We start from the raw sequence: 57671 nt of genomic DNA on the forward strand, positions 1-57671 counted from the left end.
ATGGCAGGGAGGGGTCATCCGGGGTGCTCCCCTCAGTCCGCTTCGCGGACAGCTCCCCTCGGAGAGGGGAGCCAGAATGTCACACCCCACGTTCTCCGTTCGAGGCTGGCTCACTATGGAGTCGGAGGGCCAGGTCACAGCAACGTGAACCAGGATTGGACCTGATGCCAGACGTTGGGGTTGTTGCTGATGAGCGCGTCGTCCCTCGCCAGTACGAAGCAGCTCAGCACGGCCACGGCCAGCGTGAAGAGCACCAGCAGCACGACGGTCCAACGCATCAGCCAGCGCCATGGCGTCACATGCGCGATGCCGTCGCCCGAAGCCGCGTCGTTCGCACCGGCCAATGATTTGCTCGGCTCGCGCCCGTTGACCAGCCACAGAAGCCCCGGAATCGAGGCGAGCGCGGTCAGATAGCCGAAATCGGCGGAATACCGCCAACCCAAGCCGCCTATGTAGCTGTCGAACACGATGATCGCGCCGGCCAATATCAGGCAGGACATGAGCCACGGGCGCATGCCGTGCATCTCAAGGCGGCGCAGGAACGGCAGCACGAGCGCCAACGTCATGAGCGGCGTGGCGGTGAACAGCGCGCCCACCATCACCTCGTAGTAGCCCCAGACCGGCATGGGCGCGGGGGAGAGGGCCAGCCACGGGAAGCTCTGCACGAACCGCAGCGGCAGACACAGGTAGTACCAGATGGTCACCGGCATATCGCGCAGCGGGGTGACGTACCGGGTCATATCCGAAACGGAGAACTGGTAGGCGTTGCCGAAGTTGAGCGGGCTGCCGAATCGGACCTTGTTCCACATCATCAGCGGAGCCACCACGGCCACGGCCGGCACGATTACCGCCACGGGCGCGCGCAACGTCCGCCGCCAGGCCACGCGACGGCCCGCGAGATCGGCGGCCAGCGCGCGGATCTGCGGCCAGAACAGCGGGAAGGCCAGCAACGCCGTGAGCGTGAAGGTGGGACGGCATCCGAAATTCGCCGCGATGCACAGCGCGCCAAGCGCGAGCCGGGGCAGGGACAACGGCCGCGCGTCGCCCGCCTGCCAACGGTCGATGGACAGCACCGGCCGGTGCGAGGTGTCCGCGCCCACCCAGAACCACAGTCCCAGCGAGGTCAGCGCCAGCGATGCCGCGAACGGCACCTGATAGAAGTTCGTGCGGTAGATGAGATACCCCGCCTGCGAGCCGAGCAGGGCGCTGGCCACGGTCAGGGAGGCGGCGGCCAGCGAGGTGCGCGGCATCACGCGATGGATGACGCGCAGCACCAGCATCGAGAAGAAGATGATGAACAGCAGCACCAGGAACTGCTCGGCGGCGGCCGTGGGCAACGTATGCCCGGTGATGAGGCGGTAGGGCGCGAACAGCAGCACGGCCGGCAGCACGCCGAAATACGAATACCAGTGGCCTTGGTAGTAGACGTAATCCCAGTAGATCGGGCTCACGCCGTCGGCCAGCAGTTTCATACGGGTCGGCACGTCATACGGGTCGGCGGTGGCGGCCAGCTGGTCCGGCACCGGCAGGTCCAACCACGTGCGCCCGGCGATGAGCGATTCCGCCACATGGCCGTACTGGTCGAAGTCGTAGGTGTATTCGCCGGCGATGTGGAAGGCGAGCGGCATCGAATTCATGAGCTGCCACGCGATCGAGGCACCGATGGCCACGACGGGCACGGCCATGATGCCGGCGAAGGCGAGCCGCTGGCGAGGACTGTCCGGATCGAACGGGATGCGCCAGAGCCGCGAGCCCGGCCGCCACAGGGCGAGCAGGAGCAGCACCAGCGCCATCGCCGCGATGCGGACGCCGCTGACGTCGAACGGCACGCGAACGTTGGCGCGGGCGTCGGAAATCGGCACGACGGCGCCTCGCGTCTCCTGGATCCACACGCGCACGGTGCCCTTGCCGGGGGCCTTGATGTAATGGCTGCGCTCGATTCCGGGGGTGAGCGACTGCGCACGGCCGGTGGTGACGACGGTGGTGGTCGCGGGGGAGACCTGCGAACCGGTGCCGGCGGCAGTGGAGCCGTTGGAATCCGATGCCGTGCCGTCCGCGACGGTTCCCTCGGTCGTGACGGTGCTGGTCACGTCCACGCGCACGATGATGGAGGCCAGCGGCTTGGCGACCTGTTTGTCCCCGTTCGCCTTGGATTCCGCCTCGGCCTGCTCGTGGGCCTTCTCGATCGTCTCACCGGACGACGTATCGATGCGCAGGTACGGCGAGGTGCCGTCCGCGGTCAGTTCCAGATACGCGGCGGTCGGGTCGGTGACGGTCAGCATGCCGTCGTCCGTGCGCTTGAGGCCCGCACCCAACGTGTTGTGCACCGCGTTGGTGTCCGTGCTGGCACCCAACGTCCGCCAGAACGGCAGGTTGAAGACGATGCACTCCATCGCTGCGATGGCGAGCGCCGCTGCGATCAGCGCGGCCAGGATACGACGGGACTTGCGTCGGAGATGTTCGGAAAGCACCCCATTATTCTATCGGCATGATAACGGCATGATGTCGTGCAAACAAGAGACAATGTGAACCATGCCAAAACCACCATCGAACCCCCGCCGTCATGACCATCGCCGTATTTCGCTGCTGGGCGGACTCAAGGATTCGATGAACGCGCTCGCCGCGGACCTCGGTCTGGCCAGGCCTTCCGTCACCAACGCCAACCCGTTCGGCGACGCCCTGCAGGAGGCCAGCGAGCGCAAGGGCGGCGTGATCGACGAGCTCACCCGCCATGCCGTGCCGTTGAGCCCGGTGACCAAGCGACGCACCTTCCCCGACCTCGAGAACGTGCCGGAGGGACTGGTGCTGGGCTGGGCGCAACTGCCGCAGACGCAGGGGCGCGGCTTCTCGCTCGGCATCTTCCCCGACCATGATCACTTCGCCCAGGTGGCGTTCGCCGATACGCACGGGCGCGTGTTCGTGGGCACGGATCCGAACATGGACGTGCAGGAGATGCAGCCGCGCTTCATGTTCGGCAAGGAAAAGGACGTGGTCTTCCCGGACGGCGAACGTCTGGGATGGCGTGACGGCGAGCGTGACGGATTCGACCGCGCCGGGGGCGCCTCGGGCGTGGGCGGCACGGCGCGGACCGTCTTCGGCCGTGCGATGGACTTCGCCAGGGACCGCATCGAAGGCCGCCCCCTCGGCCGCCCGGACGGCGAGGATGGGGGCGTCAAGGCCGTGTTCGGCGGCATCGTGGGCCGTGACGACTCCGGCCGCATGACCTGGCTCGCCTCCTGGCTCAAGGCCGGCAACCGGTACACGCTGGAGCAGATGCGCGCCAACCTGCCCGACGACATGCGCCACGACCTGGAATACCGGGACGCCATCACCATCGCGTTCTTCGCCGCATACATGATTCCTCAGATCAACGGGCTGCTCATCGGCTTCGGCTCGGGCAACATCTTCCGCCGACTCAACCGGGAGGCGCCGATCGGCGCGATCCGCCGCTGCGTGCGCGACACCCTGGCCGCCCGCGCCCACGGCATGCGAGCCTCCGGACTGGAGGACCATTTCGCGGACCTCATGCGCGAGGCCGGCGCCCTGGACCAGACGCCCGGACTGGAGCCCATCCACGGCGCCGAACCGTTGCACCTGTACACCTCCACGTATTCGAACGGCTACTTCTTCACCTGGGACAAGTCGCTGGCGTTCGGCCAGGCGCTGAAGTCCCTGAAGATCGAAGGCAACCTCAACCGGTTCGCCGCCGTGAGCGCATGGCTGGAACGCAACGCCTCGCTGGGCCGCACCCCCACGGAGGACACGGTGACCCGTGCCGAGGCCGCGCAGATCGACATGAAACTCATCGAGAACCCGGCCCTGATGGCGCTCGACCCGTACGACGGCGCGGACGAACGCCGTGCCGTGCTGAGCATGGTGGGCGTCGCCGAACGCACGGCCGAGCAGATCCGCGGCGACTTCCCGGATCCGCGGGAGACTGCGGGGGCGGGTGCCGGTGTCAATGCTGCCGGTGCCGGTATGCCGGGCTCCCCGGCCGGCGAGACGTTCCGCGCCGGTGCCACTCGCCCCGGTGCGGGAGCCGCATCGGACGAGTGGGTCTACCGTCAGGCCATGTCCTCGCTGCTGCGCCGACTGCGCCTGCCCTACCGTTTCGACGTCGAGTTCCGCTCCCGCCTCGACAGCGGCGAAGTGGCCATCGGCTTCACCACCGCCGGCACGTCCATGATGCCGGACAGCCGTTACGACACGGCCCGTCGCACCTGGCGCACGCTGAGCGGCGCCGAACGCGCTTCGATGAGCGCCGCCTACAACCTGCGCGTGGGCCTCATGATGGCAGCGCTGAGCTTCGGCGCCAGTAGTTCGGTGCGTCAGGTCTCCCTGCACATCGACTCCATCGGCCTGGAGGAGGCCATCGCCGAACAGGACTCCGCCATCGAGGCGATGATGAGCGAGGCGCTGAGCGCGTTCGAACACCTGCGCAGCGGCGACATGGGCCGCGCCGGATCCAAGGCCGACCCCAAGGACGGCGACTTCCACGGCGACCCGACCCGCCCGATCAGTCGCGAGGAGACCTTCGGCCAGCCGTCCGGCGGCGAGGACCGTACGTCGGCCCCGGATACGGGTGCTGTGCAGGCCGGCGGCCCCGACTCCGGTTCCGCGGGCGGTCCTGAGAACGGCAGCGACTCCATCGACTCCCAGTTCGAGGACCTGATGCGCGGCGTCGACATCGACGAGATGGCCTTCAGCATCGGCGGCGAATCCGGCGACGGGCAGACGGACGGCTCCAATGCCGGCGATGAGCGCGATGCCGATGCCGGCCAACGTGACGATGCCATCCCCGCGGACGATGCGGGCGACGACCCGATGAGCGTGCTGCGCCGCAACCCCACCGTGCGCAACATGGTCACCGTGACCTTCAGCCGCGACGCCTTCCTCAAGCGTCTCGACACGGACGGCCTCGACAACCCCGAGGACACCTACCGCATGTTCGGCGCCGTGATGGACGTGGACGGCGAAGGCGGTCTCAAGCCCGTCGCGGCCGACTTCGACCTGTCCGACAGCCGCTTCTCGCCCACCGGATCGCAGGAGGAACCCGAACTCGCCGACCGCGGCTTCAGCCCCGCCACCGCACGTGTGCTGGGCGCCAGGGACAGCGCGGGACTGGCCATCCAGCGTGTGGACCTGCTCCAGCACGGGGTCAACGAGTTCCACGCGCTCGCGCAGGACGCCTCGCTCGATTCCGTGGGCAAGGCGCAACAGGCCATGCGCATCATCGACTCCATCTGCGATCCCGAGCTGACCGCGCTGGCCTCCGAAGTGACCAGCGCGCTGATCGACGGCAAGGACACGCCCGATTTCACGTTCACGCTCGCCAACGATCTGGACAAGGAGCGTCTGCGCGCCCGTGACCTGCTGTTCTCCGGCCAGGCCGAGCAGGCCATCGAGGCGGCTGAGGCGGCCGTGTCCCATCTGGACCAGATCTATGCCGCCGGCCCCGGCGTGCCGCGCTACTTCAACTCGTACGCGGAGCGCGTGGTGTACAACCGCCTGTTCGCCACGCCGGATGAACGCACCGTGCTCATCCCGGACAATCTCTTCTACGCGCACATGGAACTGGCGGACGTGCTGAGCCAGATCAAGGGCGCGAAGGCCGCGATCCCGCATTTGAACCGCATGGTGGCCTACGCTCCCGCCTACCCGCTCTCGCACCTGAAGCTCGCCATCCAACTGGCCCGCAGCGAGGACTGGGATTCGGCGCGTGCGGCCTGCCTCAACGCGCTGCGCGTGGCCCTGGACCGGGACGACGCCGCCTTCGCCTACTACCGCTTCGCCTACGCGGAATGGATGCTCGACCGGTTCGACACGGCCGCCGCGGCCTACATCATGAGCGACCACATCGCCCCCGGAGCCATCGGCTCGCTTGAAGGCGAGCTGCAGGAGCTCGTGGCGCGCGCGGATTCGCAGTGCATCGCCGTGCCGGAAAACGTGGAGGCCGCGGCGCACGTGCTCGCCATCCACGACTTGCCGGTCTGGCCGCACATCGAAGTGGCCGGCATCATGCGGGACGCGGCCCGCGTGTGCGTGGACGAAGGCATGTTCGTGCCCGCCCGCACGCTTTCGGTGGCCGTGGCGCGCATGAACGACGGCGAAGGCGACAGCATCGACGTCATCCAGGCACAGTTCCTGCGCTCCCTGTCCGCATAAAGGTTGACCGCCGGCGGCGTGGAGATGCATTGCCCGACACACTCAAGGTGCCGACTGTAGTCGGCCTTCGCGGCATAGCCGCTCACTGCGCCTACGGGAAATTCACTGGATTTCCCGTTTTACGGCTTAGCGGCCAAGCCTACGGTCTGGCAACGCATCCTCCACGCCGCCGCCTCCGTCTCGATAGATTGTGATGTTCCGCTGCAAAAGATCGGGAGCAGCCGGTCGGCTAGGATAGGCGACTATGAGCACTGAACAGCTGGCATGGGATTTTGACGACGGCGACGAGGTGGAGCTCCGCCCGGACGAGGGCGCGACCCGCTTCGCGCCCGGCTCGGCGCAATGGATCGCCGCCCTGACGCCCACCGACGACGACGCCATCCGTCTCGACCGACTCGACGTGAACGGCCTCGACTCCGAGAACGCCGCACGCCTGTGGGCCAAGGTGGCCGCCTGGGTGGAGGCCGACCAAATCGCCTACTACATCGACGACTCGCCCGTCAGCTCGGACGCCGCCTACGACGCCCGCATGCGCTGCCTCGAAAAGCTCGAAGCCGCCTTCCCCTCGCTGGACAACCCGCAGAGCCCCACCCACCGCGTGGGCGGCACCTTCTCCAACGACTTCACTTCCGTGCGTCACCCCAGCCGCATGATGAGCCTCGACGACGTCTTTTCCATCGAAGAGCTCAAGGACTGGTACGACTCGGTCATCCGCGACCTCGACTGGCCGGAGGGCAAGCCCCTGCCGATGAGCTGCGAGGTCAAGATCGACGGCCTGGCCCTGAACCTCATCTACCGCAACGGCGTGCTCGAACAGGGCCTGACCCGAGGCGACGGCGTCACCGGCGAGGACATCACCCTGAACGTGCGCACCATCGCCTCCATTCCCGCGAACCTCGGCGGCCCCAAGGAGGACATCCCGGACTTCGTGGAGATCCGCGGCGAGGTGTTCATGCGCTGGGACGACTTCCGCGCGCTCAACGCCGAACAGGAGGACGCCGGCCGCGCGCCCTTCGCCAATCCGCGCAACGCCGCCGCCGGCTCACTGCGCCAGAAGGACCCGCGCATCACCGCCACCCGCCGCCTGAGCTTCTACGCCCACGGTCTGGGCCAGCTCACGTGGGGTCCCGACCACCCGCACGGCACGCACGATGTGGTGGCCGACCAGTCCGAGGCCTACGAGCTCTACACCAAGTGGGGCGTGCCCGTCTCCCCGCACAACCGCGCCGTGACCTCTTTCCAGGAGATCCTGGACATGATCGACTACTACGGCGAGCACCGCGGCGACATCGAGCACGCCCTCGACGGCATCGTGGTCAAGGTGGACGACCTCACCCTGCAGCGCACGCTGGGCGCCACCTCGCGCGCCCCGCGCTGGGCCATCGCGTACAAGTACCCGCCCGAGGAGGTCAACACCGAGCTCAAGGACATCATCGTGCAGGTGGGCCGCACCGGCCGCGTGACCCCGGTGGCCATCCTGAAGCCCGTGTACGTGGCCGGCTCCACCGTGGCCCGCACCACGCTCCACAACGCCTTCGAGGTCAAGCGCAAGGGCATCCTCATCGGCGACACCGTGGTGGTGCGCAAGGCCGGCGACGTGATCCCCGAGCTCGTGGGCCCGGTGCTGGAACGCCGCAAGGGCCGCGAGGATCAGCTGCGCGAGTTCGTGATGCCCGAGTACTGCCCCTCCTGCGGCTCCAAACTCGCCCCCGCCAAGGAGGGCGACAAGGACATCCGCTGCCTGAACGTGGAAAGCTGCCCGGCCCAGCTCACCGAGCGTGTGATCTCGCTTGCATCCCGCAAGGCCTTCGACATCGAGCATCTGGGAGACCAGTCCGCCATCGCGCTGACCAATCCGGAGGAGAACCGGCCCGATTCCACGGCCACCTACGCGCCCGACATCACGGAGATTCTGGTCAAGCCGGGCGAGGAGCCGGAACCGTACGAGCCGGTGCCGGGATTGGAACTGCCCGCACGACAGACGCCGGTGCTCTCCAGCGAGGCCGGACTGTTCGCGCTGAACATCGCCGACCTCAAGAACGTGTACGTCTGGCGCGAGGCTTCGATCATCGAGGTGCGCGAGATCGAAGGGCCGGACGGGCGCAAGCGGAAGACCCGCAAGAAGATCGGTGAATCCGGACTGTGGCACCGGGTGCCCGCGTTCTGGACGCTGCCGGTCGCGGCGAGGAAGCTCACGGCCAAGCAACTGGCCGAACGCGCGGCGGCTGGGACGGTCGCGGCGACGAATGCCGGGGCGGAGTCGGCTGTTGGTGCGTCGGTCGCCGGCACATCGCCCGCCGCGGACTATCCCGACTACGACATCCCCGCGGACGCCGAAATCGTGCGCATCGACCATAAGTCCACGCGCAACGGCGTCACGGACGTGCCGATCATCGTGCGTCCGGGTGAGAATACGCGCAAGATGTTCGATGAGATGGACAAAGCGCGTCACGCCGACCTGTGGCGGGTGCTCGTGGCCCTGTCCATCAGGCGGCTCGGCCCGCCCACCGCACGACTCATCGCCTCCTCGCTCGGCTCGCTGGACGCCATCGCCTCCGCCACGGTCGAGGACCTGACGCAGATCGACGGCGTGGGCCCGGAGATCGCCGAATCGGTGGTGAACTGGTTCACCGCAGCCCGCGAACCCGGCGACTGGCGCGGCGAGACGCTGCGCGCCTGGCAGGCCGCCGGCGTGGGCGTGAGCGAGGCCGAAACAAGCACCCTGCCGCAGACCCTGGCCGGCAAGACGGTCGTGGTCACCGGTTCGCTCGAAGGCTATTCGCGCGACTCCGCCAAGGAGGCCATCATCGAACGCGGCGGCAAGGCCGCAGGCTCGGTCAGCAAGAAGACCGACTACGTGGTGGTGGGCGCCAACGCCGGAAGCAAGGCCGCCAAGGCCGAGGAGCTCGGCATCCCCATGCTCGACGAGGCCCAGTTCGCGCGACTGCTGGAAACCGGCGAGGTGGAAGCCGTGCCCGCCGACGGCAATCAGGACGCCACGGAATAATCAGGCCGCCGGTGTGATTCCCGCCACGGGCCGATTCGTCGGTGACTCTGGCATGCCGGCTCGGCACACGCTAGTCTGGTACGCGGCAATAAAGGAGGATGCATGACTGATACCCGTGAGATCGAAGCCGCCATCTACGACCGTCTGAGCCGCGTCATCGACCCCGAACTCGGCCGGTCCGTGACTGATCTGGGCATGATCGCCGCCATCGACGCGGTGCCGGCATCCGGTACGGACGGCAACGGCTACGACGTCACCGTGCATGTGGAGCTCACGGTCGAGGGCTGCCCGCTCTCGGAGACCATCACCAACCAGATCAACGGTGCCGTGGCCTCCTATCCGGATGCCACGCTCACCCCGCATATCGAGGTCAGCTCGATGAGCCGTGACAAGCTCGACGACCTCGTGGCCGACCTCAAGGCCGAACGCAAGCAGAACCCGTTCAACAAGCCCGGCGTCAAGACCCGCATCTTCGCCATTGCCTCCGGCAAGGGTGGCGTGGGCAAGTCCTCGGTCACCGCGAACCTTGCGGCCACGTTCGCCGCGCTCGGCTACGACACCGCCGCCATCGACGCGGACATCTACGGCTTCTCCCTGCCGCGCCTGTTCGGCGTACACACCCAGCCCACGAACCTCAACGGCATGCTCATGCCGGTGACCGCATGGGGCGTCAAACTCATCTCCATCGGCATGTTCGCCGGCGCGGATCGGGCGATCCTGTGGCGCGGTCCGCGCCTGCAGCGCTCTCTGGAACAGTTCCTCTCCGACGTGTGGTGGGGCCAGCCGGACGTGCTGCTGCTCGACCTAGCACCCGGCACCGGCGACATGGCCATCTCCGTGGCCCAGGCACTGCCGAACGCCGAACTCGTGGTGATCACCACCCCGCAGCCCTCCGCCTCGGACATCGCCGTGCGTTCCGGCCTCGTGGCATTGCAGGTGCCGATGAAGGTGCGCGGCGTGGTGGAGAACATGAGCTATTACGAGCACAAGGGCGAACGTTTGCATATCTTCGGCGAGGGCGGCGGCCAGCGCGTCTCCGAACAGCTCACCGAGGCATTGGGCTACGATGTGCCGCTCATGGCCCAGCTGCCGCTCGTACCCGAAGTGCGCGAGACCGGCGAGGCCGGGCGTCCCGCCGTGCTCGATGCGGACGGCGCGCTGCGCACCGACGGCATCGGCGCCACATTCCGCGCTCTGGCGGAACAGCTCATGGCGTAGTCAGGCATACGCGACTATTGAGTTTGGGCGGTGTCGGCATGACTCGGCACCGCCACGTGACCGGCGTATGCCTGCGGTGATGCCGACGTGACAACCGCCGCATGACCGATGAACAGGACCAGGCACGAGGCCGGCGGACCGCCTATAATGCCGTCCCGAGGAAGGGACTCAATCGTGTCTGATCAGAAGAATGCCGGTGCGGCAGTCAAGGCCGCGCTGCTTGCCAATGTCGGTGTCGCCTGCGCCAAATTCGCCGCGGCCGCGTTCACCGGCTCGTCATCCATGTTCTCCGAATCCGTGCACTCGGTGGCGGATTGCGCGAACGAACTCGTGCTTATGGTCGGCGACAAGGCGTCCGACCATAAATCGCGCGGCGACCATCCGTTCGGCCTGCACCGCGTGAAGTACCTCGCCAGCTTCATCGTGGCCACGCTGCTGTTCTTCGTCGGCGGCGTATTCGCCGTCTCCCAGGCCGCGGGCAAACTCGCCGGACTGCTGGACGGCTCGGCCTCCCGCCAGGCGAACTCACTGGAGCTCGTCGCGGCGCTGGTGGTGGTCGGCGTCTCCGCATGCCTTGAGGGGTATGGCCTGCACACGTCCATCCATGAGGCGCGCGGCCGCATGAAGCGCGTGCAGGTCGAGGACGATTCGCTGATCGGCTTCTGGCGGCGCACCAAATCCGCCGAACTCGCCTCCGTGATGATGGAGGACACGCTGGCGCTTATCGGTCTGGCGTTCGCAGGGCTCGGCATCGGGTTGTCCATCGTCACCGGCGACGAGCTGTACGACGCCATCGGCGGCATGTTCGTCGGCCTTGTGCTGGTGTGCGGTTCGGCCGCGTTAGCGTTCAAGTCTGGTTCGCTGCTCGTGGGCGAAAGCCTTGACCGCAGCACGCGCGAACTCGTGGTTCATGCGGTGGAAGGCACTGCCGGCGTGGATCGTCTCATCAACATGCAGGCCATCCATATGGACGAGGACTCCGTATTGCTGTGCCTCAAGGTGGAGACTTCCAAGCTCGACCGCGATTATGACGTGCAGACCGTGGACAAGATCGAGACCAACATCCGTCGTGCCCTGCCTTGGTACGAGTGGGAGATCTACGTGGAGCCGGACATCTGGCGCGCCCAGGGAGCGGCCTAGCCGGTCCGTCCCAGATTTGTTGTCCGGACGATTTGTCGCCCGGACGAGGGTTTCCCGATGAGTCGCATCCCGATTGCAGCGGGTCCACTCGATACAATGAATATTTATGGGAAAGACGACGATCAGGGTCCAGTTCGATGACCCGCTGGATGCGGCGCATTTCCTTCAGCAGTGCCGCCGGAAGGGGCTCGACGCGGAGCTGGAGGATTCGCGCCCGCAGGTCAAACGCAACGGTCCGGCATTGGCGGCATGGCTTAAATCACATCCCGGCTGGTACGAAGTGGGGGAGTCCGTCAACCGCACTGCGGCGAACAAGGCTGTATTGAAGATTCGCAACGGCGAGCGACGCGGCTTCGAAAGCGGCAAATTCGAGGCGCGTATGGAGAACCATGACGGCCGCTGGCTTGTGTACGCGCGCCATGTGGGCCGGCCCAAACCCCAACCCGGCGAAGGCATGGAGCCGCTGTTCTGAAGGCGGGTTTGAAATGGCATGCAGTTCTGGCCTGGAGGCGCCATCGTTGGCGGGGCTGCTACCCTCAACGCAGTGGATGGCTTCGACAAACCAAGCTTGACATTAAGTCCTGATGGACTACCCCTCAATCGGCTTTGCTTTCAGCTCCACTGACAAGAGGAGCCGAAAGCGAACCAACAGGTCCCGATACAAACTGGAGGAATCAAACGTGAACGCAACGAGGCGTCTCGATCTCATCCCATGTCCGTCGTCGATGCGATATCTGGACGGTGAAGTCCGGCTCGGCCCGCAGCCGGACATCACGAGGCAATGTCCGGCGGACTGGGTACTGGACGTGTCAATCAGCCAGCTCGCCGACGAGTTGCAGCTTAATCGTGACTGTCCGGCAGTGCACTCATCCGATGACATCGCTCTGACCGCCGACCGTCGACTTGCCGCCGACGAGTACACGATTGACATCCGCGGTACCGGTACGGACCATGACGGTGGGCCGGGATCTGGAAGCAACAGGGAAGACAACGATTCCACGGAACCGGCGTCGGCCCGCATCACCATCGCCGCAGGAGGCGAGGCCGGCCTGCGCTACGGCATCCAGACGCTCCGCCAGATCGTACGGCAGTCCCCGCATACGTTGCCATGCCTGCATATCCAAGACAAACCGGCGTTCGCCACCCGTGCCTACAGTCTCGACGTGACGCGCGGTCGCGTGCCCACCTTGAGCTTCCTGCAATGGTTCGCAGACCAGTTGGCCTTCTACAAGTACAATCAATTCCAGCTCTACGTGGAGCACACCTTCGCGTTCGAAGGTCTGAGCGAATCATGGCGCGGCACCGACCCGTTGACCGCGGAGGACATCAAGCAATTGGACCGCTACTGCGCGGCTCGCGGCATCGAACTCGTGCCTTCGCTCGCCACTTTCGGCCACATGTACATGAATCTGCGCACCCGCTCCTACCGCGAGCTCGGTGAATTCCCCGAGCAGGCAGGCCGGCCGTTCAGCTTCGTGGAGCGACAGGAGCATCACACGCTCAACGCCGCCGATTCGCGTGCATTGCGGTTCGCGCAGGGACTCATCGGCCAGTACGCCCCGTTGTTCCGCTCCCGCTTTTTCAACATCGGCGGCGACGAGACCTTCGACCTCGGCCGCGGGCAGTCGGCGAAGGACGCGCCGAACGCGAGCCGCAGCGAACTGTACGCCGGATTCGTCGCCGGCCTGTGCCGCACCCTGGCCGAGCACGGCAGCACGCCGATGCTCTGGGCGGACATCGCTCTCGAATCGCCGGAAACCATGGCACTGCTGCCGCACGACATCATCATGCTCAACTGGATGTATGAGCCCGAAATCGACGAAGGCAAGGTGCGGGCCATCGCGGAACAGGGACGTCGTCAGTTCGTCTGCCCTGCCGTGCGCACCTGGAACCGGTTGTTCCCGGATTTCGCGGGCGCGTGGACGAACATCACGCGCATGGCCGAGGCCGGGCGCAAGTACGGTGCAGAGGGCATGCTCGTCACCGACTGGGGCGACTACGGGAACGTCAACGATCCGCGACTGAGCCTGCCGGGCCTGTGCTACGGCGCGCAGCAGTCGTGGAATCCGGGGGAGTGCGGTGCCGGGGCGGATTGCGGCTGCGATTCGTCTGATAACGGGGTTGCGGACGACTTTGCGGCGATGAATGCGCGTATCTCCCGACTGGTGTACGGCGATGCGTCCGGGCGGGTGATGGGTGAACTGGCTACGCTTGCCGGTTCTGGCACGTCATTCACCTGGGATCTGGTGGTGCAGACACTGGAACTGGATGCCGGCGACGGTTCGCTGAATACCCAGGTGGCCGCGCGCGTGGAGCGCATGTATGACAAGGGAGTGCTCGCCTTCGATCGTGCGCAGGGGTACGTTGATGCCCGTCGCCGTCTGCTGATGGCGAACCGGGACATGATTATGCAGCGCGATGCCTGCAATCGCGTGCTGAACGATGGTAAGTATGCCATCCGCGCGGCGTTGATTGGCGACTCCGCCGAATCAGCCGAAGCGGATAGGGTTCAGAATCATCCGCGATATGGCGAATCGGATGGCTTCGGACGTGCGGGGGAGCATCGGGATGATGGCCTGACTAACACCAATCGGACTTACGAGCTGGTCCGGATCATGACCAAGGGACAGCGTCTGCTCAACGACTTGGGTGTGGAACTGCTGGCGATGGCGGAGCTGGATACCGGGGTCGGCCCTGATGCTGGCGCTCCAGACAGTGCCGGGAATGCATCGGCAGAGTCGCAATCGGTAGATGGCACCGATTCACCGACTGAGCAGCGGTACCGGCTTGCCACGCAGCTGGAACTCTGGTTCGAGCGGTACCGCCAGTCGTGGCTGGAGATTGGTCGCCCCGCCGAATTGGACCGCATCGCCCATGTGGTTTGGAGCCACGCCGATATCCTGCGGGCCGGAGAGCTGCGGTAGTGATTGCTTCGTGATAGAAGAGGCCATTTCCTATCACGAAACAATCATCAATATCCTTCTTAGCGAACGTTTGATGCTAGGAGGAAGCTTTTTCTATCACGAAACAATCGCTGAGATTGCGATTTGCGATTGTTTGAGGATAGGAGAAACTCCCTACTAGCACCAAACAATCGACCAAGTCGACTAGGGATGGATGATTGGTCCATTGATGGCATGGCATGCGCGGGCACATTTGCAAGTCCATGCCGAAAACGCAGAAAGGGTGCCAACCGGCAATGCGGTTGGCACCCTTTCTGCTACCCCTAGGTCAGAAAACGCCGGAATTCCAACGTTTTCCCGAGCTACCTATCAGATGTGGTAGTACAGCTCGTACTCGAGCGGGGTCGGGGTCAGGCGAGCCTGATCGATCTCGTCGCGCTTGAGGCCAATCCAGGTCTCGATGAGGTCATCGGTGAACACGTCGCCGGCGGTGAGGAAGTCATGATCCTCTTCCAGGGCGTCCATGGCCTCGGCCAGGGAGCTCGGGACCTGCTTGATGCCAGCGTGCTCTTCCGGCGGCAGCTCGTAGAGGTCCTTGTCGACCGGCTCCGGGGGCTCGATGTGGTTCAGGATGCCGTCCAGGCCAGCCATCAGCTGGGCGGAGAAGGCCAGGAACGGGTTGCAGGACGGATCCGGAGCGCGGAACTCGATGCGCTTGGCAGCCGGGGAGGTGCCGGCCAGCGGGATACGGATGGCGGCGGAACGGTTGCGGGCGGAGTACACCAGGTTGACCGGAGCCTCAAAACCCGGGACCAGACGGTGGTAGGAGTTCAGGGACGGGTTGGTGAAGGCCAGCACGGAGGAGGAGTGCTTGATCAGACCGCCGATGTACCAACGGGCGATGTCGGACAGGCCGGCGTAACCCTTCTCATCGTAGAACAGCGGCTTGCCGTCCTTCCACAGGGACTGGTGGCAGTGCATGCCGGTGCCGTTGTCGCCGGCGATCGGCTTCGGCATGAAGGTGGCGGACTTGCCGGCCAGGGCAGCGGTCTCGTGGACGACGTACTTGTACTTCATCAGGTCATCGCCAGCGTGCTGCAGGGTGTTGAAGCGGTAGTTGATCTCCTGCTGACCAGCGCCGGCCACCTCGTGGTGGGAACGCTCGAGGATCAGGCCGACCTTCTGCAGGTTGGCGACCATGTCGTCGCGCAGGTCCTGGGTGTGGTCGATCGGCGGAACCGGGAAGTAGCCCTTCTTGACGCGGTTCTTGAAGCCGATGTTCGGGGTGCCGTCTTCCTCAACGTCAACGCCGGAGTTCCACGGGGCCTCGATGGAGTCCACCTCGTAGAAGGAGCGGTTCATGCCGTTCTCGAAACGCACCTTGTCGAAGATGAAGAACTCGGCCTCAGGGGCGAAGGAGGCGGTGTCGGCGATGCCGGTGGACTTCAGGTAGGCCTCGGCCTTGCCGGCGACCTGACGAGGATCGCGGGAGTACGGCTCGTCGGTCAGCGGGTCGACGATGGAGAAGGCCACGTCGAGGGTCTTGTGCTTGCGGAACGGATCCACGAAGGCGGTGGCCACATCCGGCACCAGCTTCATGTCGGACTCGTTGATGGCCTGGAAGCCCTGAACGGAGGAGCCATCGAACGGCATGCCGTCGGTGAAGGCGTCCTTCAGGAACTCGCTAGCCGGCACAGTGAAGTGCTGCTGAACGCCGATCAGATCGGTGAAACGAACGGAGACATACTCGATGCCTTCCTTGTTGATAAGGGCCTCGGCGTCTTCCTTGGTCTTGAGTTCGGTCACGGGACCGCTCCTTTCATATGGAATGTAACGGTCTCTATCGTAAAATCGCGCGTTTCGCAAGGTCGTAACTTGGGTTACGAGAATGTTTCGGCGCGGTTGACTGGGTTCGCGGAACCCCGGTATTCCGGGGAAACGCAATATGGCGTCGTAATACGGGAGCCGTTTGGCACGTCCGTAAAGTGGACAGCTGGTGTTTCAGGTGTGTGTGCCTCACGGTGATTGGGTGACTCCGGCGGGCTTCCCTCAGCGGTGGGGTCAAGGCGGGCCGAATACGGTAAGGGCCCGGAACCTCGCGTGAGATTCCGGGCCCTTACCGGGAAAATCGTTACGTCGCCGGTGCATCGTCGGCGATCGTCAACCGGTCAGACTCAGCGACCGCGCATCGCGCGACGGGAGATCTTCTGACGGTGGTTCGGATCGATGCCCTTGGGGATGCCGTAGCCGGACTTGGCCTGCAGCGTGCGCAGACGATCGTTGAGGGTCTCCACCTCGGCCTTGGTCAGCAGGAAGCGGCGGCGCGGGTGGATCTTGGCGACCAGCGCGTTCTTGTGGTTGGTCGGCTCGTAGCTCTTGGCCTTGGTCACGGCCTTGCGCACGTCCTTGAGGGCAACCTGCTTGGAACCGTGGCCCACGCAGATGCGGTAGACCGGGATGGCGGAACCGGCGGTGACGCCCTTGATCTCGCGCTCCTGACGGTCCATGGCCTTCATCACGCGGCTGTACTCGCCCTCGCCGATCAGGTAGATGCCGTTCAGGGAGGTGCCTCGCCAGATGGCATCCTTGGTGCGCGGGTCGATCCACACCGGTTCCTGCGGGAAGTTGAAGCCGGCCTTGTTCATGTTGCTGAGCACGCCGATGGCGGCACCGGGCTTGCCGTCGATCTGCTTGTATCCCACGGCGTCGGCACGGCGGGTGAGCATCATGGTGGCCAGCAGCATGCCGAGCATCACGGCGGTGATCATCAGGAAGATCCAGGTCAGCCAGGTCCACTTGAAGATCAGGCCGATGATCACGGCCACCACCACGGGCAGCAGGAACGAACCGGCCTCAAGCCACGGCAGGGACTTGTCTTCCTTGGCCGTGTACTTGTAGATCTGGATGATCTGCTTGATCGTGCTCTGCTTCTTGGGCTTAGCGTCCTTTTCCGCCATCACTTCTTCCTTTGCTGGAACGAAACACACTGAGCATCAACTGTATCAGGTGCGCTGGTCCGCGCATCCTCGGCTGGTCCGCGTCTTTCCGGTTGCGCCGCGCACGCTACGCGCCTCAGCGCGTGTGCAGCGGCCGGCCGTCCGCCTTGAGCAGCGCCTCGCCGAGCGTCTCGCTGAACGTGGGATGGGGGTGGATGAGCCGGGCAGCGTCCGAGAGCGGTACCCGGTTGCCCACCAGCTGTTCGGCCTCGGCGATGATGTCCGAGGCGATGGGGGAGATCATGTGCACGCCGAGCACGCGCGGGGTGTCCGGATCGGCGGCGTCGCAGCCGGAGACGATGGTCAGCGATCCGGCCGTGCCGCGCATGAGCATGCGTGCGTTGGCCATCATCGGGTAGACGGTCTCCTTGACCTCCACCAGGTCCTCGCGCGACTGCGCCTGTTCGATGGTCAGGCCCACCGAGGCCGCCTCGGGCGAGGAGAAGACGATCTGCGGCACGGTGTCCTCGTCCACCGGCTTGACGTGCAGTCCGGCCAAGGTCTCCGCGATGACGATGCCCTGCTCGAAGGCGCGATGAGCCAGCGCATGGCCCGCGGTCACGTCGCCCACGGCCCAGACTCCGGGCTTGCTGGCGCGGCCGTACGCATCGGTGACCACGTAGCCGCCGTCCATGAGGTCCACGGCCCACGCCGGGTCGGTGAGCGGGGTTCGGCCGATGGCGGCCAGCGCGATCTCGCCCCAGACGCTCTGCTCGCCGTCCTGTCCCTCGCGGGTGTAGTGCACGGTGGCGCCGAGGTTCGCGCCCACGTCCACATGGGTCACGGCGGTGCGGGTGATGGCGTTGACGCCGTGGCGCTTGAGTTCGCGGGTCAGGGTCATGCCGGAGCGACGGTCCCAGGCGGACAGCACGCGGTCCTTGCGGATGAGCAGGGTCACGTTCGAACCGGCCGCGTTCCACATCGAGGCGAATTCCAGGGCGATGGCACCGGCGCCGATGATGACGGCCGAGGAGGGGAACTCGTTCAGTTCGAGGGCCTGCGTGGAATCGATGAGCGCACCGGCGAACGGGTTGCCGGGCAACGGTCGGGGTGCGGCTCCGGTGGCGAGCACCACGTTCGGCGCGATGACGTCCAGCGCGGCACCGGCCGGCTCGGGAACGTCCGCCTTGTGGAACGCCTGGATCTCGCTTTGGCCGGGGGAGGGGAGCAGATGGACGATGTGCCGGCCGTCCGCGTCCGTCTGGTCGGCGTTGAAGGATGCGGCGGCGCGCAGCACGGTGATGCCGCGGTGGGCGAGGAGTCCGGCGAGCCCGCGGACCATGGTGTCCACCATGCGCAGGCGGTAGTCGCGCAGGGTGCCGAAGTCGATGCCCTCCACGGAGGCGTTGACGCCGAGTTCGGCCGCACGGTGCACGGTGTCGATGGTGTGGGTGGCGGTGATGAGCGCCTTGGAGGGGATGCAACCGCGGTTGAGGCACGTGCCGCCCACGGTGGCGTCGCGTTCGATCAAAGCGACCTTCATGCCGAGTTCGGCGGCACGCAGGGCCGTGGAATAGCCGCCGGGGCCGGCTCCGATGATCGCCACGTCAAACTGTTCGCTCTGTCCGCTCATGAATCCTCCCTGAATCGAAGTGCCGGCATTCGTTTTCCGCTCAAAAAACAGTTGTGGCTCCCATCATAGGGAGCCACAACACGTTATGCCGGCAGCCGACACCCGCCAACCCGGTGAAAAGAACTAGTCCTCCGGCCAGTGACCGCGCTTGTCGTAACGCGGCTTGGGCAGACGCCAGCGGCGCATCTGGATCGCACGGCTCCAGGCGTAGGAGAACGAGCGGGAGCCCTTGGCCACGGAGGCCTCGCCGTACTTGGCGATGAGCTTGGCCTTGAGCTTGCGCCACATCAGCCACACATCGATGATCACGGCGATCAGGTAGCCATACATGAGCACCATCATGATGATGGAGGACCATGCGTTCGCGTACACGGACGTGACCACCATCGAAACGATCAGAATAGCGAAGGCCACCGGGATGAACCATTCGCCGATGTTGAAGCGGGCATCCACGTAATCGCGGATGTAGATACGCCACGGCAGACGCTCGGACTTGGGCATGTGGTTGAGATCGCCCTTCTGCATGGCCTCGTACTCGGCGTTCTCACGCTCGCGCATACGGGCCTTGGCGGCCTTGGCGCTGGCCTTGCGGTCGGCGGGGACCAGCGGTCGGATGCCGGCGGCCTGGGCCTGCTTCATCTTCGGAGTCGGGCGGCCCTTCGGTCCGTTGGGGTCGGTCTTCTTGACGGCCTTGGCGCTCTGCTCAACGGGAGCCTGGGCCTCTTCCTTCTTCTTGAACGGATTCCATGTCATGCTTTGAGGTTACGGTGACGTTCAGACACTGTTCAAGCGGTGTTTGCGGACTGCAACCGCTGCAATGACGCCGTTATATATAAGGAGGAGGGCATATGGCCGCACCCAACGCCGGCACGCTGGACACCGAGCTGATCCGTTCGCGCGTGGAATCCGACTGGAACCGCATCGTGGAGCTGCTTTCGCGCAAGATCGCGCTGCAGTCGGTCTCCGCCAAGGGCATCACCGCCGAGCACATGAAGCGTTCGGCCGAATTCGTGGCCGAGGAGCTCAGGCTGGTGGGCGTGGACGCCAAGGTGGTTCAGGCCGCGAACGAGGACGGCACCCCGGGTGCCTGGGAGGTCATCGGCTCGCGCATCGTGGATCCGAACGACCCGACCGTGCTGCTGTACGCGCACCATGACGTGCAGCCCGTGCCGGACGCCTCCGCCTGGGACACCGACCCGTTCGTCGCCACCGAGATCGACGGCCGCCTCTACGGTCGCGGTTCGGCGGACGATGGCGGCGGCATCGCCATCCACTCCGGTGCGTTGAAGGCCCTGGGCGACGATCTCAAGGTGAACATCAAGGTGTTCATCGAAGGCGAGGAGGAGATGGGCTCGCCGAGCTTCATCCCGTTCATCTCCGCCCACAGGGACGAGTTCGCCGCGGACGTGATCATCGTGGCCGATTCGGGCAACTGGGCGGCGGACATCCCCTCCCTGACCACCTCACTCAGGGGCAACACCACCGTGGACGTCACCGTGCGCGGCCTGAAGCACCCGGTGCATTCCGGCCAGTACGGCGGCCCGATCCTGGATTCCAACACGCTCGCCGCGATGCTCATCTCCTCCCTGTACGACGACAACGGCGAACTGGCCGTGCCGGGCATCGCCTCCGAGGAGCCGGTGGGCGGCCTGCAGCAGGACGTGGACGAGGACGGCGTGCGTGCCGACGCGGGCGTGGTCGACTCCTACGTGCTCGCCGGCACCGGTTCGCTGGCCTCCCGCCTGTGGACCAAGCCCGCGCTCGCGGTGATTGGCTTCGACGCCCAGCCGGTCGAGGGCTCGTTCAACGTGATCAGCCCGGAGACGCGATTCCGCCTGTCCCTGCGTACCGCGCCGAGCCAGCGCCCCGAGGAGGCGCAGGCCGCGCTGATGGAGTATCTGAGGCGCTCCGCGCCGTTCGGCGCCGAAGTGGAGGTCGAGGCCGGCGAGAACGGCATGGGCTGGGCCATGGACCCGAACGCGGAGGCCACCAAGGATGCGCTGGAGGCCATGGAGGAGGCGTTCGGCGTGGCCCCGATCAACCAGGGCCAGGGCGGCTCCATCCCGTTCATCCCCGAACTGCAGCGCCTCTTCCCGGGCGCCCAGGTGCTCGTCACCGGCCCGGAGGATCCGAAGGCCAATGCGCACAGCCCCAACGAATCCATCTCGCTGCCCGGTCTGAAGGACAACGTCATCACCGAGGCCCTGCTGCTCGACAAGCTGGGCAAGTAGGTAGAGGATATGTGAATATCAGAGAAACGCAGGGCGTCCGCCCATCCCTGGTGTTCCGAATATCAAGCCGCCGCCAAAGTCGCTATTGCCTTTGACGGCGGCTTGCCTTATAGTCGGGGAGTTGACACGGGAGCTGCCGTAGGGCGGCTGAGAGGAGACGGAAGTCTCGACCGATGGAACGTGACCGGGTAATGCCGCTTCACGGAATTGTCGCTCTTACATACCCGTGCCTGAACCAATCCGCGTGGGGTTACTCGTCATGACCCGCGCGAAGAGAGAAGAGAGGGCACTCACATGGCACAAGCCGTTGCCAAAGCCAACTACAAGTGGCGCGTCGTGGATATCGTCGTGGCCGCCATCATCGCCGTCGCATCCGGCGTCATCTTCTGGGGCTGGGACATCGTCTGCACCGTCCCGCTGGCCATCTTCGAAGGCGTGACCCCCGGTTTCGAGGGTCTGCTCAACGGATTCTGGCTGTTCGGTGGCCCGCTGGCCGCCATCATCGTACGCAAGCCGGGCGCCGCGCTGTTCGCCGAGACGCTCGCTGCGTTCCTGGAGCTCACCCTGGGCAACCAGTGGGGCGTGGGCGGCTCCCTGATCATCGGCATCATCCAGGGCCTCGGCGCTGAGATCGCGTTTGCCGTGTTCGCCTACAAGAAGTGGAACATCGGCACCACCCTGCTGTCCGGCGCGCTCGCCGGCGTGGGCTGCTGGGCCTACTACTGGGCGACCAACCCGAGCTGGAACGCCATGCGCGTGAGCATGTACCTGATCTGCTCCATCATCTCCGGCCTGGTGATCGCCGGCGTGGTGGTCTGGTTCCTCTCCCGTGCGCTCGCGGCCACGGGCGTGCTCGATCGCTTCGAGTCCGGTCGCGCCGAGGCCCGCGTCTGATGAGGGTCGAACCGGCTGCGGTCGAGGCCAGCGGCTGGGGCTGGCGGCACGCGACGCGCAAGGACTTTGCGTTGCGTGCCGTCGATTTCGCCATCCGGCCAGGCGAGCGTGTGCTCCTGCTCGGTGCCTCCGGCGCGGGCAAAAGCACGTTGATGGCCGGTCTCGCCGGCGTACTCGGCGGCGATGAGGAAGGTGAGCAGGAAGGCTCCCTGACCATCGACGGCGTGGACGCCCGCGAGGCGCGAGGCCGCGTGGGCCTGGTACTCCAGGACCCGGACTCGCAGATCATTCTTGAACGATTGGGCGATGACGCGGCCTTCGGCTGCGAGAACCTCAACGTGCCGCGCGAGGAGATTTGGCAGCGCGTACGCGAATCGCTCGATCTGGTGGGGTTGGACGCGCTCGATCTGCGCCGCTCCACCCGTCATCTTTCCGGCGGACAGCGCCAGCGCCTGGCATTGGCCGGTGTGCTGGCTATGAAGCCGGGTTTGTTGCTGCTCGACGAGCCGACCGCGAACCTCGATCCCGCGGGCGTGCAGGAAGTGCATGATGCGGTCCGTGAGGTCATCGAGACCACCGGCCAGACCATGGTGGTAGTCGAACACCATATCGATGTATGGCTGGATCTGGTCGACCGTGTGATCGTGCTCGGGCGTCCGGATGCCGATTCGCTGTCCGGCGGGGTCATCGCCGACGGCACGCCCGACGAGGTGTTCGCCTCGATGGGCGACGTGCTCGCCGAAGGCGGTGCATGGGTGCCGGGACGGGCGATTCCAGACTATCGTCCTGGAACGCGATCCGTTACGGCCTCCGGCAATGCAGAGGCTGCGCTTGCGGATGGTAATAAGGAGTCGTTGTCTGCCGGGGATTGTTCCGCCGATGATGCGAAGGCGGTTGCAGCCGAAGCTGCCGGACGACCCGTGCTGAGCTGCCGCAATCTGAGCTTCGGTCGCGGCACTGCGCTGGGCACCGGTATCGATCTGGACTTCCATGTCGGTGAGGTCACGGCGCTGATGGGCCCGAATGGTGCCGGCAAATCCACGTTCGCGTTGACGTTGGCCGGTCTGCTCCAGCCCATCGACGGACAGGTGCTGGTCGCCGAAGAACTGGCGCCGAGTCCGAACCGTCGTGAGCCGGTTCATTGGAAAAGCCGGGAACTTCTAGGGCGCATCGGCATGGTATTCCAGGAGCCAGAGCATCAATTCGCCGCGAATTTCGTGCGCGACGAGGTGTCCATCGGTCCCAAATCCATGGGACAGAGCCAGGATGAGGCATACCGGACGGCGGACCGCATGCTGGAACGCATGAACCTGACGCGCTTCGCCAAAGCCAACCCGTACACCCTGTCCGGTGGCGAGAAGCGCCGCCTGTCCGTGGCCTCGATGCTGGCCGCCGCGCCGAGGATTCTGGTGATGGATGAGCCGACGTTCGGCCAGGACTTCCGCACATGGACCGAGATGGTCCGTCTGATCGCCGCGATTCGTGACCACGGTTCATGCGTGATCATGGTGACGCATGACGAGGCGCTGGTGGATGCGCTCGGCGCGCGTCGCGTGATGTTCCAGGAGAGGAGCGAGGCATGAGCGAAAGCGTGAGCATCCGCGTAACGGGTACCGGGCATGGCAAGCATGGCCCGGCTTCCGATGCCGCGGTGAAGCCGGCCGTCTCCGATGTGGTGACCGTCAGCGCGCAGGATACGCGCGAGGATCCGCTGAAGCCGGCCTCGCCCTCGTGGTTCGTGGCGAAGGTCAATCCGGTCAGCCGCATCATCGGCGCGCTGTTGCTGTGCATCCCGATGTTCTTCAGCCTTGATTTGGTCTCCGCCACCACGGCGCTTGGCATCGAATTCGTGCTGTTGTGGATCGGCGGCGTTGCCCCGTGGACCGTATGCCGGCGTACCTGGCCGGTGTGGATCGCCGCGCTCGGAAGTTTCATCTCCGTGTTCCTGTACGCCAAGGTGTCCGGCCGGATTCTCTGGTCCGTGGGCTGGATCGTGATCAGCGAGGGCTCGTTCCCGCTGGCTTTGGCCACTGCGATTCGTGTCGCGGCCATAGCCGTGCCCGGCGTGATTCTGGCGTTGGGACTTGACCCCACCGATCTGGCCGATGGCTTGGTGGAGATCCTGCATTTCTCGCCGCGATTCGTCTACGGCGGCCTGGCCGGCATGCGCATGTTCACGCTGTTGCAGGACGACTGGCGTGCGCTTGGCCTGTCCCAGCGCTCCCGCGGTCTCGGCGACGGCAACGCCATCTCCCGCGCGCTTTCCCAGGCGTTCGGTCTGCTGGTGCTCTCCATCCGCCGTGCCACCAAGCTCGCAACCGCCATGGAGGCCCGCGGCTTCGGTTCCGATGCGCCGCGTTCCCAGGCCCGCATCTCCCGTCTCAAGGCCGTCGACTGGCTGTTCTACGCCATCTGCCTGTCTGTGCCGCTGATCTCCCTCGGCGTGGCCATCGCCACCGGCCATTGGCGCCTCGCCTTCACCGGCGGCGCCTGATCGGCGGTATCACCGCACGAAACGTATATCGCAAGGCCATAAGGCTGCCAGGTGACCGGGCTCCACTGCCCGGTCACTTTTTTATTGCTGACGTATTCAGCAGCCGTATGTACTGAAGCGTTGCCGATGTGTAGGATGAAAGCATGACAGCGGCAACGGTTTCAGCGGTTCAAAGAGAAGAGAGGTGCTCACAGGAAGTGCCTTCCCCCTCGGGCATCGCGGCCATTGCGCGGCCGTTGGCCCGGCAATATGGCATCACGGAGTTGTATCTTTTCGGATCCATGGCCAGTGGAGACGCCGATTCGGACTCGGACATCGACTTCATTTACGGAACCACGAACGATGACATGCGTATGCGTCGCGTGGCCAATTTCCGTGAAGCTTTGCGTGAGGAATTCGGCCGGGACATCGATTTGGTGAGAACCGATTACATTAAGGAACCGGAGAAGAAGCCGTATGACGAGCTGATTCGTTCCCTGTTTGTTCGCAACGTGATGTCCAAGCCGATTCTGCGGATTCTGCCATCTGATGATGAGGCTCGGCAATGAGCGAAAAACGGTCAGCAAACGATCCGCAGCGTGATCTCATTCATCTGTTGCAGATACGTCATGAACTTGAATTGGCCCAATCTTTCCTTAAAGGTGTTTCTCTTGAGCAGTTCGAAGATGATGAACTGCGTCAGCATGCGGTGTCCATGGCAGTCGCACAAGTCGGGGAACATGTGAAGAAGCTATCCAAGCAGTTTGTCGCCGATCAGCCTGAAGTCGCGTGGAAGGCCATCGCCGGTACCCGCGATTGGATCGTGCATGATTATGGCAATCTGGATTTTGAAGAGATATACCGGTCGGTGACGACGGAAGCGGATGCGATCATCGCGATTGTCAGCAAGAACATCGAGCTCATCGGAATGCCTGATACGTCTACCGCGGTTTCGGCCGCACAAGTTCTGAAGGACGCCCGCGGCATCTAAAGGGCATCTAAAGACGGTGGTCCGAATCTGCGACGTTACCTATGGTTGCGGTAGGCTGTGGCGTATGCCGATTAACGCCCAGATTCTTGATAATCCCAAATCCGACCGTGTGCGCCGCATCGCGGACCTGACGCGCTCCAAGGGACGTGAGCGGTCCGGACGGTTCCTCATCGAAGGACCGCAGTCGGTGCGCGAGGCCGTCACTTGGCGGCCGGACGTGGTGCAGGATCTGTACGTGGAGGTCAGCCAGGCGCTCGACCATCCGCGCATCGTCTCGTCCACGCTCGCCAAGATCGTCGAGAAATCGCAGGACGCCACCATCTACGTGCATCAGTGCACCGGCGAGGTGATCCGCCGCATCAGCCCGGACGCCCAGGGCATCCTGGCCGTGGGCAACGCGCGCGCCATGCGCGTGGACGTCGCCGACTTCGAGATCGACGGCGGCAGCTCCCGCGATGCCGGCGACTCCGGCAAACCCCTGAACATCGCCGCCTTCTGGCAGGTGCGCGATCCGGGCAACGCCGGCACCGTGATCCGCGCGGCCGACGCCGCCGGATGCGACGCCGTGGTGTTCGTGGACGACTGCGTGGACGCGCTCAACCCCAAGGTGATCCGCTCCACCGCGGGCTCCCTGTTCCATCTGCCGGTCCTGACCATGGGCACCGAGGAGTTCTTCACCTGGACCGCCGCCCAGCATGTGGACGTCTGGGCCGCGGACGTGTACGGTACCCCGGAGCGCAAACCGGAAAGCCTGCCCACGGTGCTTGCGGAACTGACTGAAGCGCTCGGTGCGGCCGCCGGAACCGAGGCGATAACCGACGCGACCGCCGCGGAATCCCCGTCACCGCAGACTTCCCGCGCCGTGCTGTTCGGCAACGAGGCGCGCGGACTGGAGACCGAAATCCTGCGCAGATGCGACCGTATCGTCTCCATCCCGCTCTACGGCAAGGCCGAGTCGCTCAACCTCGGCACCTCGGCCGCGGTGATGCTGATGAGCCTGGCTATGTCGCGTCATATTGAAACAATGTGAGTTTGGAAAATACGCTGCAAACATTAGAAAACCGCGTTGAGAAATCATCGGACGAAAGGGTTCTCGTGGCAGAACAACTGGTGTTCGACGCCGACCAGGTGACCGCAGCGGTCGCCGAGGGCATCGAGAAAATCCAAGGAGCCTCCACTCTGGAGGAGCTCAAGGCCATCAAGACACAGTACGCAGGCGCCGATTCGGCGATGACCCAGGCCAGCAAGGCCATCGGATCCCTGCCCGCGGCCCAGAAGAAGGAAGCCGGCAAGCTCATGGGCAAGCTGCGCGCCGACTTCGGCCGCGCATACGGCCCCAAGGAGGCCGAGCTCAAGGAAGCCGCCGAGAAGGCCGCGCTCGCCGCCGAAACCGTGGACATGACGCTGCCGATCAACCGCAAGCCGCTGGGCGCCCGTCATCCGCTGGCCAAGCTGATGGAGGACGTCGAGGACTTCTTCATCTCCATGGGCTGGCAGATCTCCTCCGGTCCGGAGGTTGAGGCGGAGTGGTACAACTTCGACTCCCTGAACTTCGGCCCGGACCACCCGGCCCGCCAGATGCAGGACACCTTCTACGTCAAGGGCAACCAGGCCAAGGACGCCGCCGGTTTCGTGGGCTCCAACATGGTCGTGCGCACGCAGACCTCCTCCGATCAGGTCCGTGCGCTGCTCACCCGCGGCGTGCCGCTGTACATCGCCAGCCCGGGCCGTGTGTTCCGCACCGACGAGCTGGACGCCACCCACACCCCGGTGTTCCACCAGTGCGAGGCCCTCGCCGTGGACAAGCACCTGACCATGGCCGACCTCAAGGGTGTGCTGGACAAGCTCGCCGTGGCCATGTTCGGCCCGGAGGCCAAGACCCGTCTTCGCCCGAGCTACTTCCCGTTCACGGAGCCGAGCGCCGAGCTCGACCTGTGGTTCCCGGACAAGAAGGGCGGCCCCGGCTGGCTCGAATGGGGTGGCTGCGGCATGGTCAACCCGAACGTGCTCAAGTCCGCCGGCATCGACCCGGAGGTCTACACCGGCTTCGCGTTCGGCGTGGGCATGGAGCGCACGCTCCTGCTGCGCAGCGACATCAACGATATGCATGACCTGGTCGAGGGCGACGTCCGTTTCGCCGAACAGTTTGTGATGGGGGAGTGAGTTACCCATGCCTATGATCGATATCGATTGGCTCAAGGACCATGTCGAGGTTCCCGAGGGCCTGACCTACGAACAGCTCGCCAAGGACCTCGTCAAGGTGGGCCTTGAGGAAGAGGAGATCCACTCCTCCCAGGTGACCGGCCCGATCGTGGTGGGCTACGTGGTGGACGCCACCCCCGAACCGCAGAAGAACGGCAAGGTCATCAACTGGTGCCACGTGGACTGCGGCGACGAATGGAACGAGACCGACGAGAACGGCAACAAGGTGCCGCGCGGCATCATTTGCGGCGCGCCCAATATGAAGGCCGGCGAGAAGGTCGTCGTGACCCTGCCCGGTGCTGTGCTGCCCGGCGACTTCAAGATCGAGCCGCGCAAGACCTACGGCCACATCTCCAACGGCATGTGCGCCTCCGAGCGTGAGCTGGGCCTGGGCGACAACCACAACGGCATCATCCTGCTGCGCGAATACGGCTTCTCCAAGGCCGAGTACGACGCCTTGAAGCCCGGCCAGGACGCGATGCACCTGCTGCATCTCGACCAGCCGCTGCTGGAGATCAACATCACCCCGGACCGTGGCTACACGCTGTCCTACCGTGGCGTGGCCCGCGAATACCACCACTCCACCGGCCAGCCGTACACCGATCCGGCCGTGGCCCTCAACGAGAAGGCCCCGGAGCCGTCCGACTACCAGCCTGGCACCAAGGTCGACATCGACATCGAGATCGACGACAACAACCCGATCCACGGCGTGCCCGGCTGCGACCGCTACTACGCCCGCGTGGTGAAGAACTTCGATCCCACCGCCAAGACGCCGAACTGGATGCGCCGCCGCCTGACCCGCGCCGGCATGCGCTCCCTGTCCCTGGCCGTGGACGTGACCAACTACGTGATGCTCGACCTGGGCCAGCCCATGCATGCTTACGACCTCGACAAGATCGAGGGCCCGATCGTGGTGCGCCGCGCGAACGCCGGCGAGAAGCTCACCACGCTCGACGGCAAGGAGCACGAGCTCAGCACCGAGGACCTGCTCATCACCGACTCCCCGAACGGCGAGCGTGGCTCGCGCATCCTCGGCCTGGCCGGCGTGATGGGCGGCCTGTACGGCGAAGTGACCGCCGAGACCAAGAACATCCTGCTCGAGGCAGCGCACTTCGACCAGGTGACCATCGCCCGTTCGGCCCGCCGCCACAAGATCCCGTCCGAAGCCTCCCGCCGCTTCGAGCGCGGCGTGGACACCGCGCTGCAGCCGGCCGCCACCGAGATGGCCGCCGAACTGCTGGCCCGCTACGGAAACGGCGAGCCCAGCGACTTCCCGAACGACGTGAACAACACGCCTCGTCCGAAGACCATCCACTTCAAGGCCACCGAAGTGGCCCGCGTGGCCGGCCTCGACGTGGACATCAACCGCATCTCCGACATCCTCACCGACATCGGCTGCACCGTAGCCGGCGGCGGCAACGGCGAGTTCTCCGTGACCGCGCCGACCTGGCGTCCGGATCTGAACGAGCCGTGTGACCTGGTCGAGGAGATCGCGCGTCTGGTGGGCTACGACCAGATTCCGGTCATCGTGCCGCCCGCCCCGGTCGAAGGCCTCGTGGGCCTGACCCCGAACCAGCTGCGTCGCCGCCGCGTGGCGGACGAGCTGGCCGAATACGGCATGGTCGAGGCGCTCAGCTACCCGTTCGTGGGCGATGACGATTACAAGGCCTTCGGCTACGACCCCGCCGCCACCAAGAAGGTGAGCGTGGAGATCGCCAACCCGCTGTACGGCGACCGTCCGTACCTGCGCCGTGAGATCCTGCCCACCCTGGCCACCACCGTGCAGCGCAACATCCGCCGCGGCATCGAGAACGTGTCCCTCTACGAGCTGGGCCACGTCTACCTGTGGGATCCGAACGCGCCCGCCATCCCGGCCCTGCCCGGCGGCGTGCGTCCGACCGCCGAACAGCTCGCCGCGCTCGACGCCGGCTTGCCGGACCAGCCCGACCATGTGGCCGGCATCCTGACCGGTCTGGCCGAGGACGAGGGCTGGCTGGGCGGCAAGCGCCCGGTCGACTGGTCCGACGCCGTCGAGGCCGTGCGCCGCATCGCCGGCCGTATCGGCGCCGCCATCGAGCTCGACCAGCCCGCCGCCGAGGACGTGCCCGTGCAGTGGCACCCCGGTCGCGCCGCCCGCGTGATGGTGGGCGAGACGTTCGTCGGCTGGGTCGGCGAGCTGCACCCGCGCGTCAACGAGGCGCTGGGCTTCCCGGCCCACTCCGCCGCGTTCGAGCTCAACCTCACCGCGCTGTTCGCCACCCTGAGCGGCAAGCCGGTGCAGGCCAAGCCGATTTCCACGTTCCCGCCCGTCAAGCAGGACCTGGCCTTCACCGTGGACTCCACGGTGAAGGCCGCCCAGCTTGAGGCCGTGATCCGTGAGGCCGCAGGCGCGAACCTCGAGTCCATCGAACTGTTCGACGTGTTCACCGGCGAGCAGGTGGGCGAGGGCAAGAAGTCCCTGGCCTACGCCGTGGTGTTCCGCTCCCCGGACAAGACCCTGTCCGCCGAGGACAGCGACGCCATCCGTCAGGCCATCGTGGCCAAGGCCGCCGAACTCGGCGCCCAGCTGCGAGCCTGACCGCAACCGCAAAGGCTCTGTTCCGCCGGGATTGGTGAAAGGCTTTCCTTGGCTCCCCCTATCAGGGAGCCGCGGGTATTTCCACCGATCGCGGCTGAACAGAGCCGGTTCATATTTCACAAGGAGCGCCATGAGCCAGCCGGAGAACAATCAACCGGAATACGGGCAGTATCAGCAGCCCGAATACGGTGCGATGAGAAGCCAGTACGGCCCGAATTACAATCCGTATATCTATGGCGCTCCCGATACTTCCGCCAGCCAATCAGCGAACGGTGCCAACGATGGCACGGGCGCTCCCGGCATCGCCGGGGCCCAGCAGTCGCCGATGGGATGGCAGCAGCCCAACGGCATGCCGTACGGCCAGACCGGACAGTTCGGTCAGCAGCCGGGCCAGCAGTCCGGACCGGGCTACTATCCGGGCGGTTACCCCGGCATCCAAGGTCAGCCGTACCCCAACCCCCAGCAGGGCGCGAACGGCAACGGTCAGGCCGGACCCCGCGGCCAGCATCGCCCGCCGCACTTCTACAACGGCATCAATCTCGACGATCCCTCCCAGAACCCGCTGTACGGACACTGGGACTCCTATGCGATCATAGCGTTCGTGCTCGCTCTGTTCTTCCCGGTGCCGGTGCTCTCGGCGCTGATGGGCGGCGTGGCCATGTGGCGCACCCGCACCTTCCATATGAAGGGCTTCGGCCTTGCGGTGGCCGCCGTGATCATCAACATCCTCTACACGATCGCCGTGATTTGGATGGCCCTGAACGGCGTGGACGCCTCCACGCTGTATCAGGAGGCGCTGCAGCAGCTCATGGGCGGCATGGGAGGTTCCGGTTCTTCCGGCGATTCCATCTCTGCGTGATCCGATGTGATTCCGCCTCGCGCCGTGTAATACGGGAATCGGCCTTTCGGCCATGGGTTTCGCAACATCCCATGGCTGAAAGGCCGATTTTCTTGCGTCCACATACCAACACACCCACTGCATAAATATGCATGAGTCTGCATAATCGCGTATACTCGTCCAAGACACATCAGTTGAAAAGAGATGAGTATGGCGAAATACACAGTGGCCGTGGCCGGTGCCACGGGTTATGCCGGTGGCGAGGCGCTGCGCATCCTTGCGGCGCATCCCGACTTCGAGGTCACCTGCGTGGCCGGTCACTCCTCGGTGGGTGATTCCATGGCCAAGCACATGCCGCATATTCCCCAGCTGGCCGATCTGACGGTGGAGGACACCACGCCGGAAGTCCTGAACGGCCATGACGTCATCATCCTCGCCCTGCCGCACGGCGCGTCCGGCAAACTCGCATCCCAGCTCGACCCGAACGCCGTGGTCGTGGATTTGGGTGCCGACCACCGTCTGGAAGAGCACAGCGCATGGGACGAGTTCTACGGCGGTGATTTCTACGAGCATTGGACATACGGCATGCCCGAGCTCATCACCGGCAAGAACGCGGACGGCACCTACACCCGCCAGCGCGAGGCTCTGCCCGGCACCAAGCGCATCGCGGGCCCCGGCTGCAACGTCACCGCCACCACGCTGGCCCTCCAGCCCGGCATCGCCGAAGGCCTGGTGGAGCCCAAGAGCATCGTGGCCGATCTGGTGGTCGGCTATTCCGGCGCCGGCAAGAACCTCAAGCGCACCAACCTGCTGGCCTCCGAGGCCCTGCAGTCCGCCCTGCCGTATTCGGTGGGCGGCACGCACCGCCACATCCCCGAGATCCTGCAGAACTTCGCCCGCGCCGCCGGCAAGAGCGCCGCGGCCGCCAGCGAGTTCACGCTCGGCTTCACGCCGATTCTGGCACCTATGTCCCGAGGCATCCTGGCCACCGTCTCCGCCGAGATGACGGACAAGGCCCAGGCCATGAGCGACGAGGAGATCCGCGCCGTGTGGGCCAAGGCCTATGAAGGCCAGGACTTCATGGTGCTGCTGCCCGAAGGCATGCTGCCCGCGACCGGCAACATCATCGGCTCGAACGCGGCGCACCTGCAGGTGGTCACCGACCGCAAGTCCGGCCGCATCTACGCCTTCGCCGCCATCGACAATCTCAACCGTGGCACCGCCGGACAGGCGGTCCAGTCCCTGAACATCGCACTCGGCCTGCCGGAAGACGCGGGCCTGACCAAGATCGGAGTCGCACCGTGAGCGTCACATTCGCACAAGGTTTCTCCGCCGCCGGCGTGGTGGCGGGCATTTCCGCAGTCGAAGGCAAGAAGGATCTGGCCCTCGTCGTCAACAACGGCCCGCTGGACGCGGCCGCCGGCGTGTTCACCTCGAACCGCTTCTGCGCCGCCCCCGTGCAGTGGAGCCGCAAGGCCGTGGCCGACGGCCACATCAAGGCCGTGATCCTGAACTCCGGCGGCGCCAACGCCTGCACCGGCGAGGCCGGCTACCAGCAGTCCGTGGCCACCGCCAAGACCGTGGCCTCCCTGATTGGTGCCGACGACCCGTCCGAAGTGGCCGTCTGCTCCACCGGACTCATCGGCGAGCTCCTGCCGCTTGACAACGTGCTCTCCGGCGCGAAGAGCGCCTACGAGTCCCTGGCCGCCACGCCCGAAGCCGGCGCGGACGCCTCGCACGCCATCATGACCACCGACACCAAGCCCAAGACCGTCGCCCTGACCGGCTCCAACGGCTGGAAGATCGGCGGCATGGTCAAGGGCTCCGGCATGATCGCCCCGCAGCTGGCCACCATGCTGTGCGTCATCACCACGGACGCCGTGGTGAGCGCCGGCCAGATGCAGGCAGCCCTCGCCACCGCCACCGAGCACTCCTTCAACCGCATCGACGTGGACGGTTGCATGTCCACCAACGACACGGTCCTGCTGCTCGCCTCCGGCGCCTCCGGCGTGGAGCCGGACAAGGACGAGTTCAACAAGCTCGTGCGCGAGGCCTGCGCCTCCCTGGCCCGCCAGATCATCGGCGACGGCGAGGGCGCATCCCACGACATCCGCATCACCGTGACCGGTGCCACCAGCGAGGACGCGGCCCTGGCCTGCGGACGCGCCGTGGCCGCCTCAAACCTGCTCAAGTGCGCCATCTCCGGCAACGACCCGAACTGGGGCCGCATCGTGAGCTCCCTGGGCACCGTGCCCCCGGACGTCGCCCCGTACGACTCGGACAAGGTGACCGTGGACGTCAACGGCGTGCGCATCTGCGAGAACGGCGGCGCCGGACGCGACCGCAGCGAAGTGGACATGACCCCGCGCGAGGTCCACATCGACATCGATCTCAACACCGGATCCGACGCCCAGGCCACCGTCTGGACGGACGATCTGACGCACGAGTACGTGCATATCAACGCCGACTACGAAAGCTGAGTACACGAGAGTTGGCGGGTTTCGGTGCTCCTCTATTCCGGCTCCCTTCGCTGAGGGGAGCTGTCACCGTAGGTGACTGAGGGGAGCGCTGCGTAAGTCAGTCCCGAGCGGCTCCCCTCAGTCGGCTCTCGCCGCCAGCTCCCCTCAGGGAGGGGAGCCAAGAGAAAACGTGTAATAGGAAAGAAGACAATGGCTACTGAATTGAAGGGACCTGGGTTCCACTTCGACGTGCATACCGACCTCAGGGCCGATCAGAAGGCGGAAGTGCTCATCGAGGCGCTGCCGTGGCTGGAGGAGTTCGCCGGCCAGCGCATCGTGGTCAAGTACGGCGGCAACGCGATGGTGGACGAGAATCTCAAGCGCTGCTTCGCCGAGGATATGGTCTTTCTGCGCCAGGTGGGCCTGCACCCGATCGTGGTGCATGGTGGCGGCCCGCAGATCTCCCACATGCTCAAGGCCCTGGGCATCAAGTCCGAGTTCAAGGGCGGCCTGAGGGTCACCACCCCCGAGGCCATGGACGTGGTGCGCATGGTCCTGACCGGTAAGGTCTCGCGCGAGCTCGTGGGCCTGATCAACGCGCACGGCCCGCTGGCGGTCGGCCTGTCCGGCGAGGACGGCGGCCTGTTCTCCGCCATGCAGCGCAAGCCCGTCATCGACGGCAAGCCCACGGACATCGGTCTGGTGGGCGACGTGGTCTCCGTGGACGCCTCCGCCGTGGAGGATCTGGTGGCCGCCGGTCGTATCCCGGTGGTCTCCTCCGTGGCCCCCAACGAGGAGGACGCCACCGAAGTGCTCAACGTGAACGCCGACTCCGCCGCCGCGGCCCTCGCCGCAGCCGTCGGCGCGCACAAGCTGGTCATCCTGACCGACGTGGATGGCCTGTACGCCGACTGGCCGGACAAGAACTCCTTGATCGGCCGCATCGGCGTGGAGAACCTGCGCGACATGCTGCCCGACCTGGAATCCGGCATGCGCCCGAAGATGGAGGCGTGCGTGCGCGCCCTCGACGGCGGCGTGCCCCAGGCCCACATCATCGACGGCCGCAAGCCGCATTCGATCCTGAACGAGATATTCACCTCCGCCGGCATCGGCACCATGGTCGTACCGGAGGACGGACTGGAAATGAGGAGCTCCTATGGCTACTGAACATAAGGAAACACTGGGTGCCGAAGACAGCAAGTGGCTGGGGGAGTACTCCCAGGTCCACATGAACGTGTTCGGCACGCCGCTGCGCGTGATGGACCACGGTCAGGGCGCGCACATCTGGGACGTGGACGGCAATGAATACCTCGACTTCCTCGCCGGCATCGCCGTCAACTCGCTCGGCTACGCCCACCCCAAGTGGGTCAAGGCCGTCACCGAGCAGGCCGGCCGCATGGCCCACATCAGCAACTACTTCGCCTCCGAGCCGCAGATCGAGCTCGCCGCCAAGCTGGTCAAGCTCGCCGGCGCCCCCGAAGGCTCCAAGGTCTACTTCGGCAACTCCGGCGCCGAAGGCAACGAGGCGGCCCTGAAGCTCGCCAAGCTGTACGGCCGCACGCTGCCGGGCGCGCTGCCGTCCGTGGGCGGCAAACCCGCGCGCATCATCGCCATGACGCACGGCTTCCATGGCCGTACGATGGGTGCCCTGTCCGCCACGTGGAAGCCGGACATCCGCAAGCCGTACGACCCGCTCGTGCCGAACATCGAATTCGTGCGCGCCGGCGACAAGATCGCCCTGCACGACGCCTTCGCCCAGACCGGCGTCGGTCATTACGGCAAGGGCCCGGTGGCCGCGGTGATCCTGGAACTCATCCAGGGCGAGGCCGGCGTCAAGCCGCTCGGCGCCGACTACGTCAAGTTCGTGCGCGAGATCTGCGACATCCATCACGCGCTGCTCATCATCGACGAGGTGCAGACCGGCATCGGCCGCACCGGATCGTGGTTCGCCTTCCAGCGTGAGGACCTCTCCGGCGGCGTGACCCCGGACATGGTCACCTTCGCCAAGGGCGTGGCCGGCGGCTTCCCGATGGGCGGCATGATCGCCTTCGGAGCCAAGCTCGCCGCGCTGTTCACCCCCGGCTCGCACGGCTCCACCTTCGCGGGCAACCCGCTGGGTGCCGCAGCCGCCCTCGCCACGCTCGGCGTGATCGAGGACGAAAACCTCGTGGCCAATGCCGAGGAACGCGGCAAGCAGCTGCGCGAGGGCATCATGGCCACCGGCAACCCGCTGTACGTCTCCGTGCGTGGCCGCGGCCTGCTGGACGCCGTGGAGCTCAAGCACCCGTGCGCCCACGCCGTGATGAACTACTGCCTCGAACACGGGCTCATCGTCAACGCGGTGGCCCCCGACGCGCTGCGCTTCGCGCCGCCGCTGATCGTGACCGCCGAGGACATCGATCAGGCCGTCGCCGTCCTGAAGAACGTCCCCGCCGACCTGCCCAACGACTAAGGAGACCCATCATGACCCCAGAACTGCGTCACATGCTGCGCGATGACGACCTCAACCACGAGGAGCAGAAGCAGGTCCTCGAGCTCGCCATCAAATTCCACAAGGACCGTTTCTACAAGCAGCCGTTCGCCGGCCCACAGGCCGTGGCCGTGCTGTTCGACAAGCCCTCCACCCGCACCCGCTCCAGCTTCTCCATCGGCGTCGCCGAGCTCGGCGGCTACCCGCTGGTCATCGACAAGTCCGGCTCCCAGCTGGGCCGCGGCGAACCCGTGGCGGACACCGCCCGCGTGCTCGACCGCATGGCCTACGGCGTGGTCTGGCGCACCTTCGGCCAAGACCGCGTCGAGGAGATGGCCAAGTACTCCACCCACCCGGTGGTCAACGCCCTGACCGACGACTTCCACCCCTGCCAGATCCTCGCCGACTTCCAGACCATCGCCGAGCATCGCGGCGGCGTGGACAACCTCAAGAACCAGACCATCGCCTACCTGGGCGACGCGGCCAACAACATGGCCAACTCCTACCTGCTCGGCGGCGCGGTGGCCGGCATGGATGTGCGTGTGGCCGGCCCCTACGGCTACCTGCCCCGCCCGGACATCGTGGCCGACGCCAAGCGCATCGCGGCCCAGACCGGCGGCTCCGTCACGGTGACCACCGACGCCAAGGCCGCCGTGGAGGGCGCCGACTGCGTCTTCACCGACACCTGGGTCTCCATGGGCGAGGAAGCCGAGTACGCCATCCGCTCCAAGCCGTTCTGGGACTACCAGGTCAACGCCGAGCTCATGGCACTGGCCAAGCCGGACGCGCTCTTCCAGCACTGCCTGCCCGCCTACCGCGGCAAGGAAGTCACCTCCGAGGTGATTGACGGCCCGCAGTCCGTGGTGTGGGACGAGGCCGAGAACCGCCTGCACGCCCAGAAGGCGCTGCTGACGTGGCTGACCGGCAAGGCCCGCGGCGACGAAAGCCTGCTCGCATGACCGCTCGCGTCAGCGAGACCTCACCGTCCCTGCAACGGCCCGCCACCCGCGCGGCCCGGCTCAGCGCCATCGAAGAGGCGCTGGCCACGCATGTCATCACCTCGCAGTCACAGCTCTCGAAGATTCTCTTCGACGAGGGCATCGTGGTCACGCAGGCCACACTCAGCCGCGACCTCGACGAGATGCATGCGGTCAAGACCCGCCTGCGGGACGGGACGGTGGCGTATGCGGTGGATCGCGGGGCGTCCGGTGCGGATGCCGGCGAGGATGTGGGCCAGCGCGGCGAACAGCAGATGGCCCGCGTGCTCTCCGGCCTGGTCACTTCGGTGGCCGCCGCCCGCAATCTCGTGGTGGTGCATACGCCGTCCGGTGCGGCCCAGTACGTGGCGTCGGTGATTGACAAGCAGCCGCTCGACGGCGTGCTCGGCACCATCGCCGGCGACGACACCGTGATGGTGATCTGCGCCGATGACGATGCCGCCGCCACCCGCCGCGACTGGCTCCTCGCCCTCGTCTCCAAGTAGACGTTCGCTACGCTCCTTTGCTCAACACGCCCATGCATAAATATGCATAGGTCTGTATATACTTGCATCAGTTTGTTTTTGACTTATAGGAAAGGTGACCCATGGCAGATAACAAGCGCATTGTTCTGGCCTATTCCGGCGGTCTCGATACGTCCGTCGCCATCTCGTACCTGAAGGAGCGCACTGGCAAGGATGTCGTGGCCGTCTCCCTCGATGTCGGCCAGGGCGGCGAGAGCCTGGAGACCATCAAGCAGCGCGCCCTCGCCTGCGGCGCCGTCGAGTCCTACGTGGTCGACGCCCGCGACGAGTTCGCCAACGAGTACTGCATGAAGGCCCTCAAGGCCAACGCCATGTACGAAGGCGTCTACCCGCTGGTCTCCGCCATCTCCCGTCCGCTCATCTCCAAGCACCTCGTGCGCGCCGCCCACCAGTTCGGCGCCGACACCATCTCCCACGGCTGCACCGGCAAGGGCAACGACCAGGTGCGTTTCGAGGTGTCCATTGCCGCCATCGACCCGACCCTGAAGGCCATCAGCCCGATCCGTGATCTGGCCCTGACCCGCGACGTGGAAATCGCGTTCGCCAAGGAGCACAAGCTGCCGATCACCCAGACCGAGAAGTCCCCGTACTCCATCGACCAGAACGTGTGGGGCCGCGCCATCGAGACCGGCTTCCTGGAGGATCCGTGGAACGGCCCGACCAAGGACTGCTACTCCTACACCGACGATCCGGCCTTCCCGCCGGTCGAGGACGAGGTGGTCATCGAGTTCAAGCAGGGCATCCCGGTCAAGATCGACGGCCGTGACGTCACCCCGCTGCAGGCCATCGAGGAGATGAACCGCCGCGCCGGCGCCCAGGGCATCGGCCGCATCGACCTCATCGAGGATCGTCTGGTCGGCATCAAGTCCCGCGAGCTGTACGAGGCTCCGGGTGCCGTGGCCCTCATCACTGCCCACCAGGAGCTCGAGAACTGCTGCCTCGAGCGTGAGCAGCACCGCATCAAGCGCGACATCGACAAGCGCTGGGCCGAGCTGGTCTACGATGCGCAGTGGTTCTCCCCGGCCACCCAGTCCCTGAACGCCTTCATCGAGGACACCCAGAAGTACGTCTCCGGTGAGATTCGCATGGTCCTGCACGGCGGCCGTGCCGTGGTGACCGGCCGTCGCTCCGACACCTCGCTGTACGACTACAAGCTCGCCACCTACGATTCCGGCGACAGCTTCGACTCCAAGTCCTCCAACGGCTTCATCGACATCTACGGCCTGCCGACCCGCGTGGCCGCCGCCCGCGACGTCAAGTTCGGCAACGGCATCGAAGTGCCGACCAACACCGTGGAGTAGTTCCATAACCGCGTAACCCGAATAACCCGCTGAAGGAAGCGATGTCCCGCGCCAGTCCTTCAGGTTTCTCGATCGGCCCTCTCTGTGAACGCAGTGAGGGCCTATTTTTGTTGCCTGAGCTATATTTGATTGTGTTTGTCGTTCCTGTCGGATCGTGAGGTTCTGAGTTTTCTGAGTCTTGTGATTTGACGGCTAAGAAGCTTCCCCGCAGCCATGCCGACGGTCTCCAGAGGTGCGATGTGGTTATCTACTGCCCGATTGACCGCGCTCAGATCATTTCAGTGAAGCGGATTCTCCAGTTCATGCCCGAATAGCTGCGCTTACTGCGTTTAAGCGCAGCAAGGCAGGTACTTAGTGGCCATATGCCTCCGTTTACGGACTTTCATCGCAGTCAATTCGCTACTTTCTGCCCGAATAGCCTCGATAAACCATATCTCGGCATTACCATTCGGACATTTACCCACGTCTTCCGCCGCTGGGCCGTCATCCCACCCGCTTGATGGCATTTTCCGCGTGGATGATACGCCCATGCATAAAGCCGTGCGAGAAGCATTGGCAAATTGTCTATTCAATGCCGATTACTACGGTGTACGCGGCGTGGTGGTGCGTTGTGAGCCGGCGCGTCTTGTTTTTGAAAATCCGGGAGATATCCGAACGGGTGTTGAACAGATGCGATTGGGCGGTGTATCTGATCCGCGTAATGCCGGCATTATGAGAATGTTCAGTCTCATCGATGTGGGGGAGCGCGCCGGCACTGGTGTTCCCGATGTCTTTAACACATGGGCCAAGGCTGGATTGCCGGAACCACAGATCGAAGAGCACTTTGGTGATGCGGAGCGAACGATACTGACATTAATGCTTGAAAGGCGGCAAATATCGACCGTCCAAGCTGATACCGTTATTGTCAGTGACATTGACAATAAATCTGACAATATTGACAATAAATCTGACAATACAATCAGCGAAGCCGAAGGGTGGAATTTAGGGGATAGCGAGCGAGACGTGCTTCGCTATATCGTCACTCATCTGAATGCCACACAGGAGGAAATTGGCGCCGCCGTGGGGATGGGCCGTACGGCAGTGGCCAATCACACCTCCTCATTGCAAAAACGTGGATTGCTGAAACGTATTGGTTCCCGAAAAACCGGCCATTGGGAAGTTCTGGTGGGAGATTAACAATGATATTCGACGATGAATCGGTCTTTGAGGAGAACGTCATCACCGTGCTCAAACAGCATGGCTGGAAGGACGGCGTGCTCAAGTATCCAACCGAGCATGATTTGCTGGAAAACTGGAAAAGCATACTGTACCGCAACAATTGCGGTGTGGACCGGCTGGGCCAATACCCACTCACTGACGGTGAAATGACGCAGATCATCGAGCAAATCGAAGCGCAGCGCATGCCGCTGGCACTGAACTCATTCGTCAACGGACGCACGTCTCCATCACACGGGACAACCAGGAAGACAAGGCGCACTTCGGCAAGGAAGTCAGCCTGTATATCTACGACCGCCAGGAGATCGCCGGCGGCAAAAGCACCTATCAAATCGCGCAGCAACCGGTGTACGCGGCAAAAAACAGCATGGTGCATGCCCGCCGAGGCGATCTGGTGCTGCTGATCAATGGCATGCCGTTGATTCATATCGAATTGAAGAAGAGCGGCATACCGGTCAGTCAGGCCGCCAACCAAATCGAAAAGTATGCGCACGAAGGCGTATTCACCGGGCTGTTCCGGCTTGTGCAGGTCTTCGTGGCCATGAACCCGGATGATGCCGTGTACTTCGCCAACCCCGGTGTCGACAAGTTCAATCCGACCTACTATTTCCATTGGGCCGATTGGAACAACGAGCCCATCTGCGGCGGCAACCATCCCGGCAACGACGAGTGGAAAACCTTCTGCTCCAAACTGCTCTCCATACCAATGGCACATCAGCTTATCGGCTTCTACACCGTCGCCGATTCGGCCGATGGATGCCTCAAGGTGCTGCGCAGCTACCAGTACTATGCGGCCTCCGCCATTTCCGATGCCGTGCGCAAATGCGATTGGGAAGTCCGTCCATCCATTCCGGGCAGGCCGGGCGGTTACGTATGGTACACCACCGGCTCCGGCAAAACCATGACCAGTTTCAAGTCAGCCCAGCTTATCGCCGATTCCAAAGATACCGACAAAGTCGTGTTCCTTATGGACCGCATCGAACTCGGCACACAGTCGCTCAAGGAATACCAATCCTTCGCGGACAGCAAAGACGACGTGCAAGGCACCGAAAACACCGGCATATTGCGAGACAAGCTCGCCAGTACGAATCCCAAGGATACGCTGATCGTCACCTCCATTCAGAAGATGAGCAACATCAAACTCGGTGAATACGGCGTCACCCAAGCGGAACTGGATCGCTTTGCCGCCAAACGAATCGTATTCATCGTGGACGAATGCCATCGCTCCACGTTTGGCGACATGCTGCAGGATATTCGCCGCACCTTCCCGAACGCGCTGTTCTTCGGATTCACCGGCACACCGATTCTGGGCGAAAACAAGAAGAAGCATTCCACCACCGCAATGGTGTTCGGAGGATGCCTGCACCGCTACAGCATCGCCGATGGCATCCGCGACCATAACGTGCTCGGCTTCGACCCGTATATGGTCACCACATACAAGGATTCCGATGTGCGACTCGCAGTGGCATTGCAGCAAGCCAAAGCCTCGAGCGTGGAAGAGGCGCTCGGCGACCCCGTCAAAGCCAAGGTATACGAGCACTACATGGACAAGTCGCAGATCCCCATGGGCTCCGAGGTCGATGCTGATGGCAGCCGCGGCACCAGCATCGAGGGATTCCTTGGCCGGGAACAGTATGGCATCGGAACCGAGCATGAGACCATGGTGGTCAAGGACATACTCGAACAGTTCCCTGTGCTCAGCCATGGTAGGAAATTCCACGCGATGCTTGCCACCAGCTCCATACCGGAGGCCATCAGCTATTACCACCTGTTCAAGGAACAGGCGCCTGAGATGCGCGTAACCGCGCTGTTCGACCCCAACATCGACAACAATGCCGGCGCCACCATGAAAGGCGACGCGCTCGCCGAAATCATGACCGACTACAACGCAGCGTACGGCAAGCATTTCGGCATTGTGGACTGGCCGGCCATGAAGAAGGACATTTCTTCGAGGCTTTCGCATAAAGATCCTTATGTCGGCATCGATTCGAACCGGGAACAGCGTCTTGACTTGCTGATCGTGGTCGACCAGATGCTCACGGGCTTCGACTCCAAATGGGTGAACACGCTGTATCTGGATAAGGTCATCGAATACGAGAGCATTATTCAGGCGTTCAGTCGCACCAACCGACTGTTCGGACCGGACAAGCCGTTCGGCACTATTCGCTATTACCGCAAACCGCATACGATGCGCGAGAACATCAAGGCCGCGGTCAAACTGTATTCAGGGGACCGGCCGCTTGATCTGTTCGTACAGAAGCTGCCGGAGAATGTCCGGGCGATGGACGAACGCTTTGCGGAAATTCAAGAGGTGTTCAAATCATCCGGTGCGAGTGATTTGGCTCGACTGCCGGAGTCGGTGGAATCGAAGCGCAAGTTCGCCAAGGAATTCGTGGAACTGAACAAGGCGTTGGAAGCCGCCAAAGTACAGGGTTTCACTTGGGATCATCCGACGTTTGAGTGCGTCGATGACGATGGCGTGGCCACCACTGTGCAGCCATCGATCGATGAACGTTCCTACCTGATTCTTGCTCAGCGCTATAAGGAATTGTTCGACGATAACGATTCCGCCGATCAGGACAATGACAATACTGAAGCGCCATATGATTTGGAAGGCTATCTCACCGAGATTGACACTGGTCTGATCGATACCGATTACATGAATGCCAACTTCGTGAAATGGCTGAAGGCGCTGCAAGAGCAGAGCCCTGAGCTGCAGTCCGCATCCGAGGAACTGCATCGTTCCTTTGCCGCGCTTTCAGCGGACGAACAGCGTCTGGCCGAACTGTTCCTGCACGATGTGGAACGTGGCGATGTGACCGTGGAAGAGGGCATGTCGTTGCGAGAGTACATCACCCGGTATGCGCGACGAGAAAAAGACGAGCAAATCGACAAGCTCGTTGACGCGACCGGGGTCGATCGGTCTCTGGTGGAGGAGATGCTGGCGCTTAAACTTAGTGAAGCGAATATCAATGAATATGACAGGCTCGGTAAGCTGAAAGCCACCATTGACGAGGCGCGGGCGCAGCATTATCTTGAAGCGAAAGAGGGCATGCCCCTAAAGCGTTTCAAGGTGAACATGTTGGCTTCCAAGCTGCTGAAGGACTTTATCCTCAAAGGCGGCTACGACATCGACTCGGACGCGGCGGATGATGATGTAGCCGCGCGCTGATAGCCTTGCTTGCAGCTGATAATAGAGCTTTGCGGAGCTTCTTGGATTTTATTAAGGAGTGATTCATGCCTGAAAACAACGAACATCTGGCCCTGTGGGGCGGCCGCTTCACGTCCGGCCCGTCCGCCGAGCTGGCCCGCCTGTCCAAGTCCACCCAGTTCGATTGGCGTCTGGCCGACGACGACATCGCCGGCTCCCGCGCCCACGCCCGCGCGCTCGGCCGCGCCGGTCTCCTGACCGCCGACGAGCTGCAGCGTATGGAGGACGCGCTCGACACCCTGCAGCGTCACGTGGACGACGGCTCCTTCGCCCCGATTGAAGACGACGAGGACGAGGCCACCGCGCTCGAACGCGGCCTTATCGACATCGCCGGCGACGAGCTCGGCGGCAAGCTGCGTGCCGGCCGCTCCCGCAACGACCAGATCGCCTGCCTGATCCGTATTTGGCTGCGCCGTCACTCCCGCGTGATCGCCGGCCTGCTGCTCGACCTCGTCAACGCACTGATCGAACAGTCCGAGAAGGCCGGACGCACCGTGATGCCGGGCCGCACCCACATGCAGCACGCCCAGCCGGTGCTGCTGGCCCACCAGCTCATGGCCCACGCCTGGCCGCTCATCCGCGACGTGCAGCGCCTCATCGACTGGGACAAGCGCATCAACGCCTCCCCGTACGGCTCCGGCGCTCTGGCCGGCAACACCCTGGGTCTCGACCCGGAGGCCGTGGCCCGCGAGCTCGGCTTCTCCCGCGTGACCGACAACTCCATCGATGGCACCGCAGCCCGCGACCTCGTGGCCGAGTTCGCGTTCGTGGCCGCCATGACCGGCGTGGACATCTCCCGCCTCTCGGAGGAGATCATCATCTGGAACACGCAGGAGTTCGCGTTCGTCAAGCTGGACGACGCCTACTCCACCGGCTCCTCGATCATGCCGCAGAAGAAGAACCCGGACATCGCCGAGCTGGCCCGCGGCAAGTCCGGCCGTCTCATCGGCGACCTGACCGGCCTGCTAGCCACCCTCAAGGGCCTGCCCACCGCCTACGCCCGTGACCTGCAGGAGGACAAGGAGGCCGTGTTCGACCAGGTCGACACGCTCGAGGTGCTGCTGCCCGCCTTTACCGGCATGGTCCGTACGATGCACTTCGACGCCGACCGTCTTGAGGCCGAGGCGCCGACCGGCTTCGCGCTCGCCACCGACATCGCCGAGTGGCTGGTCAAGAACGGCGTGCCGTTCCGCCATGCCCACGAGCTTTCCGGCGCATGCGTCAAGATCGCCGAGGGCCGCGGCCAGGAGCTGTGGGACCTGACCGACCAGGACTTCATCGACACCTTCGCCGCGTTCCTGCCGGCCGACGTGGCCCCGGGCGTGCGCGAGGTGCTTTCCAGCCATGGCTCGGTCGACTCCCGCAACGGCAAGGGCGGCACCGCCTACGGCCGCGTGCGTGAGCAGATCGCCGACGCCAAGGCCCAGGTCGAGGAGCTCAAGCTCTTCCCGGCCTCCACCTCGGACGGCTCCGCCTACAAGGCCCCCGGCACGTTCTGATGCCATGCTTCGAAAATAACGATCACTGAGCGTGCGTCAGTGATCGTTATTTTCGAAATGAGGCTTGATTTCGTGAAAAGCGATCACTGACAGGCGCTCAGTGATCGCTTTTCATGAAATATGGGCTTATTTCGAAAAGTGACGCGATAGGTGGGGCGACAAGGTAATGGAACGTCATCCCGAAATGGCAGCTCGTCGATTCGGCATTGTCGAGCGTTGTCATACATCGCACCTACACTGGGGTACCGTAACGAACGGGAGCCGCAAGGCTGAGAGGAAGCGAAGCTTCGACCGGGGAACTTGACGCGGGTCATGCCGCCGTAAGGAATCGTTGTCCGAAGATTTGTCGGGTTCTCCACCGCAGTTCGTACGCATAATTCAGCCGTGTGCGGCTTGCGTGGTGTAGCCAATGCGCCATCGGGTCATGCACGGTCGCATGACTGGGTTCATGAATGGGCGCACCACTTAAGGTACGGTTCGTTTCGTGCGCCCTTTTTTAGTATTCGGAAGGGAGCTCAAATGCAGGTCAACGGAGAGCAGGTCACGCTCGAGGCGCCGGTCAGCGTCGCCGACTACCTCAAAGCGCACGGATTCCGCGCCGAGCGTGTGGCCATCGAACTCAACGGCGAGATCATCCCGCGTGAGAAGCGCGCCGAGGCCATGCTGGACGACCAGTGCGTGATGGAGATCGTGCAGTTCGTCCAGGGCGGCTGAGCGACCGTACAACATATGGCTCCCCCTCTCTGAGGGGAGCTGGCCGCGAAGCGGACTGAGGGGAGTCCGAAAGCAGCCATTCGGTTGTATTGCTCCCCTCAGTCACTTCGTGACAGCTCCCCTCAGAGAGGGGCGGATATGAAAGGAAAACAACCATGAACATCAATCCGGTTACCGAAGCATCCGTCGAGGCGACGCCGTTGCCGCCGCAACCCGCCGTCGTCAACCCCGTGGGCACCGCCGCCCCCATGCTGCCGGTGGAGGACAAGCCGCTCAACCTCGGCGGCCACGAATTCCAGTCGCGCTTCATCCTGGGTTCCGGCCGCTACGACCTGAACCTCATCAAGGCCACGGTCGAGCATGCCGGCACGCAGATCGTCACGATGGCGCTGCGCCGCGCCCAGACCACCGAGAACAGCGTGCTCGACTACATCCCCGAGGGCATCACGCTGCTGCCGAACACGTCCGGCGCGCGCAACGCCGAGGAGGCCGTGCGTATCGCCCGACTGGCCCGCGAGGTGTGCCACACCGACTTCGTCAAGGTGGAGATTGAGCACGAGACCAAGTACCTCCTGCCGGACAACGCCGAAACCATCCGCGCCACCGAGATGCTGGCCAAGGAAGGCTTCGTGGTCATGCCCTACATGTTCCCGGACCCGATCGCGGCCCGCCAGCTCGAGGAGGCCGGCGCCGCAGCCGTCATGCCGCTCGGCTCGCTCATCGGCTCCAACATGGGCCTGAGGATGCGCGATTTCATCGAGATCATCATCGCCAACGCGCACGTGCCGGTGATCATCGACGCCGGCATCGGCCGCCCGAGCCAGGCATGCGACGCCATGGAGATGGGCGCGGACGCCGTCATGGCCTACACCGCCGTGGCCTCCGCCGGCAACATCCCGCTCATGGCCGAGGCGTTCAAGAACGCCATTAACGCCGGTCGCGCGGCCTACCTGTCCGGCCTCGGCAAGGTGACCGAGGGCCAGGCGGTGCCATCCAGCCCGACCACCGGATACCTGCACTGACGAAACCGCCGCCGCAGTTGGCTGAGGGGAGTGGTGAGGCCTATTCGGCCGGGACTCCTCTCAGCCACCTGTGGTGAGCTCCCTTCCAAGAGGGTTAAGGAGAAGCAACATGGCATTCACGGACGAACAGCTTGAACGGTACGCGCGCCACCTCATCCTCAAGGGTGTCGGCGTCAAAGGGCAGAAGCGGCTGCTGGCCTCCAGCGTGCTCATCATCGGCGCGGGCGGCCTCGGCTCGCCGGCGGCGCTGTATCTTGCGGCGGCCGGCGTGGGCCGCATCGGCCTGGTGGACGGCGACGTGGTGGACCTGAGCAACCTGCAACGCCAGATCATCCACACCACGGCCCGCGTGGGGGAGCCCAAGGTGGAGTCGGCCGCGGAGGCCATCCGCGAGCTCAACCCGGACGTCACCGTGGAGACCCATCACGAACTGGTGAGCGTCGGCAACATCGCCGAACTTATCGCCCCATATGATCTGGTGCTGGATGCCACGGACAACTTCGCCGCGAAGTTCCTCATCAACGACGCCTGCGTGCTGGCCGGCAAGCCGTTCATCCACGCTGGCGTGGTGGGCTTTGCGGGCCAGGTTATGGACGTGGTGCCAGGCGCGGGCCCCTGCTACCGCTGCATCTTCCGCGACATGCCGGCCGCCGGCGAGATCCCGACCTGCAAGGAGGCCGGTGTGCTCGGCGCGGTGGTGGGCGTGATCGGCAGCCTGCAGGCCACCGAAGCGGCCAAGCTCATCGTGGGAGTAGGGGAGCCGCTGGTGGGCCGCATGCTCACCGTGGACGCGCTGACCATGAACATCCGCCGTGTACCGCTGCCGAAGCATGTGCCGGACTGCCCGGTATGCGGCGATAACCCGACCATCACTGCCCTCGACCCGGCCAACTACGTGCAGCCGGCCTGCGCGATCTGATTCGGGCCCGCCGCAGTCGGCGAACCATGCCATGCGTCCGTTGCGTTGGGTGAGCCCAGCCAACGGATGCCCAGGAGACCATGAAGGGGATTGATTATGACCATTGCCGTGCGCATCGGTAAGGATGCGGAGGAGACCGACGAGCCGTCGTTCGGGCGCATCACGCCGGAGGAGTTCGCCGCGCTGGATCCCGACACGGTCACGTTGCTCGACCTGCGCGAGCCGGCCGACGTGGCCGCGCATCCGGTAGAAGGCGCCATCAACGCGCCGCTCGACCCGCTGGCCCACGTACTGAGGACCGTGCCGAAGGACCGGAAGGTCGTGGTCTACTGCGCCGAAGGCTGGTGGAGCGAGGAAGTGGCGGAGATCCTCGCCGACCGCGGCTACGAGGTGGCCAGCCTGATCGGCGGATTCCGCGCCTACCAGCAGTACCTCGACGGGCAGGCCGCTCGGTAGCAACAACCTTGGCTCCCTTCTCTGAGGGGAGCTGTCCGCGAAGCGGACTGAGGGGAGCCAAGATAAGACCAATCATCCCCGCGGATGAGGCCGGGCGTTCGGCGTGCGTCCTACAATCGGCACCGTAGAAACAGACAGTCGATTGTGAGGAGTCCGGAACCGTGGGACGTCTGCTCACCCGTACGCAGATCCAACGACTCGTGGCCAAGCACGGCCGCGACGTCATCGAACATGACCACATGCAGATCGAACGCTGCTGCTACCAGCACGGCAACGTGACCACCTTCGCTCATTCCGTGCGCGTGGCGTGCCTGGCCGTCTGGCTGGCCGACCGCGCCCACCTGTGGCATCGCGTGGACCTGCGTTCGCTCATCCGCGCCGCCCTCCTGCACGACTACTTCCTGTACGACTGGCACGATTGGGACAACGGCGAGCACCGCTGGCACGGCTTCACGCACGGCCATGCCGCCCTGCGCAACGCCCTGAGGGACTTCACCCTCAATGACATCGAACGCGACAGCATCGAAAAGCACATGTTCCCGATGACCCCGGTGCCGCCGGCCTACATCGAAGGCTACCTGGTCACCCTCGCGGACAAGATCTCCGCCACCCGCGAGACGTTCTCCCGCGGCCGCTTCCACAAGAAGGCCCTGCCCGCTCGCGCGCCGCTGCCCGAAATCGGAGCCGGAGCCCGCCGATGCCGCTGATCGTCGAGTACCTGTTCCTCTGGTTCATCTTCTACAGCTTCGCCGGCTGGGTCTATGAGTCGATTCTCGTCTCCTGTCAGGAGCGCCGTTGGGTGAACCGCGGCTTCCTCAACGGCCCGCTGTGCCCGATCTACGGCACCGGCGCGGTGACCGGCGTGGTGGTGTTCGGCGATATGCGCGATCCGCTGGTCATCTTCCTCATTTCGATGATCGGCGCTTCGATCCTCGAATACGTCACCTCCTGGGCCATGGAGCAGCTGTTCCACGCCCGCTGGTGGGACTACTCCCACTTCCGTTTCAACATCCAGGGCCGCGTGTGCCTGCTCGGCGCCGTGGTTTTCGGCATCGGCGGCGTGGTGATCGTGGACGTGGTGCAACCGCAGGTGGAACGAGTGACGGCCTTGATTCCGCTGCAGATGGTCCATGTGCTGTTCGCCGTGCTGGTGGTGCTTACCGCCATTGACACCGTGATCACCGTGTGCGGCATCGTGAACTTCGAGCAGAGCCTCGAGCAGTTCAAGGTGGCCATGGCCAAGGCGGCCCAATACGGCGACGCCATGCGCGAGAAGGTGGGCGATGCCGTCTCCGGCGCGGCGAGCATGGCCTCCGGCGTGATGGACGGCGCCTCCGAACGATTCGGCGGCATGCCCGGCAAGGTGGGGGAGAAGGTCGGCGAGTCGTGGCAGAACGGCAAGGAGATGTCCGCCGAATTCATGCTGCGCGTGCGTGACGTGGCCGACTCCATGTTCAACCGCCAGCAGCGCCGTATGATCGCCTCGTTCCCGCGCCTGAAGACCAACCGCAACAACGAGACGCTGCAGGAGCTGCGCGAGACGATGGAGAAGCTGCACCGCGGCGGCAGGTGACGGCAATCAAGCCCGAAACCGTGCGTCATGCCCGGCCGAGTCCGCGGTCGGGCATGAGCGGCTCTGCGGCGGGCCCACGGCGAGGGGCGATCGGCGCCCTGCCCCGCCCGGCAACCCGCGGCCCGTCCACTGTCGGTGTGTTCTGCGAGACTTGGAGACGCTTGAAAACCGAGTAAAGCACGTCCAAATCACACAATTCGATAGGGAGAGCGACCAGTTATGGCTCACGTCATCGACTTCAAAGAGGCAGGATTCGACACCCTGCTCGATGAACTGGAATGGCGCGGGTTGATCTCGCAGTCCACGGACCGCGATCGACTCGCACACGCATTGAACGGCGAGCCGATCACCTATTATTGCGGTTTCGATCCTACCGCCGCCTCCCTGCACATCGGCAACCTGGTGCAGCTCATCAACATGCGCCACCTGCAGTTGGCGGGCCATCACCCGATCGCCCTCGTGGGCGGCGCCACCGGTCTGATCGGCGATCCGCGCCAGTCCGGCGAACGCACCCTGAACCCGAAGGACGTGGTGGCCGGATGGGCCGAGCGTCTCAAGAACCAGATCGGCGGCATTCTGGAGACCGAAGGCGCCAATCCGGTGCGCTTCGTGTCCAACTACGATTGGACCGCCTCCATGTCCGTCATCGACTTCCTGCGCGATGTCGGCAAGAACTTCCGCCTGGGCACCATGCTCGCCAAGGACACCGTGGCCCGCCGCCTCAACTCCGAGGAAGGCATCTCCTTCACCGAGTTCAGCTACCAGGTGCTCCAGGGCAACGACTTCCTGCACCTGTTCGACGAATACCACTGCACGCTGGAGCTCGGCGGCTCCGACCAGTGGGGCAACCTGACCTCCGGCCTCGACCTCATCCACAAGGTGCGCGGCGTGGACGTCAACGTGTTCACCAGCCCGATCATCACGGACGCGCAGGGCAAGAAGTTCGGCAAGTCCGAGGGCAACGCCGTCTGGCTCGACGCCACCATGCTCTCGCCGTACAAGTTCTACCAGTTCTGGATCAACCGCCCGGACGTGGAGATGGAGAGCCTGCTCAAGGCCTTCACCTTCCTCCCCAAGGCGGAGATCGAACGTCTCGTGGAGGAGTCCAAGACCAATCCCGGCGCCCGCGAGGCGCAGAAGACGCTGGCATGGGAGGTCACCAGCTTCGTGCATGGCGAGGCCGCCACCCAGGCCGCCATCGACGCCTCCTCCGCGCTGTTCGGCCGCGGTGGCAATCTTGAGGACATCGACGAGGACACGCTCGAATCCGTGCTGGACGGCTTCAAGGTGGCCGACGAGAACGGCGAGCATGTGTTCCCCACCGCCAAGCCGGGCGATCGCGTGATCGACGCCGCCCAGGCCGCCGGCCTGTTCAAGTCCGGCTCCGAGGCACGCCGCGCCATCAAGTCCGGCGGCGTGTACCTCAACAACAACCGTGTGGAGGATGACGAGCAGACGCTGGCCGAGGGCGACTTCCTCGCCGGTCGTTTCGCCCTCATCCGCCGCGGCAAGAAGGCGCTCGGCGCCGTGGAAAACCGTTAAACCAAAATCGGCGTGACTTTCGTTCTCGGCTCCCCTGACAGGGGAGCCGTCGGGGAAGCCGACCGAGGGGTAGCCGGACCGGATTCATGTCGGTCTGGTCTGGCGGGATCAATCGTTAATCATTTCAGCAGTAAGCAGTAAAGGAATCGTAGATGGCAGAAGGTAACGAGCATTCCGGCAAGTCCTACGGCGGCCGCAAGTCCTATGGCGACCGTCGCCCCGGCAACCGCGGCGGCAAGGGCTTCAAGCCGCGCGGCAAGGGCGGCTTCCGCCGTGACGGCGAGGGCTTCCGTCCGCGTCGCCACGAGGACGGCGACGGTTTCAAGCCGCGTCGTCACGACGGTGACGGCGAGGGCTACAAGCCGCGCCGCGAAGGCGATGGCGAGGGCCGTTCCGGCGGTTTCCGCAAGTCCTACGGCAAGTCCGGCGGCTTCCACAAGGGCGGCTACCGCGGCAACGGTCCGCGCCGTGACGGCGACGGCTTCCGTCCGCGTCGTGACGATGGCGAGGGCTTCAAGCCGCGTCGCCGCGAGGACGGCGAAGGCTACCAGCGTCGTGACGGCGAGGGCGAGTCCGGCCGTTCCGGTGGCTTCCATAAGTCCTACGGCAACAAGTCGTACGGCAAGTCCGGTGGTTTCCGTAAAGGCGGCTACCGCGGCAACGACCGTCGTGATGGCGAGGGCTTCCGTCCGCGCCGCCATGAAGGCGATGGCGACGGTTTCAAGCCGCGTCGTCATGAGGAAGGCGAAGGCTTCAAGCCGCGCCGCGAGCACGGCGAGAACCCGCGCTACCAGCGCCGCGATGACGATCGCCGCAACGATCGCCGCGACAACCGCAACGATGGCGAACGCCGCGAGTTCACCCCGCAGGAGAAGCGCGAATACCGTGAGCAGAAGCGTTCCGAATACATGAGGAAGCCGCGCCGCAACTCCGACGGCACCATGAGCTTCCCCTCGCAGAACCCGTACACCGACCGTCGCCCGGACGAGCCGAAGATGCCCAAGGGTATGGAGTGGCGCATGCTCTCCAGCGACGAGCGCGAGCGTCTGCGCGGCCTGTCCAAGGAGCACGCCGAGAACATCGGCCTGCACATCCTGGCCGCCTACGCGCTGGAGGAGAGCGATCCGGCCGCCGCGCTGGAGCACGCCAAGTGGGTGGCCCGCCAGGCCTCCCGTATCGACTTCGCCCGTGAGACACTGGCCTTCGTGGCCTACCGTCAGGGCGAGTACAAGCTGGCCCTGCGCGAATTCCGCACCGCCTACCGCATGAACGGCTTCCCGGACTACCTGCCGTTCATCGCCGACTGCGAGCGTGGCGTGGGCAACCCGGACAAGGCCGTGGAGTTGGCGCTTTCCGACGAGGGCAAGAGCCTGGTCGGCGCCGCCAAGGTCGAGATGTTCCTGGTGTACGCCGGTGCGCTGGGCGATCTGCAGCTGTGGGACAAGGCCATCAATGTGGCGCACACCGTGGGCCGCTCCCAGGGTCTGCCGGGCGAGTACCGCATGCGTGCGGTGCAGGCCGAGCAGTACTTCCTGGAGCAGGCCGGCCGTGATGAGGAAGCCGCCGCGCTCGACGGCCTGCTGGACCGTCTTGAGGACCAGTTCGCCGAGGAGGACATCGACGAGGACAGCGACGACGTGGTGATCGACCACGATCTGGCCGGCCTCACCGATGATTCCGAAGTGTTGGAGAAGCTGGGCATCGACCCGTCCGAGGCCGAGTATGCGCCTGAGCTGGAGCCGGAGAGCTCCGATGAGGATGGCGAGAATGAAGCCGGCGAGTCCGAGGATTCCGGTGCTGAGGACGATTCCGATGACGCTGAGTCCGATGAGGAACCGGCCGAAGAGACCGAAACCGCCGAGGACGAACCGGCCGAGGAGACCGTTGAGGCTGAGACCGAGTCCGAGGAGTCCTCTGAGACCGAGCCGGCCGAGGAACAGTCTGACGAATCCTCCGAAGAGTCCACCGAGATCGCCCAAGACGCCGAGCAGTCCGAGGAGACCGCGGAGTAATGACCCGTTTCCTCAAAGGAACCGATCGCACCCTGGCCGAGGCCTACCAGCTGGCGCTACTGGACCTTGACGGCGTGGTCTACCGTGGCAAGAACCCGGTGGAGCACGCCGCCGACTCCATCCGCGCCGCCGAGCGGGCCGGCATGACCATCGAATACACCACGAACAACTCCTCGCGCTTCCAGCACGTGGTGGCCGACCAGCTCAAGGGATTCGGCCTCGACGTGGAACCGTGGCAGGTGATCACCTCCTCCGTGGTGGCCGCCCGCATGGTGGCCAAGGCCGTGCCGGCCGGGGCCAAGGTGCAGGTGCTGGGCGCCGAACACCTCCGTGAGGAGGTCTCGCGCAACGGCCTGACCATCGTGGAGGGCCCCGAGGATCATCCCCAGGCCGTCATCCAAGGCTGGTACCCGGAGATGACCTGGCAGATGATGGCCAACGTGGCCTTCGCCGTGGAGGCCGGTGCTGAATACTTCGTGACCAACCGCGATCTCACCATCCCTCGCGAGCTGGGCATCGCCCCCGGCTGCGGTTCGATGATCCGCGCCGTGATCGCCGCCACCGGCGTGGAGCCGGTGGCCTCCGCGGGCAAGCCCGAATCGTACATGTACGACGAGGCCCGTGAGCTCAACGCCGCCGAAGGCCATGACCTGGTGCCCAAGGAGGCGTCCATCGCCATCGGCGACCGTCTGGACACGGACATCGAGGCCGGCAACCGCGGCGGATACGACTCGCTGGCCGTGCTGACCGGCGTGACCAATCCGACCGAGCTCATGCTCGCCCCCGTGCATCTGCGCCCCACATACGTGGCACGTGACCTGCGCGAACTGGGATGCGTACAGCCCGAGCCGGTGCGCGCCGAGGACGGCACCTGGAAGTGCCGCGACGCCTGCGCATGGTTCGAAAACGGCAGTGTGCACGTCAGCGACGCCACGAGCATCGACGGCCTTCGTGCGGCCATCTGCGCCGCCTGGGAGGCTGCCGACAAGGGTGCCAAGCTGGACGAGACCACGGTGCCGACCTTCGAACTGAAGGACTGAAAGCGATTATGGCCGAGGCCATGCAATCGTATGGGGATACGGCTTCGGAAACGCCTGCGGGTGCTTCCGAAGCCGGCACCCCGGCGACTCGGATTCCGATCGAAGAGCGGTACCTCGAACTCGCCGGCATCGAGGACAAGCCCATCGACGAACAGCTCGAAACCTATCAGGCCGTCCTCAGGTCCCTCCAGCAGCGTCTCGACGAATCGCGATGATGCCGGGCCGGTAGCATAAGCTCCGCAGGTCTTTATTGGCTCCCCTCTCTGAGGGGAGCTGCCGAACGAAGTGAGGCTGAGGGGAGTTAATCCGGTAAACGGGTCTCCCCTCAGTCCGCTCCGCGGCCAGCTCCCTCAGAGAGGGGAGCCAATCACACATCAACACACCAACCGAGAGAAAGCCATATGACCGAGCAGAATCTTGATCCGTCCACGCCGCTGGACCGTCTCGACATGATGCTGGTGGCGTCCGGGCTGGTGGAATCACGGGCCAAGGCGCAGCGGCTCATCAAGGCCGGCCATGTGCGCGTGGACGGCGAGACCATCACCAAACCCTCCTTCATGGTCAAGGCCGGCCATAGCGAGCTCGCCGTGGACAAGGGCGACGACTACGTCTCCCGCGGCGCCTACAAGCTGCTGGGCGCCTTCTCCGCCTTCGCCGATAACGGCCTGACCGGCCCCGAAGGCCTGGAATGCCTCGACATCGGCGCCTCCACCGGCGGCTTCACCGACGTGCTGCTGCGCGGGGGAGCGGCCAAGGTCATCGCCCTCGACGTGGGTCACGGACAGCTTGACCCGCGCATCGCCAGTGACGGCCGCGTCATCGAGATGAGCGGCGTGAACATCCGCGAGGTCGAGGCCGACGATCTGCCGTTCCGACCTCAGATGATCGTGTCGGACGTCTCCTTCATCTCCCTGACCTACGTGATTCCGGTGATCGCACGCATCGTGGCACCGGGGGCGCAGATCGTGCTGCTGGTCAAACCGCAGTTCGAAGTGGGGCGTGAAGGCCTCGGCAAGAACGGCATCGTGGAGGACGAGACGTTGCGCCGTCAGGCGTTGGACACTGTGGTCGCCTGCGCCGAACGCTGCGGACTCACGGTGGTCGCCACCGCCGACAGCCCCATCACCGGAACTCACGGCAACGCGGAATACCTGCTGTACGCGCGCGCATAGGGTATGCGCATCCATGCGCGGCGCCCGTTGAAAATACCCTGCGCGGCACGGCGGCATATCGTTGCACAGTGACGTGCAACCGCAGCCCATCTTCCTGCAAACAGCACCGTATCGCATGCAATAATGCATACGATCTCATCGGCTTTTTGCCTTTCATGCGTTTACATACACAGAGCTCTCTACCGGTAGCGTCGAGAACGTATGCATGATGAGTTGTGCATACGAAACGAGAGAGAAGAGCACACCATGAACGGCGAGTCAACGGGAATGATATACGTGATGCCGGGAGACCACGATGTGATAGACGTCACCGCACGGACAAGGTTCGCCAGAGGCGTCCGTTTCCGATGTACCACGGTCAGGGCGCTGCTGGAGGCCGAATCGCTCGACGGCGAGATCCTGGAATTGGAAGGCGGCAAGGTGCGGTGCAGGGGAGTCGCCCGCATACGGTGCCTCACCGGACGCGGCATCATCGAAATCTCCGGCGACCTGTTCTGTGACGCCATCGGCATGACCGGCGAACTGCGCTGTTCCGGCAACGTCCATTGCAGCGGCGACATCCTCGTGAACGGCAAACTGCTGAGCCGGCAGCACGTCAGCGGCGGCAACATCACGCTCAAAGGCATGCTGACCACCGGAACCGTCAGCGGCAACGCGCTGGTCATCCGTCCGCTGCACAGCGCCATGTTCTCCCGGTTCGGCATGACCCAGTACGAGGGCCGGTCGGAAGCGGATCAGGTGACCGTGGTCGATCTGGACGCCGGAAACCTGCAATGCAGACTGCTCAAGGCGAATACGGCCATCCTGCGCGACGGCACGATGGTGGAGCACGCGGTCTGTGACACCTCGCTGAGTTTGGACACCAGCTCGGCCGTGGTCATGCTCAGCGGCAAATGCCATCGTGCGAAGCATCTGAGATCCGCGTGATGGCATCCGTGCAAAACGCGCGCTCGTCCCTGAACGAATCAGCCCTGGATGAAGTGGTCGATCTGATCCTGCTTGCCCATGATGATGAGCTCGTCGTTGCGGTGCATGACCAGTTCCCTGGAACCGTACTGGAATTCCTTGCCGGGGGCCTTGATGCCCACCACGGTCACGCCGTACTTGTCGTGGACCTGCACGTTCTCGATGGTGCGGCCCACCGCGTACAACGGCGTATGGATCTTGACCACGGTATACGGGCCGTCGATCTCGATGTAGTCGAGGTAGTTGCCGGCCACGAGATGACCCACGCGCTTGCCGGCGTCCGTTTCGGCGTTGATGATGTGGCGCGCGCCGATGCGCTGCAGGATGCGCGCGTGCTCCTGGGAGACGGACTTGGCCCACAGATCCGAGATGCCGGCGTCCAGCAGGTTGCCGGTGATGATCACGGACGCCTCGATGCTGTCGCCGATGGCCACCACGGCCGTGTCGAACTGGGAGGCGTCGATCTGCTCGATGGCCATCACGTCGGTCATATCCGCCTGGATCGTGGGCAGGTGCGCGGACCAGCGGGCCACGATCTCCGGGTTCTTGTCCACGGCGAGCACGTCCTGGCCCATCTGGTCGAGGGTGGAGGCCACGGAGCCGCCGAAACGGCCCAGGCCGATGACCAGCACGCTCTTGTTGCTGCTCTTGGTGTCACGAGGCTTGACTGCCATGCGAATAACCTCCTCAAACGAATGCTTGCCGAACATATGCATCGAACCAAAGAACCGGGCCGGCTGTCAGCCGACGATGATGTTTTCCTGCGGGTAGCGGATGGGCTCGGGCGCCATCGGCCTGCTGATGGCGTAGGCGATGGTGAGCGGGCCCAGACGGCCCACGATCATCTCGCCGGCGAGGATGAACATGGACGCGGCGTTGCCGGCGCTGGCCACACCCACGGAGTAGCCGCCCAGCGAGAACGCCGAACAGGCCTCGAACACGGCGTCCACGAACGCGCAGCCGGTCACGAACATCAGGGCGACCGCACCCACCATCACCAGCGCGAAGCATGCGGTGCACACGGAGACGGACGTCATCTGGATGCGGCGGGGGATGCGGCGGTGGAACGCGGTCACGTCGCGGTGGCCGGTGAAGGACGCGCCGCAGATGAGGATGATCACCGCGAACGTGGTCACGCGGATGCCGCCCGCCGTGGAGGACGATCCGGCGCCGATGAACATGAGCACGCTCATGAACACCTTGGTCTCGTTGGTCACCTCGGGCACCCAGGAGATGTCGAATCCGGCCGAACGCGGCATCACGGCGGCCGAAAGCGCGCGCCTGAGCTTCATGCCCGGATCGTCGGCCGGGAACAGGCCGGTGTTGCCCCATTCGACCAGCAGGAACCAGGCGAGCGAGGCGATCACCA

Annotated in this window: 43 protein-coding genes, 2 pseudogenes and 1 riboswitch (1 of these 46 running past the window's edge); of the genes and pseudogenes, 38 read left to right on the forward strand and 7 right to left on the reverse strand. The window is 64.7% G+C overall.

Translation table 11 applies throughout. The annotated features are described in order from the left end of the window. Positions 1–134: 134 nt before the first annotated feature. The gene (locus tag JS536_RS08330) at positions 135–2393 is read right to left on the reverse strand and encodes a hypothetical protein (protein WP_240544331.1); all 2259 of its coding nucleotides are present in this window, start codon (positions 2391–2393) and stop codon (positions 135–137) included. Between the two features lie 139 nt (positions 2394–2532). Between JS536_RS08330 and JS536_RS08335 the strand changes: the two genes are divergently transcribed. The 6 genes from JS536_RS08335 (at position 2533) to JS536_RS08360 (ending at position 14454) form a co-directional block, all read left to right on the forward strand. Continuing rightward, a complete protein-coding gene (locus JS536_RS08335; RefSeq protein ID WP_214356556.1) occupies positions 2533–6165 on the forward strand; it encodes a tetratricopeptide repeat protein in 3633 nt (1210 codons plus the stop codon). Positions 6166–6409: 244 nt separating this feature from the next. Continuing rightward, positions 6410–9172 carry an NAD-dependent DNA ligase LigA gene (gene ligA / locus JS536_RS08340; protein ID WP_214356557.1) on the forward strand — a complete coding sequence of 921 codons (2763 nt, stop codon included), beginning with the start codon at positions 6410–6412 and terminating at the stop codon, positions 9170–9172. Between the two features lie 102 nt (positions 9173–9274). Next, positions 9275–10390, forward strand: coding sequence for a P-loop NTPase (locus tag JS536_RS08345; RefSeq protein ID WP_214356558.1), 1116 nt, complete (start codon positions 9275–9277; stop codon positions 10388–10390). A gap of 147 nt (positions 10391–10537) precedes the next feature. Beyond that, positions 10538–11530 carry a cation transporter gene (locus JS536_RS08350; RefSeq protein WP_240544332.1) on the forward strand — a complete coding sequence of 331 codons (993 nt, stop codon included), beginning with the start codon at positions 10538–10540 and terminating at the stop codon, positions 11528–11530. A 106-nt stretch (positions 11531–11636) separates the two neighbouring features. After that, entirely contained in the window at positions 11637–12002 is a 366-nt protein-coding gene (locus JS536_RS08355; protein WP_109056869.1) for a hypothetical protein, read from the forward strand. A gap of 253 nt (positions 12003–12255) precedes the next feature. Then, positions 12256–14454 carry a family 20 glycosylhydrolase gene (locus JS536_RS08360; protein ID WP_240544333.1) on the forward strand — a complete coding sequence of 733 codons (2199 nt, stop codon included), beginning with the start codon at positions 12256–12258 and terminating at the stop codon, positions 14452–14454. A 348-nt stretch (positions 14455–14802) separates the two neighbouring features. Here JS536_RS08360 and glnA read toward each other — a convergent pair whose 3' ends face one another. From glnA to JS536_RS08380, 4 genes are all read right to left on the reverse strand, one after another. Further along, on the reverse strand, positions 14803–16239 hold the full coding sequence (gene glnA, locus JS536_RS08365) for a type I glutamate--ammonia ligase (RefSeq protein ID WP_109056871.1): 1437 nt from the start codon (positions 16237–16239) through the stop codon (positions 14803–14805). A gap of 368 nt (positions 16240–16607) precedes the next feature. After that, a complete protein-coding gene (locus JS536_RS08370) occupies positions 16608–17390 on the reverse strand; it encodes a DUF4191 domain-containing protein (protein WP_214356561.1) in 783 nt (260 codons plus the stop codon). 115 nt (positions 17391–17505) lie between these two features. Beyond that, entirely contained in the window at positions 17506–19002 is a 1497-nt protein-coding gene (locus tag JS536_RS08375; RefSeq protein WP_214356562.1) for an FAD-dependent oxidoreductase, read from the reverse strand. A gap of 123 nt (positions 19003–19125) precedes the next feature. After that, complete coding sequence (locus JS536_RS08380) at positions 19126–19755, reverse strand: DUF3043 domain-containing protein (protein WP_109056874.1); 630 nt, start codon at positions 19753–19755, stop codon at positions 19126–19128. A gap of 95 nt (positions 19756–19850) precedes the next feature. Here JS536_RS08380 and JS536_RS08385 point away from each other — a divergent pair, with 95 nt between their 5' ends. The 32 genes and pseudogenes from JS536_RS08385 (at position 19851) to JS536_RS08540 (ending at position 56263) form a co-directional block, all read left to right on the forward strand. Continuing rightward, the gene (locus tag JS536_RS08385) at positions 19851–21233 is read left to right on the forward strand and encodes a dipeptidase (RefSeq protein ID WP_214356563.1); all 1383 of its coding nucleotides are present in this window, start codon (positions 19851–19853) and stop codon (positions 21231–21233) included. Positions 21234–21527: 294 nt separating this feature from the next. Then, positions 21528–22127 carry an ECF transporter S component gene (locus JS536_RS08390; protein ID WP_109056876.1) on the forward strand — a complete coding sequence of 200 codons (600 nt, stop codon included), beginning with the start codon at positions 21528–21530 and terminating at the stop codon, positions 22125–22127. Continuing rightward, entirely contained in the window at positions 22127–23710 is a 1584-nt protein-coding gene (locus JS536_RS08395) for an ABC transporter ATP-binding protein (protein ID WP_214356564.1), read from the forward strand. The genes JS536_RS08390 and JS536_RS08395 overlap by 1 nt, the downstream gene beginning before the upstream one ends. Further along, complete coding sequence (locus JS536_RS08400; protein WP_214356565.1) at positions 23707–24621, forward strand: energy-coupling factor transporter transmembrane component T; 915 nt, start codon at positions 23707–23709, stop codon at positions 24619–24621. Before JS536_RS08395 ends, JS536_RS08400 begins: the two co-directional genes overlap by 4 nt. 143 nt (positions 24622–24764) lie before the next feature. Then, positions 24765–25169 (forward strand): nucleotidyltransferase domain-containing protein, encoded by a 405-nt coding sequence (locus tag JS536_RS08405; protein WP_214356566.1) that lies wholly within the window; start codon positions 24765–24767, stop codon positions 25167–25169. Then, positions 25166–25591, forward strand: a complete 426-nt coding sequence (locus JS536_RS08410; protein ID WP_214356567.1) for a HepT-like ribonuclease domain-containing protein — start codon at positions 25166–25168, stop codon at positions 25589–25591. Before JS536_RS08405 ends, JS536_RS08410 begins: the two co-directional genes overlap by 4 nt. A 64-nt stretch (positions 25592–25655) precedes the next feature. Further along, positions 25656–26621 (forward strand): RNA methyltransferase, encoded by a 966-nt coding sequence (locus JS536_RS08415; RefSeq protein WP_214356568.1) that lies wholly within the window; start codon positions 25656–25658, stop codon positions 26619–26621. Positions 26622–26686: 65 nt separating this feature from the next. Next, on the forward strand, positions 26687–27754 hold the full coding sequence (pheS, locus tag JS536_RS08420) for a phenylalanine--tRNA ligase subunit alpha (protein ID WP_109056880.1): 1068 nt from the start codon (positions 26687–26689) through the stop codon (positions 27752–27754). 7 nt (positions 27755–27761) lie between these two features. Then, positions 27762–30371, forward strand: a complete 2610-nt coding sequence (gene pheT, locus JS536_RS08425) for a phenylalanine--tRNA ligase subunit beta (RefSeq protein WP_214356569.1) — start codon at positions 27762–27764, stop codon at positions 30369–30371. Positions 30372–30501: 130 nt separating this feature from the next. Further along, positions 30502–31230: a hypothetical protein gene (locus JS536_RS08430; RefSeq protein WP_214356570.1), complete on the forward strand. Its 729-nt coding sequence runs from the start codon at positions 30502–30504 to the stop codon at positions 31228–31230. Between the two features lie 189 nt (positions 31231–31419). After that, complete coding sequence (argC, locus tag JS536_RS08435; protein WP_214356571.1) at positions 31420–32514, forward strand: N-acetyl-gamma-glutamyl-phosphate reductase; 1095 nt, start codon at positions 31420–31422, stop codon at positions 32512–32514. Beyond that, complete coding sequence (gene argJ / locus JS536_RS08440; protein WP_214356572.1) at positions 32511–33689, forward strand: bifunctional glutamate N-acetyltransferase/amino-acid acetyltransferase ArgJ; 1179 nt, start codon at positions 32511–32513, stop codon at positions 33687–33689. The genes argC and argJ overlap by 4 nt, the downstream gene beginning before the upstream one ends. Positions 33690–33878: 189 nt before the next feature. Further along, positions 33879–34835 (forward strand): acetylglutamate kinase, encoded by a 957-nt coding sequence (argB, locus tag JS536_RS08445; RefSeq protein WP_214303707.1) that lies wholly within the window; start codon positions 33879–33881, stop codon positions 34833–34835. After that, positions 34825–36120, forward strand: a complete 1296-nt coding sequence (locus tag JS536_RS08450) for an acetylornithine transaminase (protein WP_214356573.1) — start codon at positions 34825–34827, stop codon at positions 36118–36120. Before argB ends, JS536_RS08450 begins: the two co-directional genes overlap by 11 nt. Positions 36121–36131: 11 nt before the next feature. Beyond that, entirely contained in the window at positions 36132–37097 is a 966-nt protein-coding gene (argF, locus tag JS536_RS08455; protein WP_214356574.1) for an ornithine carbamoyltransferase, read from the forward strand. After that, positions 37094–37621: an arginine repressor gene (locus tag JS536_RS08460; protein ID WP_214356575.1), complete on the forward strand. Its 528-nt coding sequence runs from the start codon at positions 37094–37096 to the stop codon at positions 37619–37621. The genes argF and JS536_RS08460 overlap by 4 nt, the downstream gene beginning before the upstream one ends. A 101-nt stretch (positions 37622–37722) precedes the next feature. After that, complete coding sequence (locus JS536_RS08465; RefSeq protein ID WP_109057231.1) at positions 37723–38961, forward strand: argininosuccinate synthase; 1239 nt, start codon at positions 37723–37725, stop codon at positions 38959–38961. A 495-nt stretch (positions 38962–39456) separates the two neighbouring features. After that, a pseudogene (locus JS536_RS08470) lies at positions 39457–40137 on the forward strand (ATP-binding protein); the annotation flags it as partial. A gap of 2 nt (positions 40138–40139) precedes the next feature. Continuing rightward, positions 40140–43348, forward strand: a pseudogene (locus tag JS536_RS08475) (HsdR family type I site-specific deoxyribonuclease). A gap of 65 nt (positions 43349–43413) precedes the next feature. Beyond that, complete coding sequence (argH, locus tag JS536_RS08480; RefSeq protein ID WP_214356576.1) at positions 43414–44886, forward strand: argininosuccinate lyase; 1473 nt, start codon at positions 43414–43416, stop codon at positions 44884–44886. A 244-nt stretch (positions 44887–45130) separates the two neighbouring features. Then, positions 45131–45231: riboswitch (TPP riboswitch) on the forward strand. A gap of 174 nt (positions 45232–45405) precedes the next feature. Next, positions 45406–45600, forward strand: coding sequence for a sulfur carrier protein ThiS (gene thiS, locus JS536_RS08485; RefSeq protein WP_214356577.1), 195 nt, complete (start codon positions 45406–45408; stop codon positions 45598–45600). Positions 45601–45755: 155 nt separating this feature from the next. Continuing rightward, positions 45756–46622: a thiazole synthase gene (locus JS536_RS08490; RefSeq protein ID WP_109057221.1), complete on the forward strand. Its 867-nt coding sequence runs from the start codon at positions 45756–45758 to the stop codon at positions 46620–46622. 109 nt (positions 46623–46731) lie between these two features. Then, the gene (gene thiF, locus JS536_RS08495) at positions 46732–47541 is read left to right on the forward strand and encodes a thiazole biosynthesis adenylyltransferase ThiF (protein WP_214356578.1); all 810 of its coding nucleotides are present in this window, start codon (positions 46732–46734) and stop codon (positions 47539–47541) included. Positions 47542–47637: 96 nt separating this feature from the next. Next, positions 47638–47997, forward strand: coding sequence for a rhodanese-like domain-containing protein (locus JS536_RS08500; RefSeq protein ID WP_214356579.1), 360 nt, complete (start codon positions 47638–47640; stop codon positions 47995–47997). A gap of 161 nt (positions 47998–48158) precedes the next feature. Further along, positions 48159–48704 (forward strand): HD domain-containing protein, encoded by a 546-nt coding sequence (locus JS536_RS08505; protein WP_214356580.1) that lies wholly within the window; start codon positions 48159–48161, stop codon positions 48702–48704. Further along, a complete protein-coding gene (locus JS536_RS08510; protein ID WP_214356581.1) occupies positions 48695–49570 on the forward strand; it encodes a putative ABC transporter permease in 876 nt (291 codons plus the stop codon). The genes JS536_RS08505 and JS536_RS08510 overlap by 10 nt, the downstream gene beginning before the upstream one ends. A gap of 219 nt (positions 49571–49789) precedes the next feature. Beyond that, positions 49790–51112 (forward strand): tyrosine--tRNA ligase, encoded by a 1323-nt coding sequence (gene tyrS, locus JS536_RS08515; protein WP_214303697.1) that lies wholly within the window; start codon positions 49790–49792, stop codon positions 51110–51112. 152 nt (positions 51113–51264) lie between these two features. Continuing rightward, positions 51265–53124: a hypothetical protein gene (locus JS536_RS08520; protein WP_214356582.1), complete on the forward strand. Its 1860-nt coding sequence runs from the start codon at positions 51265–51267 to the stop codon at positions 53122–53124. Further along, complete coding sequence (locus tag JS536_RS08525; protein WP_214356583.1) at positions 53124–54164, forward strand: HAD-IIA family hydrolase; 1041 nt, start codon at positions 53124–53126, stop codon at positions 54162–54164. Before JS536_RS08520 ends, JS536_RS08525 begins: the two co-directional genes overlap by 1 nt. Positions 54165–54172: 8 nt before the next feature. After that, positions 54173–54379 (forward strand): hypothetical protein, encoded by a 207-nt coding sequence (locus JS536_RS08530; RefSeq protein ID WP_214356608.1) that lies wholly within the window; start codon positions 54173–54175, stop codon positions 54377–54379. Between the two features lie 186 nt (positions 54380–54565). Next, positions 54566–55336 (forward strand): TlyA family RNA methyltransferase, encoded by a 771-nt coding sequence (locus tag JS536_RS08535; protein ID WP_214356584.1) that lies wholly within the window; start codon positions 54566–54568, stop codon positions 55334–55336. Between the two features lie 297 nt (positions 55337–55633). Continuing rightward, entirely contained in the window at positions 55634–56263 is a 630-nt protein-coding gene (locus tag JS536_RS08540) for a hypothetical protein (protein ID WP_214356585.1), read from the forward strand. 38 nt (positions 56264–56301) lie between these two features. Here the strand turns inward: JS536_RS08540 and JS536_RS08545 are convergent, their stop codons facing one another. Both JS536_RS08545 and JS536_RS08550 read right to left on the reverse strand, forming a co-directional pair. Beyond that, the gene (locus tag JS536_RS08545; RefSeq protein ID WP_109057211.1) at positions 56302–56976 is read right to left on the reverse strand and encodes a TrkA family potassium uptake protein; all 675 of its coding nucleotides are present in this window, start codon (positions 56974–56976) and stop codon (positions 56302–56304) included. 66 nt (positions 56977–57042) lie between these two features. After that, positions 57043–57671, reverse strand: the end of a protein-coding gene (locus JS536_RS08550) for a potassium transporter TrkG (RefSeq protein ID WP_214356586.1). The gene runs 838 nt beyond the window's last position; the window shows 629 of its 1467 coding nt (coding positions 839–1467); its start codon lies off the right edge, out of view; it ends in the stop codon at positions 57043–57045.

The sequence above is a fragment of the Bifidobacterium sp. SO4 genome, from assembly GCF_018555355.1.
Taxonomy (GTDB): Bacteria; Actinomycetota; Actinomycetes; order Actinomycetales; family Bifidobacteriaceae; genus Bifidobacterium; species Bifidobacterium miconisargentati.

Coding starts and splice junctions, on each gene's coding strand:
- JS536_RS08545 (WP_109057211.1), bottom strand. CDS start 56,976: ATGGCAGTCAAGCCTCGTGACACCAAGAGCAGCAACAAGAGCGTGCTG.
- JS536_RS08390 (WP_109056876.1), top strand. CDS start 21,528: ATGGCACAAGCCGTTGCCAAAGCCAACTACAAGTGGCGCGTCGTGGAT.
- JS536_RS08335 (WP_214356556.1), top strand. CDS start 2,533: ATGCCAAAACCACCATCGAACCCCCGCCGTCATGACCATCGCCGTATT.
- JS536_RS08355 (WP_109056869.1), top strand. CDS start 11,637: ATGGGAAAGACGACGATCAGGGTCCAGTTCGATGACCCGCTGGATGCG.
- JS536_RS08510 (WP_214356581.1), top strand. CDS start 48,695: ATGCCGCTGATCGTCGAGTACCTGTTCCTCTGGTTCATCTTCTACAGC.
- JS536_RS08400 (WP_214356565.1), top strand. CDS start 23,707: ATGAGCGAAAGCGTGAGCATCCGCGTAACGGGTACCGGGCATGGCAAG.
- JS536_RS08350 (WP_240544332.1), top strand. CDS start 10,538: ATGCCGTCCCGAGGAAGGGACTCAATCGTGTCTGATCAGAAGAATGCC.
- JS536_RS08490 (WP_109057221.1), top strand. CDS start 45,756: ATGAACATCAATCCGGTTACCGAAGCATCCGTCGAGGCGACGCCGTTG.
- argH (WP_214356576.1), top strand. CDS start 43,414: ATGCCTGAAAACAACGAACATCTGGCCCTGTGGGGCGGCCGCTTCACG.
- JS536_RS08330 (WP_240544331.1), bottom strand. CDS start 2,393: ATGGAGTGCATCGTCTTCAACCTGCCGTTCTGGCGGACGTTGGGTGCC.
- JS536_RS08410 (WP_214356567.1), top strand. CDS start 25,166: ATGAGCGAAAAACGGTCAGCAAACGATCCGCAGCGTGATCTCATTCAT.
- JS536_RS08450 (WP_214356573.1), top strand. CDS start 34,825: ATGGCTACTGAACATAAGGAAACACTGGGTGCCGAAGACAGCAAGTGG.
- JS536_RS08525 (WP_214356583.1), top strand. CDS start 53,124: ATGACCCGTTTCCTCAAAGGAACCGATCGCACCCTGGCCGAGGCCTAC.
- JS536_RS08405 (WP_214356566.1), top strand. CDS start 24,765: ATGACAGCGGCAACGGTTTCAGCGGTTCAAAGAGAAGAGAGGTGCTCA.
- JS536_RS08535 (WP_214356584.1), top strand. CDS start 54,566: ATGACCGAGCAGAATCTTGATCCGTCCACGCCGCTGGACCGTCTCGAC.
- argB (WP_214303707.1), top strand. CDS start 33,879: ATGGCTACTGAATTGAAGGGACCTGGGTTCCACTTCGACGTGCATACC.
- pheT (WP_214356569.1), top strand. CDS start 27,762: ATGCCTATGATCGATATCGATTGGCTCAAGGACCATGTCGAGGTTCCC.
- tyrS (WP_214303697.1), top strand. CDS start 49,790: ATGGCTCACGTCATCGACTTCAAAGAGGCAGGATTCGACACCCTGCTC.
- JS536_RS08460 (WP_214356575.1), top strand. CDS start 37,094: ATGACCGCTCGCGTCAGCGAGACCTCACCGTCCCTGCAACGGCCCGCC.
- JS536_RS08530 (WP_214356608.1), top strand. CDS start 54,173: ATGGCCGAGGCCATGCAATCGTATGGGGATACGGCTTCGGAAACGCCT.
- ligA (WP_214356557.1), top strand. CDS start 6,410: ATGAGCACTGAACAGCTGGCATGGGATTTTGACGACGGCGACGAGGTG.
- JS536_RS08360 (WP_240544333.1), top strand. CDS start 12,256: ATGCGATATCTGGACGGTGAAGTCCGGCTCGGCCCGCAGCCGGACATC.
- JS536_RS08385 (WP_214356563.1), top strand. CDS start 19,851: ATGGCCGCACCCAACGCCGGCACGCTGGACACCGAGCTGATCCGTTCG.
- thiF (WP_214356578.1), top strand. CDS start 46,732: ATGGCATTCACGGACGAACAGCTTGAACGGTACGCGCGCCACCTCATC.
- JS536_RS08500 (WP_214356579.1), top strand. CDS start 47,638: ATGACCATTGCCGTGCGCATCGGTAAGGATGCGGAGGAGACCGACGAG.
- argF (WP_214356574.1), top strand. CDS start 36,132: ATGACCCCAGAACTGCGTCACATGCTGCGCGATGACGACCTCAACCAC.
- JS536_RS08395 (WP_214356564.1), top strand. CDS start 22,127: ATGAGGGTCGAACCGGCTGCGGTCGAGGCCAGCGGCTGGGGCTGGCGG.
- JS536_RS08430 (WP_214356570.1), top strand. CDS start 30,502: ATGAGCCAGCCGGAGAACAATCAACCGGAATACGGGCAGTATCAGCAG.
- JS536_RS08370 (WP_214356561.1), bottom strand. CDS start 17,390: ATGGCGGAAAAGGACGCTAAGCCCAAGAAGCAGAGCACGATCAAGCAG.
- argC (WP_214356571.1), top strand. CDS start 31,420: ATGGCGAAATACACAGTGGCCGTGGCCGGTGCCACGGGTTATGCCGGT.
- JS536_RS08415 (WP_214356568.1), top strand. CDS start 25,656: ATGCCGATTAACGCCCAGATTCTTGATAATCCCAAATCCGACCGTGTG.
- JS536_RS08375 (WP_214356562.1), bottom strand. CDS start 19,002: ATGAGCGGACAGAGCGAACAGTTTGACGTGGCGATCATCGGAGCCGGC.
- JS536_RS08520 (WP_214356582.1), top strand. CDS start 51,265: ATGGCAGAAGGTAACGAGCATTCCGGCAAGTCCTACGGCGGCCGCAAG.
- JS536_RS08465 (WP_109057231.1), top strand. CDS start 37,723: ATGGCAGATAACAAGCGCATTGTTCTGGCCTATTCCGGCGGTCTCGAT.
- thiS (WP_214356577.1), top strand. CDS start 45,406: ATGCAGGTCAACGGAGAGCAGGTCACGCTCGAGGCGCCGGTCAGCGTC.
- JS536_RS08380 (WP_109056874.1), bottom strand. CDS start 19,755: ATGACATGGAATCCGTTCAAGAAGAAGGAAGAGGCCCAGGCTCCCGTT.
- JS536_RS08345 (WP_214356558.1), top strand. CDS start 9,275: ATGACTGATACCCGTGAGATCGAAGCCGCCATCTACGACCGTCTGAGC.